The organism is Paenirhodobacter hankyongi, from assembly GCF_003664585.1.
GTDB lineage: Bacteria > Pseudomonadota > Alphaproteobacteria > Rhodobacterales > Rhodobacteraceae > Rhodobacter > Rhodobacter hankyongi.
The window spans coordinates 162,367-217,934 of record NZ_RCHI01000006.1; the positions used below are offsets into that span (position 1 = coordinate 162,367).

Sequence of the window (55,568 nt, forward strand, 5' to 3'; positions counted from 1 at the left end):
CGGTGCCGCGCTCGAGCATTCGGGGGCGGTCGAGGTCATCGTGGGCCTCGTCTCGCCCTGGCTGCAGGACCTGCCGCCTTTCCTGACCCTGCTGGCGATCTATGCGCTCGGCTCCTTCCTGACCGAGATCGTGTCGAACAACGCCGTGGCGGTGATCCTGACCCCGATCGCGATCCAGCTCGGCCACACGCTCGGCCTCGATCCCCGGCCGCTTGTCGTCGCGGTGATGTTCTCGGCCTCGGCTTCCTTCGCGACGCCGATCGGCTATCAGACGAACACCCTCGTCTATGGCCCGGGCGGTTATCGCTTCTCCGACTATCTGAAGGTCGGGGCGCCGCTCAACGTGCTGCTGGCGATCGTCGCCACTTTCATCATCCCTCTCTTCTGGCCGCTTCAGGGGTAACACCATGCGCCGCCCGCTTTTCTTCATCCTTCCTCTCGCTTTGCTCGCGGCCTGTGCCGCGGGCTCGATGCCGCCCGCCAACCCGTCGCGGGTGACGCTGCTCTCGGACACGCTTGCGGTCCATTTCTTCGATGGTTCGGTGTGCAGCGCCGACATCCGCACCGCGCCCTCGGGCCGCTTTGCCGATTGCCCGCAGGGGATGGATTACGCCGTCGTGGTGCACCATCCCTCGATCGCGGCGAACACCGCGCTTGCCCCGCTGTTCGAGCCCTATGCGACGATCACCCTCGATCGTCCGGCCGACGGGCGGCACTGGGTCTGGCAGACGCCGCAGCCCGGCGAGAGCTCGGACAACCGCTCGCACACGAGCACGATCCATTATTTCTGAGCCCTGCCGGGGCGCGCCGAGGGGGCGGGTGCTTGCAGCCCGCCCCCTCGCTGGCATATAGAGGCCGGGATTTCACGGAATTTCCACGGAGACGGTCATGGCAGGCCATTCGAAATGGGCGAACATCCAGCACCGCAAGGGCAAGCAGGATGCGATCCGCTCGAAGATGTTCTCGAAACTGGCGAAGGAAATCACCGTCGCCGCGAAGATGGGCGACCCGGACCCGGACAAGAACCCGCGCCTGCGTCTGGCGGTGAAGGCGGCCAAGGCCGTCTCGATGCCGAAGGACGTGATCGACCGCGCGATCAAGAAGTCGCAGATGGGCGATGCGGCCGACTATACCGAGATCCGCTATGAGGGCTATGGCCCGAATGGCATCGCGATCATCGTCGAATGCATGACCGACAACCTGAACCGCACCGCCTCGAACGTGCGCAGCTACTTCACCAAGGCGGGTGGCAACCTTGGCCAGACCGGCTCGGTCAGCCACGGCTTCGATCGTCTGGGCGAGATCAGCTATCCGGTTTCGGCGGGCGATGCCGACACGGTGATGATGGCCGCGCTCGACGCGGGCGCCGATGACGTTGAAAGCGACGAGGACGGCCATTACATCTACTGCGCCGTCGAAGCCCTGTCGGACGTGTCCGAGGCGCTGGAGAAGACCCTTGGCGAATCGACCGAGTCGAAGCTGATCTGGAAGCCGCAGGTGACCACCGAGGTCGACCTCGAGACCGCGCAGAAGCTGATGAAGCTGATCGACACGCTCGAGGAAGACGACGACGTGCAGACGGTGACGCACAATTTCGACGTCCCCGAGGACGTGGCGGCGCAGCTCTGAGCGCGCGGCAAATGACGAACGACCGGCCCGGCGGAAACGTCGGGCCGTGAGTATTTCTGCCGGGAAAAACCCTGTTGCTTTTTCCTGGCACAAAGACTCGAATTTCAGGATCAGCGCCGGGAGGCACAGATGGACTATTCGAAATCGGGCGGGGCGAAGGTCGGCAAGAACACGCCGCGCCATGCCGAACACAACGCCAAGGGCTCGGACAAGAACCCCTTCGGCACGGGTGGCAACACCAAGGCCGAGCTTCTGGCGCGGATGAAGGCCGCGGCGGCCGCGCGCAAGGCGGACAGCGCCGAGGAGTGATCAGCCGGGCAGCAGCACCCGGCCGGCCGCCGCCCGCATCGCGCGGGTGAGCGGGGCGAGGGGGCCTGCAAGCCGGCGTGCGCTTTGCCAGTAAAGCGCCACGGCGAGCGGTTCGGGGGCAAGCGCCGCGAGCCGGCCCGCCGCGATTGCGCCGCGCACCAGCACCTCGGGGTTCATCCCCCAGCCAAGGCCCAGTTCCGCCGCCTCGACGAAGGCGGTGGTGGAGGCGATGCGATGCGCGCGCAGCGGCGGGCTCTCGCCCGTCACCTGCCGCAGCCAGGCCGCCTGCAACCCGTCCTTCTCGTTGAAGACCAGCGCCGGCGCACGGGCCAGCGCCGCGGTGCTGAGCCCCTCCGGGAAATGCCGTGCGATGAAGGCGGGGGAGGCAGTCGCAAGATAGCGCAGCGCGCCGAGCGGGCGCACGTCGCAGCCCGGCACCGCCCGCGCCGAGGATGTCACCGCCGCCACCACCTCGCCGCGGCGCAGCCAGTCGGCGGAATGGTCCTGATCGTCGATCACCAGATCGAAGAGCCGGTCGGGCACCGCGGCAAGCGCCGGCAGCACCCAGGTCGCCAGACTGTCGGCATTGACCGCGATGCGCAGCACCGGCGGCGCCTCGGGCGGGGTCAGCTCGGCCTCGAGCAGGGCCACCGCCTCGGCGTGGCGCGCCAGGCGCAGCCCCGCCTCGGTGCCGGTGCAAGGCGTGCCGCGCACGACCAACACCGCGCCCATCCGGTCCTCGAGCGTGCGGATGCGTTGCGACACCGCCGAGGGGGTGACATGCAGCCGCGCCGCCGCCGCCTCGAAGGAGCCGGTGGCAAGCACGGCCGAAAGCGCCTCGAGCGCGGCATAGTCGAACATAAGCATTCCTTCATCTGGATTAGATCAATTCAGTAGCGCTGAAGGCGCGACCATGCGAGGGAATTCGCCGGAGGTGCCCGATGACCCAATCTCTCGTTGCCGCGCTGGCGGGCTTTCGCCTTGGCCTTGGCCTGATCGTCGCGATCGGCGCGCAGAATGCCTTCGTGCTGCGCCAGGGGCTGCGGCGCGAGCATGTGTTCGCGGTGGCGCTCTTCTGTGCGCTGTCGGATGCGGTGCTGATCGCGCTTGGCGTCGCGGGCTTTGCCGCGGTGACGGCGCGGCTGCCGTGGCTGGCCGAGGCGCTGCGCTGGGGCGGTGTCGCCTTCCTCGGCTGGTATGCGATCCGCGCCGCGCGCGCGGCCTGGGTGGGCGGCGCGGCGCTTGATGCGGGGCAGGGGGCGGCGCCGTCGCTGGCCGCGGTGCTGGCGACCGTGGCCGCGCTGACCTGGGCGAACCCGCATGTCTGGCTGGATACCGTGGTGCTTCTGGGCGCGGTCTCGGCGCAGTTCCCGGGCGAGGGGCTGGCCTTCGGCGCGGGGGCGGCGACGGCCTCGGTCCTGTTCTTCTTTGCGCTCGCCTATGGCGCGCGGCTGCTCGCGCCGCTCTTCGCCCGGCCGGCGGCCTGGCGGCTCCTTGATGCGGGCGTCGCGCTGATCCTCGCCTCGGTCGCGGCGCGGCTCGCCCTGGGCGGCGTGTAAGCATACAATCGCGGCCTTGCGGCCGTCTGTCGCAGGTCGCAGAAAAGGGCATGAGCACGACATCCGCCCCCGCTTTCGATGGACAGGACCGCCCGGTACAGGGCGTTCTGTGGATGCTGGCCACCACGCTCAGCTTCACCGGGGTGAATGTGATCGTGCATTTCCTGGGCTCGACGGTGCCGGCGGCGCAAAGCTCGTTCATCCGCTTCCTCTGGGGCTGGGTCTTCGTCGCCCCGGCGATCGTGCAGATCGCGCGCAGCCGCTTTCCGGCGCGGGTCTGGGCGCTGTTCGGGCTGCGCGGTTTCCTGCAGGCGACGGCGGTGTTGCTGTGGTTCTATGCGATGGCGCGGATCCCGATCGCCGATGTCACCGCGATCGGCTATCTCAACCCGATCGTGGTGACGATCGGCGGCGCGCTTCTGCTCGGCGAGGGCTTTGCCTGGCGGCGCGGACTTGCCGTGGCGGTGGCGATCCTCGGCGCGCTGATCATCCTGCGCCCCGGTGTCCGCGAGGTGGCGCCGGGCCATCTGGCGCAGCTGTGCGCCGCCTTCTTCTTCGGCATCGCCTATCTGGTGATGAAGCGGCTCACCACGCTTGCCCCGGCGAGCGTCGTGGTGGCGATGATGACGGTGATGGTCACGCTTTACCTCGCGCCTTTCGCGTTTGCGGTGTGGAAGCCGATGACACTGCCCGAGGTCGCCTGGCTTGGTGCCACCGCCGCTTTCGCGACGCTCGGCCATTACTGCATGACCCGCGCCTTTGCCGCGGCACCGGTTGCCGTCACCCAGCCGGTGGCCTTCCTGCAGCTGGTCTGGGCGGCGTTGGCGGGGGCGCTCTTCTTTGGCGAGCGCATCGACCCCTGGGTCATTCTGGGCGGCGCGCTGATCATCGGCGCGATCAGCTACATGACCTGGCGCGAGGCACAGCTGAAGCGCCGCGCCACGCCGAGCGTGCCCGAGACCAAGGTCTGACCCGGGACTGAGCGCCCGGCACCGGTGCATGCCCCCGCCGTCGCGCGCGGATCTGGCCCAGGAAAAAGCCGGGTCCGAACAGCAAAACCCCCCGTCCGGGATGCGAACGGGGGGCTTTTTCCTGGCAGAAATACTTGGGCCCTCAGCCGGCTGCGCTGCCCTGCGGCGCGATGAGCCGGGCGAGCACGCCTTGCCGGGTGATCCGGCGCCCGCCCTCGATCGCCACGGCATCGACGGCGCAAAGCTGCTCCATCACCGTCTTCACCGGCGTGTCGGGCGAAAGCGGTGTGCCCTCGGCCGGGCCCGGCTCGGCCAGGTCATCGGCGGTCAGCACGCCCAGCGGGTTCATGTGCGCGACGAAATCGGCAACGTAATCGTCGACCGGGTTGGCGATGATCTCGTGCGCGGTGCCGCATTGCACGATCCGCCCGCCCTCCATCAGCGCGATCCGGTTGCCGAGCTTGAACGCCTCGTCGAGGTCGTGGCTGACGAAGATGATGGTGCGGTGCAGTTTCGCCTGCAGCTCGAGCAGTTCATCCTGCAGCTTCGCCCGGATCAGCGGATCGAGCGCCGAGAAGGGTTCGTCCATCAGGAGAATCGGCGCCTCGGTGGCGAAGGCGCGGGCAAGGCCCACGCGCTGCTGCATGCCGCCCGAAAGCTCGCCCACCTTGCGGTTCGCCCAGTCCGACAGCCCGACGAGGGCAAGCTGTGCATCGACCTTCGCCTGTCGCTCGGCCGGTTTGATCCCGGCGAGTTCGAGCCCGAGGCCGACATTCTCGCGCACCGTGCGCCAGGGCAGCAGGCCGAATTGCTGGAACACCATCGCGACGCGGGTCAGCCGCAACCGGCGCAGCGTCGCGGCATCGGCATGGGTGACCGAGGTGAGCGTGGTGTCGCCATCGAGGATGCGCACCTCGCCGCGGCAGACCGGGTTCAGGGCGTTCACCGCGCGCAGGAGTGTCGACTTGCCCGAGCCCGAGAGGCCCATCAGCACGAGGATCTCGCCCTCGGCGACCTTCAGCGAGCAATCGTGCACGCCCAGCACCTGGCGCGTGGCGTTCTTCACTTCGGCGCGGCTCTGGCCCGCATCCATCAGCGGCAGCGCCGCCTGAGGCGCGTCGCCGAAGACGATCGAGACCTTGTCGAATTCGACGGCAATGCGACGGGGGGTATCGCTCATTTCCGGGCCTCCCGGCGCAGCATGCGGTCAAGGATGATGGCGACCACGACGATGATGAAGCCCGACTCGAAGCCGAGCGCGGTGTTGACCGAGTTGAGCGCCCGCACGACCGGCACGCCAAGCCCGTTCGCGCCGACGAGGGCGGCGATCACCACCATCGAGAGCGAGAGCATGATCGTCTGGTTCAGCCCCGCCATGATCTGCGGCGTGGCCCAGGGCAGTTCCACCTTCCACAGCACCTGGCGCGGCGTGGCGCCGAAGGCGCGGGCGGCCTCGAGCAGCGACTCGGGCGTCGAGACGACGCCGAGATGGGTCAGCCGGATCGGGGCCGGCAGCACGAAGATCACCGTGGCGATCAGCCCGGGCACCATGCCGATGCCGAAGAACACGATCGCCGGGATCAGATAGACGAAGGTCGGCAGGGTCTGCATCAGGTCGAGCACCGGCTGCAGCGCCTTGAACAGGCGCGGGCGGTGCGCGGCGGCGATGCCGATCGGCACGCCGATCGCCATGCACACGACACAGGCCGACAGCACCAGCGTCAGGCTCTCCATCGTCGCCTTCCAGTAGCCCTGGTTGAGGATGAACAGGAACCCCGCGAAGACCAGCGCGGTGGTGCGCCAGCTGCGCTGCACCAGCCAGGTGATCGCGGTGAACACCCCGGCCACGATCAGCGGATGTGGTGTTTCGAGCACCCACAGGATGCCGTCAATCAGCGCCTGCATCATTGCGGCGAGCGTGTCGAAGAAGCCGCCGGCATTGTCCTTGAGCCAGTCGAAGATGGTCTTCGCCACCTTGCCGACCGGAATCTTGTTGGCTGTAAGCCAATCCATCGCGCGATCTCCCTTCGCCGCGGTTGGATGGAGGGGCCCTTCCGGAGGCCGGAAGGGCCGGCGAGTGCTGCGCTTATTTCAGCGCGCTGGCGACGGCGGCCGTGGCGTCGCCGCCGTCCTTGGTCGTCACGCCGTCGAGCCAGGGGGTCACGACATCGGGATGGGCGGCAAGCCATTCCTTCGCGGCCGCGGCGGGCTCTTCTCCGCCGTCGAGGATCTTGCCCATGATCTCGTTTTCCATCGGCAGCGAGAAGGACAGGTTCTTCAGGAACTTGCCGACGTTCGGGCAGTCCGTGACATAGCCCTTGCGAACGTTGGTGTCGACCACCGCACCGCCGAAATCGGGGCCGAAGAAGTCGTCGCCGCCGGCCAGATAGGTCATCTTGAAATTGGCGTTCATCGGGTGCGGTTCCCAGCCGAGGAAGACCACCGGCTTGCCAGCCTTGTCGGCGCGCGCGACCTGGGCCAGCATCCCCTGTTCCGAGCTTTCGACCAGTTCGAAGCCCTTCAGGTGGAAGGCGTCGCCCTCGAGCATGTCGAGGATCAGCCGGTTGCCGTCATTGCCCGGCTCGATGCCATAGATCTTGCCGTCGAGGTCGGCCTTGTGCGCGGCGAGATCGGCAAAGTCCTTGATCCCGAGCGCGGCGCCCGCGGCATTGGTCGCAAGGGTGTATTTCGCGCCGGTCAGGTTGGTGCGCACCGTCTCGACCGTGCCGTCCTCGCGATAGGGCGCAAGGTCCGCCTCCATCGAGGGCATCCAGTTGCCGAGGAACACATCGACGTCGCCCGAGGCGAGCGCAGAATAGGTCACCGGCACCGAGAGCACCTTGATGTCGGTCTCGTAGCCGAGCGCCTGCAGCACGGTGGTCGCAACGGCGGTCGTCGAGGTGATGTCGGTCCAGCCGACATCCGAGAAGGTCACCTTGTCGCAACCCGCAGCCACGGCGCCCGAGGCAAGGGCGAGCGTGGCGGTGCCGGCCAGAAGAAGGGAACGAAGGATCATGTTGGTCTCCCGTTGGTAGCCCAGATTCAGGGTCAGGCGTTTTTGTTGATTGACGAGTCAATAAACTTGCCTGTAGCTCCGGATGGCAAGGACTTTTTTCAAGGTGGGTCGCAAACCATGCCGAAGCTGGGGGCAGAGCCTATTCGACGGGCAGCACTGGTGAAAGCCACGATCGAGACGGTGGGCGAGGCGGGCTCGCTTGAAGTCACGGTCGCGCAGATCGCGCGGCGGGCGGGGATGAGCTCGGCGCTGGCGCATCATTACTTCGGCTCGAAGGAACAGATCTTCCTTGCCGCGATGCGCTCGATCCTGACGCTCTATGGCGCCGAGGTGCGCGGGGCGCTCTCGACCGCGACGACGGCCGAGAGCCGGCTGCGCGCGATCGTCTCGGGCAGCTTCGCACCGGGCAGCTTCCGCCGCGAGACGATCTCGGCCTGGCTGAACTTCTACGTTCTGGCGCAGACCCTGCCCGAGGCGCACCGGCTGCTGCGGGTCTATCAGCGCCGTCTGCGCTCGAACCTGCGCCACGAGCTGCGCCCGCTGGTGGGCGCGCGGGCCGAGGCGGTGGCGCGCGGTCTGGGCGCGCTGATCGACGGCGTCTATATCCGCGCGGCGCTGGCCGACGGCGCGCCGGACCGGGCCTATGCCCTGAAAATCGTTACGGAATATCTGGATCGTGAACTGGAGGTGCGGGGATGAAGGCACAACCGAAGGCAAGCCATTTCGTCAATGGCGACTGGCTCGAGGACACGGCCGGGGCGCCGATCGAGGTGATCTATCCGGGCACCGGCGAGGTCATCGCGCGGCTGCATGCGGCGACGCCTGCGGTGCTCGAGGCGGCGATTGCGGGCGCGGTCGCGGCGCAGGCAGACTGGGGCCGGCGCCGTCCCATCGAGCGGGCGCGGGTGCTGATGAAGGCGGTCGAGATCATCCGCGCGCGGGGCGAGGAGCTGGCGCTCCTCGAGACCCTCGACACCGGCAAGCCGATCCAGGAAACGCGCGTCGCCGACTGGCCCTCGGGCGCCGATGCGCTCGAATATTTCGCCGGGCTCGCGCCCACGGTGACCGGCGAGACGATCCCGCTGGGTGGTGATTTCGCCTATACGATTCGCGAGCCACTGGGTGTGTGCGCGGGCATCGGCGCATGGAATTACCCCAGCCAGATTGCCTGTTGGAAAGCCGCGCCGGCGCTCGCGCTTGGCAATGCGATGGTGTTCAAACCCTCGGAAGTCACGCCGCTCGGCGCGCTGAAACTTGCCGAGATTTTGATCGAGGCCGGGATGCCCGCGGGTCTCTTCAACGTCGTGCAGGGGCGCGGCGAGGTCGGCGCGGCGCTGGCGACCGATTCGCGAATCGCCAAGGTCTCGCTCACCGGCTCGGTGCCGACCGGGGCCACGGTCTATGCCGCGGCGGCCGCCGGGATGAAGCACGTGACGATGGAGCTGGGCGGCAAGTCGCCGCTGATCGTCTTCGAGGACGCCGATCTCGACAGCGCGGTGGGCGCCGCGATGCTGGGGAATTTCTATTCCTCGGGGCAGATCTGCTCGAACGGCACGCGGGTCTTCGTGCAGCGCTCGGTGAAGGAGGCGTTCCTGAGCCGGCTCGCCGCGCGCACGGCGAAGATCGTCGCCGGCGATCCGCTGGCCGAGGACACGCAGTTCGGGCCGCTGGTCTCGGCCGCGCAGCACGAGAAGGTGCTGGGCTATATCGAGAAGGCCAGGGCCGAGGGCGCGCGGCTCGTCTGCGGCGGGTCCGCCGGCAACGAGGGGCCGCTTTTCGTGCAGCCCACCGTTTTCGCCGATGTCACCGACGCGATGACGCTCGCGCGCGAGGAGGTCTTCGGCCCGGTGATGGCGGTGCTTGATTTCGAGACCGAGGACGAGGTGATCGCGCGCGCGAACGGCACCGAATTCGGGCTGGCGGCGGGGGTCTTCACTGCCGATCTCGCCCGCGGGCATCGGGTGATCGGGCAGCTTCAGGCCGGCACCTGCTGGATCAACGCCTACAACCTGACCCCGGTCGAGATGCCCTTCGGGGCGGTCAAGGCTTCGGGCCTCGGGCGCGAGAACTCGCGTGCGGCGGTCGAGCATTACACCCAGGTGAAAGCGGTCTACGTCGGCACCGGGCCGGTCGACAGCCCCTATTGAGCGGTGGCCCGGGACGGGGACGTCCGGGGGCGCCGCCCCCGGGCCCCCGAGGTATTTCGGGCAAGATGAACAGGGGCCCCGGGCCCGGAGGGATGCGTGATGGAAGCGGATTATGTGATCGTCGGGGCGGGCTCGGGTGGTTCGGCGCTGGCCTACCGGCTGACCGAAGCCGGGCACAAGGTGGTGATCGTCGAGCATGGCGGCTCGGACGCGGGGCCGTTCATCCAGATGCCGGCGGCGCTGTCCTATCCGATGAACATGGCGCTCTATGACTGGGGCATGAAGAGCGAGCCCGAGCCGGGCCTTGGCAACCGGTCGCTGGTGACGCCGCGCGGCAAGGTGATCGGCGGCTCGTCCTCGATCAACGGCATGGTCTTCGTGCGCGGGCACGCCTGCGATTTCGACCATTGGGCGGAGAGCGGCGCGACGGGGTGGAGCTATGCCGACGTGCTGCCCTATTTCAAGCGCATGGAAAACTGGCATGGCGGCGATGACGGCGGCGATGCCGCCTGGCGCGGCCATTCCGGGCCGCTGCATGTCACCCGTGGCCCGCGTGCAAATCCGCTCTTCGGCGCCTTCGTCGAGGCGGGCGCGCAGGCGGGCTATCCGGTGACCGGTGATTACAACGGCCGTCAGCAGGAAGGCTTCGGCGCGATGGAGGCGACGATCTGGCAGGGGCGGCGCTGGTCGGCGGCCAATGCCTATCTGCGCCCGGCGCTGAAGGGCGGCAATCTGACCATCCTGCGCGGCCTTGCCCGGCGCGTGGTGATCGAGGACGGGCGCGCCGTGGGCGTCGAATACGAGCGCGGCGGCAAGGTCGAGGTGCTGCGCGCGCGCGCCGAGGTGGTGCTGGCGGCAAGCTCGCTCAACACGCCGAAGCTCTTGATGCTGTCGGGCATCGGGCCGGCGGCGCATCTGGCCGGGCACGGCATTGCGGTGGTGGCGGACCGGCCCGGTGTGGGGGCGAACCTGCAAGACCACCTCGAGGTCTACATGCAGTTCGCAGCAAAACAGCCGGTGACGCTTTACAAATACTGGAACCTCTGGGGCAAGGCGGCGATCGGCGCGCAATGGCTTTTGACGAAGCGCGGTCTCGGCGCCTCGAACCAGTTCGAGGCCTGCGGCTTCATCCGCTCGGACGCCGGGGTGAAATACCCCGACATCCAGTATCACTTCCTGCCGATCGCGGTGCGCTATGACGGGCGCGCGGCGGCCGAGGGGCATGGCTTCCAGGTCCATGTCGGGCCGATGCGGTCGAAGTCGCGCGGGGCGGTCACCCTGCGCTCGGCCGATCCGCGCGAGAACCCGGTGATCCGCTTCAATTACATGTCGCACCCCGACGACTGGGCCGAATTCCGCAAGTGCATCCGCCTGACGCGCGAGATCTTCGCCCAGCCGGCGATGGCCGGTCATGTGAAGCACGAGATCCAGCCGGGACGGGCCGTCGCCTCGGATGACGAGATCGACGGCTTCATCCGCGAACATGCCGAGAGCGCCTTCCACCCCTGCGGCACGGCGCGGATGGGGCGGGCGGACGACCCGATGGCGGTGGTCGATCCGGAGGGGCGGGTGATCGGCGTGCGGGGCCTGCGCGTCGCCGACAGCTCGGTCTTCCCGCGCATCACCAACGGCAACCTGAACGGGCCCTCGATCATGACCGGCGAGAAGATGGCCGATCACATCTTGGGGCGGCGCCTTCCCGCCGAGAATCTCGAACCCTGGGTCAACCCCGCCTGGGGCCACGCGCAGCGGTAAGGTGGCCCACAGGATCTGGCTTGCATCCCGGGGGCGTTCCGCCATATCTGGGGCATGTTCAGGTTTTGTTTACTCCTTGCCCTCTGCGCGGGACCGGCTTTCGGGGCGATGCTCGACGGCCCGGTGCGGGTGATCGACGGCGACACGCTGGAGATTTCCGGCGAGCGGGTGCGGCTTTTCGGCATCGATGCGCCCGAGCATGACCAGCGCTGCACCGATGCGGCCGGCCGGCCCTGGGCCTGTGGCACACGCGCGACCGAGGCACTGCGCGACCTGGTCCAGGGCCGGGCCGTGCGCTGTTCGGGCGAGGAGCAGGACCGCTACGGCCGGCTTGTGGCGCGCTGCACCGTCGCCGGGCGCGACCTTGGCGCGGAGATGGTGCGTGACGGCATGGCCTTCGCCTATCGCCGCTATTCGCTCGATTACGTCGCCGAGGAGGGGCGGGCGAAGGCGGCCCGGCGCGGGATCTGGGCCGGTGCGGCCGAGAACCCCGCCGCGGTGCGCGCGGGCGCCCGGCCGGTGCAGGCGGCGCCCAAGGACTGCGCGATCAAGGGCAACATCTCGTCGCGCGGGCGGATCTATCACCTGCCGGACGACCGCAGCTATGCCAGGACCCGGATCAACACTGCGACGGGCGAGCGCTGGTTCTGCACCGAGGCCGAGGCACGCGCCGCGGGCTGGCGCCACGCCGGCGACTGAGGCACCGCGACGGCGGCGTGGACAAGGGCCGCGCCGCAGCGCAGAGTTGCCGGACGTCGTTTCGGGAGACTGTCATGGATGCAAAGCTGCGCGCGCTGGCCGAGCGCCTTCTGGGCAAGCCGGTCGAGGCGCTGAGCGAGCGCGACCGGCGCGTGTTGAAGCGGGTGGCCGAGAAGGCGACGATCTCGCGCGATCTGAGCGTCGAGCACGGCAGCCTTGGCGAGCGCGTCGCCGACCGGGTGGCGGCCTTCGGCGGCTCCTGGACCTTCATCTTCATCTTCCTCGGGTGCCTCGTGGCCTGGGTGGTGCTGAACGCGGTGCTGCTGATGGCGCCGCCCGACCCTTACCCCTTCGTCTTCCTGAACCTGATCCTGTCGATGGTCGCGGCCTTTCAGGCGCCGGTGATCATGATGTCGCAAAACCGTCAGGCCGAGAAGGACCGCGAGGCGGCGGCGCATGACTATGAGGTGAACCTGAAATCCGAGCTCGAGATCATGCGGCTGCACGAGAAGATCGACGACATGCGGATGGTGGCGATCGAGGGGCGGTTCAAGGAACTCGAGGGGCGACTCGACGAGATTGCCGCGGCGTTGCGCAATCCGCCGCAGGTTTGACCCGGGTCAAGGCGGGGCGGGCGCTTTCCGGCTAGGGTTCTCGTGACTTTAAGAGAGGGAGAGGCCAGATGTCCAACACGCCGCACACGCTGCAGGAAGAATTCCCCTTCGCGATCGAGAAGCTGCGCGCGCTCAAGGGCGCGGACCCGCGCTTTGCGAAGCTGCTCGAGGATTATGACGCGATCAATGACCGTGTGCACCGCGCGGAAACCCATGTCGATGCGATGGACGAGCTGGCCGAGGTGGCGCTGCGCAAGCAGCGTGCCGCGATCAAGGACGAGATCGCGCGGGCGCTGGCCTTGGCCGACGTCTGAGACGACGGGCTGGCGAAACGGCAAGGCCCCGGGGAAGCCCGGGGCCTTTTCCGTCAGGCGATGTCATAGGGCAGCAGGCCGCGCCGGTCCGGGTCGACGCGCAGCCGCCGTTCCAGCGGCGGCACCGAGCGCTGGTGGCAATCCTTGCGCTCGCAGATCCGGCAGGAAATGCCGATCGGCTGATAGGCGCGGGGGTTCGTCAGTTCCATGTCGTCGGCATAGACGAGGCCGCGGGCATGGCTGACCTCGCAGCCAAGGCAGATCGCATAGCGCCGCACCGGCGCGGTGAAGGAGCCGCCGGGTTTCGACACGTCGCGCGCCAGGCACAGATAGCGCACGCCGTCGGGGGTCTCGGCAAGCTGGCGCAGGAAGCGGGTCGGCGTCTCGAAGGCCTGGTGCACGTTCCACAGCGGGCAGGCGCCGCCGAAGCGGGCGAATTGCAGCCGTGTCGCCGAGTGGCGCTTGGTGATCGTGCCGGCCTGATCGACGCGGACGAAGAAGAAGGGGATCCCCTTCGCGCCCGGCCGCTGCAGCGTCGAGAGCCGGTGCGCCACCTGCTCGATCGAGGCGCCGAAGATGTCGGCGAGGCGCTCGAGGTCGTGGCGGGTCTCCTGCGCGGCCTCGAGGAAGGCGCGGTAGGGCATCAGCGCGGCGCCGGCGAAATAGTTCGCCAGCCCGATCTTGGCGATGGCGCGCGAGGTTTCGGACTGGAAGCGCGCAAGGTCGAGCGTGGCGTCGATCAGCTCGTTCTGGGTGATGAGCGCGACCTGATGCAAAAGCTGGAAGGCCTGGGTCGGGCGCCCGGCATGGGAGGAGATGCGCAGCGTTTCGCCTTCGCGGGTGCGCAGGGCCGAAATGTCGGAAAACTGCACGTCGACGCCACGCTTCGCCAGCACCTCGATGGCCCGGGAAATCGGGTCCATCCTGTTGCCGCCGGGGCAGGAAAAGCGTTCCGCCGCGCGGTCGACCGCATCGAGGTAATTGTCGCAATAGTGAAAGAAGTCGCGCACCTCTTCCCAGGGGCTTACGACCGTCTGCGCGCCCTCGCGGCCCAGGGCCTCGTCGAGCGAGGCAAGCCGTTCATGCGCCTGCCGATAGGCGCGGTGCAGCTCGAGGAACGAGCGCGCCAGCGCCGGCGCGTTCGAGGCGGCGAGCCGCAGATCGGCGAGCGGCGGGGCGCCATCGGCAAAGACCGGATCGGCGAGCGCCTCGCGCATGTCGCTGACCAGCCGCTCGGCATCGCCCGCCGAGAGCTCGGTCACATCCAGCCCGAACTCGCCCGCCAGCGCCAGCACCACCGTGGCCGAGACCGGGCGGTGGTTGTTCTCCATCTGGTTCAGATAGGGCAGCGAAACGCCCAGCCGGTCGGCGAAGGCCTTCTGCGTCAGACCGAGTCGCGCCCGCGTCTCGCGCAGCTTCACCCCGGCGTAGAGTTTCTGAGTCGCCATCGCGCCCTCCCTTTGCAAAGCGAGTGGTAGCTTTGCAAAACTTCGGCGTCAAATCCCGAGGCGGCGACGGCGGTGATAGACCCAGCCGATCGCCGCGACCGAGCCCGCCGAGCACAGCCCCATCAGCACGACAAGCGGCAGCGCGCCGGTGCCCGGGCCGAGGATCAGCCCCGCGGCCGAGGAAACGATGGCGCCGCCACCGATCGTCAGCGTCGCGCCAAGGCCCGAGGCGGTGCCGGCAAGCTCGGGCCGCACGCTCATCATCCCGGCATTGGCCGAGGGCAGCGACAGCCCGTTGCCGATGCTGGTCAGCCCGACGGTGCCGAAGAAGAGCACCGGGTGGTGCAGGCCCGCCGCCTCGGCGGCAAGCGAGAGCGCGAGAATGGCAGTGGCGAAGGCGGTGCCGATCAGCACCATCCGGTCCATGCCAAGCCGCGTGGCGAAGCGGCCCGAGAGGAAATTGCCGATCACATAGCCGCCCGCGGGCACTGCGAAGAAATAGCCGACTTCGGCCGGGCTGAGCCCGAAGACCTGCGCGCCGACGAAGGGGGCGCCGCCGAGATAGGCGAAATAGACCGCCGAGGCGAGTGCCGCGGACAGGCTATAGCCCCAGAACCGGTGCGAGCGCAGCAGCACCGGATAGCCCGCCAGCTGGTCGCGGAAGGGAACGCCGCCTGCGCTCAGCGTCTCGCCCAGATCGGCCCAGACAAGGGCAAGGGTGAGCGCGCCGAGAACGAAGAGCAGCAGGAAGCTCGACCGCCAGCCGAAGGCGACGTCGAGAAAGCCGCCGACCACCGGCCCGACCATCGGCACCAGCGCCATGCCCATGGTGACATAGCCGATCATCGAGGCCGCCTCGGGCCCCGGGAACATGTCGCGCACGGCGGCACGCGACAGCACGAAGGAGGTGGCGATCACCGCCTGCGCGAAACGCGCGGCCAGGAAGGTCTCGGCCGAGGGCGCCAGAAGCGTGCCGAGCGAGGCGAGGGTGAAGACGGCATAGACCGCGAGCAGCACCCGGCGCCGGCCGAAGCGGTCGGAGATCGGCCCGATCACCAGTTGCAGGAGCGCCGAGACCCCGAGATAGGCCGAGACGGCGAGCTGCATCACCGCGTAATCCACGCCGAAATGCTGCGCCATGCCGGTCAGCGAGGGCAGGAACACGTTCATGCTGAGCGCGGCAAGCCCGGAGACAAGCACGAGGGTGACGATCTGGGGCGGGGAGCGACGGTTCAGAAAGGCCATGGCTCAGCGCTAGGGGCCGGGGCGGGCTTTGTCCATCGCGGAAATGTGTCGGCACAAGAGCCGGGTGCGGGGCAGGGGCGCTCAGCTGCGGCCGGTGAAGATCACCGCGACGCCCGCGACGATCAGCACGAAGCCCGCGACGGTGCGCCAGGTGATCGCCTCGCCCAGCCAGACGGCGTTGAACAGCACGAAGATGGTGAGCGAGATCACCTCCTGGATGGTCTTCAGCTGCGCCGCCGACAGGGCGCCATAGCCGATCCGGTTCGCCGGCACCTGCAGCAGGTATTCGAAGAAGGCGATGCCCCAGCTGACCAGAATCGCGACGATCAGTGGCGCCGACTTGAAACGCAGATGGCCATACCAGGCGACCGTCATGAACAGGTTCGAGGCGGTGAGCAGAAGCACGGTGATGAGCGGAGCGGGAAGCGACATGGCGGACCTGCGACGAGGGGAGACAGCTCGGCTTAGCGCGCCGCGGCCGCTCTCGCCAGAGCCTTTGCAGCGGCGGAGAGCGATGTGCAAGCAAGGGGTTGCATGTCCTTTCCGGCAGGATCACCTTGCGTCAGGTCGAAGCGGAAGGCGGGAGGAGTCGGCGCCGAAATTCGCGAATATGCAATTCGCACGCAAGGCGCTGCCAACAATTTGCAAATTTTCGCAAATCCGCTTTGTAATAATCTTGCGCAAGTATAGGGTGCGCCAAACGTCGGAGGGGACCCCATGAAAGATATCCTGAGCGAGCTTGAAGATCGGCGCGCGGCTGCGCGTCTTGGCGGCGGGCAGCGCCGCATCGACGCCCAGCACAAGAAGGGCAAGCTGACCGCGCGCGAGCGTATCGAACTGCTGCTGGACGAAGGCTCGTTCGAAGAATTCGACATGTTCAAGACGCACCGCTGCACCGAGTTCGGCATGGAAGCCGATCACGTCTCGGGCGACGGCGTGGTCACCGGCTGGGGCACGGTGAACGGCCGCATGGTCTATGTCTTCTCGCAGGACTTCACCGTGTTCGGCGGTTCGCTCTCCGAAACCCACGCCGAGAAGATCTGCAAGATCATGGACATGGCGCTGCAGAACGGCGCGCCGGTGATCGGCATGAACGATTCGGGCGGTGCCCGCATCCAGGAAGGCGTCGCCTCGCTCGCGGGCTATGCCGAGGTCTTCCAGAAGAACATCATGGCCTCGGGCGTGGTGCCGCAGATCTCGCTGATCATGGGGCCTTGCGCCGGTGGCGCGGTCTATTCGCCGGCGATGACCGACTTCATCTTCATGGTGAAGGACTCGTCCTACATGTTCGTGACCGGCCCCGACGTGGTGAAGACCGTGACGAACGAGATCGTCACCGCCGAGGAACTGGGCGGCGCCTCGACCCATACCCGCAAGAGCTCGGTCGCCGACGGCGCCTATGAGAACGACGTCGAGGCGATCGCCGAGACCCGCCGCCTGATCGACTTCCTGCCGCTGTCGAACCGCGAGAAGGCGCCGGTGCGTCCCTTCTTCGACGACGTGAAGCGCGTCGAGGAAAGCCTCGACACCCTGATCCCGGCGAACCCGAACCAGCCCTACGACATGAAGGAACTGATCCTGAAGATCGCCGACGAGGGCGATTTCTTCGAGATCCAGAAGGATTACGCCGGCAACATCATCACCGGCTTCATCCGCATCGAGGGCCAGACCGTGGGCGTCGTCGCGAACCAGCCGATGGTTCTGGCGGGCTGCCTCGACATCGACAGCAGCCGCAAGGCCGCGCGTTTCGTGCGCTTCTGCGATGCGTTCGAGATCCCGATCCTGACCTTCGTCGACGTGCCCGGCTTCCTGCCCGGCACCGGCCAGGAATATGGCGGCGTCATCAAGCACGGCGCGAAGCTGCTCTTCGCCTATGGCGAGGCGACCGTGCCGAAGGTCACCGTCATCACCCGCAAGGCCTATGGCGGTGCCTATGACGTGATGGCCTCGAAGCACCTGCGCGGTGACTTCAACTATGCCTGGCCGACCGCCGAAATCGCGGTGATGGGCGCCAAGGGCGCGGTCGAGATCCTCTATCGTTCGGAACTGGGCGATGCCGAGAAGATCGCGGCGCGCACCAAGGATTACGAGGACCGCTTCGCGAACCCCTTCGTGGCGGCCGAGCGTGGCTTCATCGACGAGGTGATCCAGCCGCATTCGACCCGTCGTCGCGTCGCCCGGGCCTTCGCCTCGCTGCGCTCGAAGAAGCTCGCGAATCCCTGGAAAAAGCACGACAACATTCCGCTCTGAGGGGCGCGGAATGGGGCGCGTGGCCGGGCAGATGCGACGCCTGAGCAGGGTGGCAGCCGTCATCCTGACCGGGATCGCGCTTGCCCGGCCCGCCTCCGCCGGGGCGGCGGGGGAGGGTGCGCCGGTTCCGGTGCCTTCCGGCGAGGAGGTGCACTGGATCGAGACGATCCGGGATTCGCAGGGGCCCGCCGGGCTGACCCTTCGGTTCCGCTTTCTCGCTCCCGCCATCGGGGGCGAGAACCCGATCTCGCAGGAGGCGGCCCAGGCGGACATGCAGGCGTTGTGCGACGGATTCGCGCTGTCTCGCGTGCCTGAAACCGGACCGACGCCGGCGCAGATCATCATCAGCCTGTCGGACCGGCTTGTCCCCTTCGGGGAGACCGACGACGACGCGGTGCAGTATTTCGAGGCCTATTCCATTGAGGACGGGGCCTGTGTTTGGGAGTTGTTCTGATGCGTGGCGGGAGGAGCCGGAAAGCAGGGCAGGGGGCGGGCGCGCTGGCGCCGCGCCGCGTGCCGGCGTGCCGCGTGGCTTTTCCGCATCGGGATGATGCGGCCGTGCCACAGCGGCCGCAGATTGCATCTTGCCACTTCTTCGCCCTGAAAACGCAAGATATTGTGACTCGGGGCCGGAATCATCCGGCTCTTGGCATGATCGGGGAAAAGGAACCGCGGGAGATTTCGCCGCGGCAGCTCCAGCCCCATTGGAGAACAAAATGTCGAAAGCTCTCATCGCTGTTGCTCTGCTCGCCTTCGTCGCCGCCTGCGCCCCGAAGACCGAGCCGGCCGCTCCGGCCGTCACGACCGAACCGACCTACACCGGCAAGTACAAGTGATCTGATCCGGGGGCGGGGCGCCGCTGCCGCCCCCGGCTTTTCGCGGGTCGCCGCCCTGGCCTTGCGCCGCGGCGACCTGCTGCCCTCCCGTTGCGTGTTGCAACGGTTGCCTTCGGGCCCGCGGACGTGCGAACTGATCCGTCAGGAGGGCAGAACATGCTGAAACATCGCGGATTTCCCGGGCGTTTGCCCGGCACCGACTATCACTTCACGATCCGGCGGGCGAACAAGGAAGGCCCGACGAAGATCGTGCGGCGCGAACGCTACAAGGATCGCGCCCCGGCCGACCGCCGGGCCGACGCGGGCTTCATGGCCGCGCTGTGGGACTATTTCGGCGAGGAACCCTTCGAGCGCGGCAATCTCGACGCCGGCCGGCTGAGCTGGCTGATCGGGCGCGAGGTCGTGGCCGCCGAGGAACCCTTCGACCCGGCGTCCTATGACCAGCTGCTGCAGATCGACGTGAAACGCGCGCAGGCCTCGTTCCCCGAGGTCTTCTCCGATCCCGACGCGTTCAGCTGGGACGCGGACGACGAGGAGGACGACTGGGCATGAACACGCCGCTCCTTCCGCACCATGGGCAGCTTGCCGCCGACCGGCTTTTCGCCGGGCGGAATGGCTTTGCCAAAGCCGTGCGGGCGGCGCAGTCTGGTCCCATGGCCGGCCCCCGTTTCCAGGCGGGTGACCGGCCTCACATCCCCACCCTTTCCTTGACGTCGCGGTTCGGCCTTGCGGCCGGACCGCACCCCCGTTTCCGCGCCGATCGGCGCCGCCTTGCCGATGCCGACGCGCATCGGCGGTGGCTTGCCGATCGGGCAGAGGGGCGGCGCGAATTGCACTTTTCTTCACATCGGGCTGCGCTAGGTTCCGTCGCAATAACAACCCCCGATGGAGGCAGTGTTCCGACATGCGCAAATCCCCGATTCTTCTCGCCCTGCTCGCTGGTGCCGCTCTGGCCGGCTGCATGGAAACCGACGGCCAGCGCGCCCTTGCCGGCGCCGCGGCGGGTGCCGTCGTCGCCGATGCGACCGACAACAACGCGATCGCCGGTGCGGCGATCGGCGCGGCCGGCGGTGCGCTGTGCGACGACATGGGCCTGTGCAACAAGCGCGGCTACTGAGACCATTCTGACGGCCCGCCCCGGCGCGGCCGCTCGACGCCATCCGACCAGCAATGCCACCGGGGGACAGCCCCCGGTGGCATTGTGCGTTCTCGGGGATCACATCACCAATCATGTTGAGAAGGCGCGGAACGATTTCCCGCGCCTGGAGGGAAGGGACTGACATGTTCAAGAAAATCCTGATCGCAAACCGCGGCGAGATCGCCTGCCGCGTGATCAAGACGGCGCGCAAGATGGGGATCAAGACGGTTGCCGTCTATTCCGACGCCGACGCGAACGCGCTGCACGTGAAGATGGCCGACGAGGCGGTGCATATCGGCCCGTCGCCGGCGAACCAGTCCTATATCGTGATCGACAAGATCATGGACGCGATCCGCAAGACCGGCGCCGAAGCGGTGCACCCGGGCTATGGCTTCCTGTCCGAGAACATGAAATTCGCCGAGGCGCTGGAGAAGGAAGGCGTCGTCTTCATCGGGCCGCCCTCGGGCGCGATCGAGGCGATGGGCGACAAGATCACCTCGAAGAAACTGGCCAAGGAAGCCGGCGTCTCGACCGTTCCGGGCTACATGGGGCTCATTGCCGACGCCGAGGAAGCGGTGAAGATCTCGAACGAGATCGGCTATCCGGTGATGATCAAGGCCTCGGCCGGCGGCGGCGGCAAGGGCATGCGCATCGCCTGGAACGAGCAGGAAGCCCGCGAAGGCTTTGAAAGCTCGAAGAACGAGGCCGCGTCGAGCTTCGGCGACGACCGCATCTTCATCGAGAAGTTCGTGACCCAGCCGCGCCACATCGAGATCCAGGTGCTCGGCGACAAGCACGGCAACTGCGTCTATCTGCACGAGCGCGAATGCTCGATCCAGCGCCGCAACCAGAAGGTCATCGAAGAGGCGCCCTCGCCCTTCCTCGACCCGGCGACGCGCAAGGCGATGGGCGAGCAGGCCGTGGCGCTGGCGAAGGCCGTGGGCTACACCTCGGCCGGCACCGTGGAATTCATCGTCGACGGGCACAAGAACTTCTACTTCCTCGAGATGAACACCCGTCTGCAGGTGGAACATCCGGTCACCGAGCTGATCACCGGCATCGACCTGGTCGAGCAGATGATCAACGTCGCCTATGGCCGCGAGCTGCCGTTCAAGCAGACCGACCTGAAGATCAACGGCTGGGCGATGGAAAGCCGGCTCTATGCCGAAGACCCCTATCGCAAGTTCCTGCCGTCGATCGGCCGTCTGACCCAGTACCGCCCGCCGGTCGAGGGCCCGACGCCGCGCGGTGGCATCGTGCGCAACGACACCGGCGTGTTCGAGGGCGGCGAGATCTCGATGTATTACGACCCGATGATCGCCAAGCTCTGCACCTGGGCGCCGACGCGTCTCGAGGCGATCGAGGAGATGCGGCTTGCGCTCGACACCTTCGAAGTCGAGGGCATCGGTCACAACCTGCCCTTCGTCGCGGCGGTGATGGACCATGACCGCTTCATCAAGGGCAACATCACCACCGCCTTCATCGCCGAGGAATATCCGGACGGCTTCCACGGCGTCGAGCTCGACGAGGAAACGCTGCGCAACGTGGCAGCGGCGGTCGCGGCGATGAACCGCGTCACCGAAATCCGCCAGACCCGGATCTCGGGCACGCTCGGCAACCACGAGCGCAAGGTCGGCGACGAATGGGTGGTGACGCTGCAGGGCCGCGAATACCATCTGAACGTGGCGGCGGACCGCGACGGCTCGACCATCACCTTCGAGGATGACGGCGGCCACAAGCGCGTCACCTCGGACTGGGTGCCGGGCCATTCGCTCGCCACGCTCGACGTCGGCGGCCACCCGCTGGTGCTGAAGGTCGGGCTGATCCCGATGGGCTTCCGCGTGCGTGTGCGCGGCGCGGATCTGAAGGTGCATATCCGCACCCCGCGCGCCCACGAGCTTGCCCAGCTGATGCCCGAGAAGCTGCCGCCGGACACCTCGAAGTATCTGCTCTGCCCGATGCCCGGCCTGATCGTGAAGATCTCGGTCGCCGAGGGCGAGGAGGTGCAGGAAGGTCAGGCGCTGGCCACCGTCGAGGCGATGAAGATGGAGAACATCCTCAAGGCCGAGCGTGCGGGCGTGGTGAAGAAGATCAACGCGGCGCCCGGCGCCTCGCTCAAGGTCGACGACATCATCATGGAGTTCGAATGATGCAACGGCGGTCGCCGCGGAGGAGGGGGGCCGAGTGCCCCGCCGCCCCGGCGGCCGCCGGCGCATGCGTTCCGACCTGCCGCGGGGCCGCAAGGCCCCCGGCGTCATTTTCGGGTCAGTATCCCGTGGTCATGCCGCTGCCGGCACCGCGCCGGATCTCCTCGCGCCGGATCGGCATCTTGTCGATCGCGCCGATGATCTCGCGCCCGCTCCAGGGCAGGGGCTTGCGCGCCGCGATGGTGCCGTCCTTCTCGATCAGCACCAGCGAGAAGCCGCGCGGGCGCAGCTTGCGGCGCAGCGCGCTCATCGGTTCGGGCGTGGTGTCGGCGATGACGACGACGTCGCGCGCCGCCAGATCCGGCCAGCGCTCGGCAATCGCGGTCATCTGCTCGGCGAAGGCCGGGTCGGCCGTGCTGTCGGCAAAGACGACGACGGGGCGCTTTTTCCAGACATACGTGGCAAGATCGGCTTCCGCCCCGGGCACCGGGGCGAAGGCGGGCGCGGCCGCGGGGGTGTCGGCGGGGTCTTCGGCACGGGCCGGGGCCAGCACCGTCATCAGCGCGAAAGATGCTGCTGCCAAAAGGCACAAGGGTCTGATGCGGGGTCTCATGCGGGGCCTCCTCAGGGCAACTATAGGGGCTTGCCGGCGCGGGGGCCATGGCCCGGCGCGGGGGCCGAAGGATTTTCCGGCCGCCCGTTGACGGGGCCGGGGGTGAGGAGCGTGACCGTGGCGCAAGGCGTCGCCGCGGCTGCAGGGTTGAAGGGACGCCACCCGGCCCCGGCCGGGCGGTGCTGAGAGAAGGGATCGTTCGATGACGAACAAGAAAGAGGATTGGGCCAAACTTGCCCAGAAGGAGCTCAAGGACCGGCCGCTCGACAGCCTGACCTGGAACACGCTCGAAGGGATCGAGGTGAAGCCCCTCTATACCGAGGAGGACACCGCAGAGCTGCCGCATCTGGGCACGCTGCCGGGCTTCTCGCCCTTCACCCGCGGCGTGCGCGCCACGATGTATGCGGGCCGTCCCTGGACGATCCGGCAATATGCGGGCTTCTCGACCGCCGAGGAGAGCAACGCCTTCTACCGCAAGGCGCTGGCCGCCGGGCAGCAGGGCGTCTCGGTCGCCTTCGACCTCGCGACGCACCGCGGCTATGACAGCGATCACCCGCGCGTCGTCGGCGACGTCGGCAAGGCCGGTGTGGCGATCGACTCGGTCGAGGACATGAAGATCCTGTTCGACGGCATCCCGCTCGAGAAGGTCTCGGTCTCGATGACGATGAACGGCGCCGTGATCCCGGTGCTGGCGAACTTCATCGTCACCGGCGAGGAGCAGGGCGTGCCGCGCGAGAAGCTCTCGGGCACGATCCAGAACGACATCCTCAAGGAGTTCATGGTCCGCAACACCTATATCTATCCGCCCGAACCCTCGATGCGGATCATTGCGGACATCATCGAATACACCTCGAACGAGATGCCGAAGTTCAACTCGATCTCGATCTCGGGCTACCACATGCAGGAAGCCGGCGCGAACCTGGTGCAGGAGCTTGCCTTCACCATCGCCGACGGCCGCGAATATGTCCGCACGGCGCTCGCCCGCGGCATGGACGTCGACGCCTTCGCCGGCCGTCTGTCGTTCTTCTTCGCGATCGGCATGAACTTCTTCATGGAAGTGGCGAAGCTGCGCGCGGCGCGACTGCTCTGGTCGCGCGTGATGGCCGAGTTCAACCCGAAGAAACCGGGCTCGTCCATGCTGCGCACCCACTGCCAGACCTCGGGCGTCTCGCTGCAGGAGCAGGACCCCTACAACAACGTCGTGCGCACCGCCTATGAGGCGATGGCCGCGGCGCTTGGCGGCACGCAGTCGTTGCACACCAACGCGCTTGACGAGGCGATCGCGCTGCCGACCGAATTCTCGGCCCGCATCGCGCGCAACACCCAGCTCATCCTGCAGGAAGAGACCGGCATCACCCATGTCGTCGATCCGCTCGCGGGTAGCTACTACGTCGAAAGCCTGACCGCGCAGCTGGTCGACGAGGCGTGGAAGCTGATCGAGGAAGTCGAGGAAATGGGCGGCATGACCAAGGCCGTGGCCTCGGGCATGCCGAAGCTGAAGATCGAGGAATCGGCGGCCAAGCGCCAGGCGATGATCGACCGCGGCGAGGAAGTGATCGTCGGCGTGAACAAGTATCGTCTCGCCAAGGAAGAGCCGATCGACATTCTCGACATCGACAACGTCAAGGTCCGCGAGGCGCAGATCGCGCGGCTGACCAAGATGCGGGCCGAGCGGGACGAGGCGGTCTGCGCGGCGGCGCTCGCCGAGATCACCCGGCGTGCCAAGGAAGGCGGCAACCTGCTCGAGGCCGCGGTGGATGCGGCGCGTGCGCGCGCCTCGGTTGGAGAGATCTCGATGGCGATGGAAGAGGTGTTCGGCCGGCATCGGGCCGAGGTGAAGACGCTCGCCGGCGTCTATGGCGCGGCCTATGAGGGCGATGCGGGCTTCGAGCAGATCCAGAAGGACGTCGAGACCTTCGCCGAGGAAGAAGGCCGCCGTCCGCGCATGCTCGTCGTGAAGATGGGCCAGGACGGCCATGACCGCGGCGCCAAGGTGATCGCGACGGCCTTTGCCGATATCGGCTTCGACGTCGACGTCGGGCCGCTGTTCCAGACCCCGGAAGAGGCGGCGCAGGACGCGATCGACAACGACGTGCATGTCGTCGGCATCTCGTCGCAGGCCGCGGGCCACAAGACGCTGGCGCCGAAGCTGATCGAGGCGCTGAAGGAAAAGGGCGCGGGCGACATCATCGTGATCTGCGGCGGCGTGATCCCGCAGCAGGACTACGACTTCCTGAAGGTCGCCGGGGTGAAGGCGATCTTCGGGCCCGGCACCAACATCCCGGCCGCGGCGCGCGAGATCCTCGACATCATCCGCACCGCCCGCGCCTGAGGGCAACGGGCCAGACTGTGACGCCCCCGCGCGGGGCGTCCCCGAAACAGGAAGAGGGGGGCGCTGCCCCCCTCTTTGCTTTCAGCAAATTCACCCCCCGGGATATTTCGGGCAATTGGAAGCGGGAAGGGCGCCTGCGCCCCGGTCCCGTCCCGGGCACCTCAGGCGTCCTCGTCCTCATCCGCGGCATTGGGGGCGGTCCTTGCGATGCGCAGCACCGTATAGCCGAGCACCGCCGAGATCAGCGAGCCCGCAAGCACCCCCATGCGCACCGCGTTCATCTTGTCGTCGGTCTCGAAGTTCAGCGAGCCGATGAAGAGCGACATGGTGAAGCCGATGCCGGCGAGGCAGGCGATGCCGTAGAGCTGCACCCAGGAGGTGGCGGCGGGCAGACGGGCGACGCCGAGCTTCACCATCGCCCAGGTCGCGCCGAAGACGCCAAGCTGCTTGCCGAGCACGAGGCCGAGCGCGATGCCGAGCGGCAGCGGCTGGAACAGATCGCCGATGCCCATGCCCGACAGGTTCACCCCGGCGTTCGCATAGGCGAAGATCGGCACGATCAGGAACATCACGTAAGGGTGCAGCGCGTGTTCGAGCGCATGCGCGGGCGATTTGCCGTAGCGGTCCTTGAGCGGGATGAAGAAGGCGGTGACGACACCCGCGAGCGTGGCGTGCACGCCCGATTTCAGCACCAGCACCCAAAGCACGGTGCCGAGGATCAGCGTCGGCGCCAGCCGGTGGCCACCGGTCAGGTTGCGCAGCAGCATCAGCGCGATCGGGATCAGCGCGAGCAGCAGATAATGCGTCTTCAGATGTTCGGTGTAGAAGATCGCGATGACGAGGATCGCGCCGAGGTCGTCGAGGATGGCGAGGGTGAGCAGGAAGATCTTCAGCCCCGCCGGCACCCGGGTGCCAAGGAGCGCGACGACGCCCACGGCAAAGGCGATGTCGGTCGCGGTCGGGATCGCCCAGGCCTTTGCGGTGCCGCCATCGCTCCAGTTGAAGGCGAGGAAGATCAGCGCCGGGACCAGCATGCCGCCAAGCGCCGCCACCCCGGGCAGCACCACGTTCGCAGGCTTCTTCAGCCGGCCCTCGACGATTTCGCGCTTCAGTTCCAGCCCGACCAGCAGGAAGAACACCGCCATCAGACCGTCGTTGATCCACAGGATCAGCGGCTTCGACAGGCCGTCATCGCCCAGCAGGACGGAAAACTTCGTATCCAGCACATCGGTGTAGAGCGTCGACAGGCTCGAATTCGCGGTCAGGAAGGCGAGTACCGTCGCCAGCATCAGGACGATGCCGCCTGCCGCCTCGTGCTGAAATAGTTTCTCGATACGAAGTAGCGCCTTCATCCTGTCCCCTCGGTCGTTTTTGGAATAGTCCCCCCGCAAATGGGCGTGAAAAGGGTCGGATTTCAACCCTGCGATGACGAAAACTGGCCTCGCGCGCGGGAAAAAGCGGGATTGCACAGTCCTCGGGCAACGGGCAGTGTCGCGCCCGAACAGCGGCCGCGGGGATCCGCGCCGCTCTTGCGGGCCCGGCGCCGGCGGTCGGCGGCCGATTTCCGGGGCGGGCAGGTGCGGAGCGGGTGCAAAGGCGTCGCGGAACGGATAGGATCGGGCCATGGACAAGCCGCTTTCCCTCTGGGGCCGCATCGCAGCGGCGGTCGGCGCCCTTGCGCGGGGCGAGGGGCTGTCGTCTGTCTTCGATCAGCTGCGCAGCCCGCCCGAGCGCTCGGTCGCCTTCACCATCGCGGTGATCGCGCTCGGCGCGAAGATGGCGAAGGCCGACGGGCAGGTGACGCGCGACGAGGTCGCGGTGTTCCGGCGCATCTTCCAGATCCCGCCGGGCGAAGAGGCGAACGCGGCGCGGGTCTTCGACATGGCGCGCACCGATGTCGCGGGCTTCGACGCCTATGCGCGCAAGATCGCGGCGATGTTCGGGCCGGGCAATCCGGTGCTGAAGGACCTGCTCGAGGGGCTGTTCGCCATCGCCATGGCCGACGGCAGCTATCACGAGGGAGAGGATGCCTTCCTGCAGGAGGTGGCGCGGATCTTCGGGCTCGAGGACTGCTGCTTTGCCGCGCTGCGCGCCGCTTTCGTGCCCGATGCCGAGCCCGACCCCTGGACCGTGCTCGAACTGCCGCCAGGCACGCCGCTGCCCGAGGTGCGGGCGCGCTGGCGTGAGCTGGTGCGCGAGGCCCATCCCGACCGGGCCATCGCGCGCGGCCTGCCCGAGGAGGCGGTGCGGCTGGCCGAGGCGCGGGTGGTGGCGCTGAACCGCGCCTGGGAAGATCTGCAGGCACGAGGTGGGCAGGCAGGGGGCAGGGATGCGGATCGCCACCTATAACGTCGAGTGGTTCACCAATCTCTTCGACCGACGCGGCCGGTTGCTCGACGACGATCAGTGGTCGTCGCGCTACAACGTGACGCGGGCGCAGCAGCTTGGTGCGCTTGGCATTGTCTTCACCGCGATCAATGCCGATGCGGTGCTGATCGTCGAGGCCCCCGACGACAATTCCCGGCGCAAGACGGTGCCGATGCTGGAAAGCTTCGCCGCCTATTTCAACCTGCGCCAGCGCCGCGCGCTGATCGGCTTCTCGAACGAGACGCAGCAGCAGATCGCGCTGCTTTACGACCCCGATGCGGTGAGCGCCGTCTTCGACCCGCAGGAGGGGACCGAGGACTGTCCGCGTTTCGACCGCAGCCTGAAGATCGACCTCGACATCGACGACACGCTCGACACGGTGACCTTCTCGAAGCCGCCGCTCGAGGTGGCGCTGACCACCAGGGCGGGCAAGACGGTGCGGCTGATCGGGGTGCACATCAAGTCGAAGGCGCCGCATGGCGAGATCGACGCAACGTCCGAGGTGCGGATCGCGATCGAGAACCGGCGCAAGCAGCTGGCGCAGTGCATCTGGCTGCGCCGGCGCATCGACGCGCATCTCGATGCGGGCGACAGCCTGATCGTGCTTGGCGATTTCAACGACGGGCCGGGGCTTGACGAATACGAGCAGCTCTTCGGCCGTTCGGGGCTCGAGATCGCGGTGGGCGAGGGCAGTCCGCCCGAGCGGCGGATGCGCGACCCGCATGCGCGGCTGCGGCACAGCCATTCGCTGGCCGCACAACCGGCCTCGGCCCGGTTCTGGCTGCCCGAGGCGCATCAGTATTTCTCGGCGATGCTGGATTACGTGCTGCTCTCGCCCGACCTGTGCGTCGACGACCCGGCCTGGCGGATCTGGCACCCGTTCGACGACCCGGTCTGCTATCGCACGCCCGAGCTGCGCGAAGCCTTGCTGCAGGCCTCGGATCATTTCCCGGTGACGGTGGACATTCCGATCTGAGCCCCCATATCGGGGGCATGACGCGGATCGCCCTCATCGCCCTGCTGGGCAGCCTGTCCCTGACCCCGGCGCTGGCCGAGGAGGCCCCCGCCGTGCCCGAGGCCGCGCCTCCGGCGGCCGAGGAGGAGGCGCCCGGCCTGATCGAGCAGGGCGCACGGATGTTCCTGCGCGGGCTGATCGAGGAGATCGGGCCGCAGGTCGACGAGATGACGTCCGGCATCGAGGAGGCGGCGCGCAAGCTTGGCCCCGAGCTCGAGCGGCTGATGGCGCTGGTCGATGACGTGAAGAATTACGAGCCGCCCGAGCGGTTGCCGAACGGCGACATCGTGATCCGCCGCAAGCCCGGCGCGCCGCCGCCACCACCGCTGCCGGACGGCACGGATGAGGCTCCCGACACGGATGCCCCCGCCGCACCCGAGGGGCCGCAGATCGATCTCTGATCTGCCCCGCGCCGTTTCCGGCCTGCTCAGCCTTCGGGGCGCAGCACCACGGGCGTCGCCTTCATCGCCGCGGCAAGCGATCCGAAGCGCGCCTCGACCACCTCGCCGAACAGCCCCGCGCCGCGCTTCGTCAGCTTCAGCTCGAGCGCGTTCTTCTTCGGCTTGTAGTCGAGCGAGCCGACCTCGGCCGGATCCTCGATGGTGAACATCGCGGCAAAGCGCATCGCCTTGCCCAGCACCTCGGCCTCCTGGATCTGCTCGGGGGTGAGCAGCGCGAAGAGCGGCTCGAAGCGCGAGCCCGCGCGCGAGTTCTTGTAGCGGTGCAGCAGCGCCAGCCCGACGAAGACGCGCTCGGGGTGGCTGAGCGCGGCAAGGTTGGCGCGGGTGACGTTGTCGAAGCACGCCTCGGCGCGATAGTCGGGATGGGTGCGCCAGGTGGTGTCGTGCAGCAGGCAGGCAGCACGGTGCAGGCGGAAGATCTCGGGCGGCACCGGGCCGAACAGCGGCGCGATGAAGCTGTGCAGCTTCTTCCCGAAACCGGGCATCCGCGCCATCACCTTTTCCGAATAGCGGCAGGCCTCGACCAGCGGGTCACGCTTGCGCAGGCGTTCGGGCATCTGTTCATAGAGCAGCCCCTCGCGGATGCCGTAGGAGGAGGTGTCGATCTCCTTCGGACGGAAGGTCTCGATCAGCTCGCGCAGCACGAGGGCCGCCAGCGGCACGAGATCCATGCGCGCCTGCGAGGTGCCGGTGCGCGCGCGCAGCGTCGCAAGATCGCTCTTCTCGATCCACTCGAGCGTCTTCAGCAGGTTTTCGGGCTCCATCCGGTATTCGTGCAGCACCAGAAGCGGATAGTTGCGCCGCTCCATGTCGAGCCGGGCAATGGCGCGCCAGGAGCCGCCGACCAGATAGATCCGGTCGTGGTCGGTGCCGACGGCCGTCGCCAGCTCGGCGACGGCGGCGCGGATATGCGCGACCAGTTCCTTGCGGCCGCCCTTCACCTGCTGCAGCCGGAACGGGCCGAGCTGCGAGGTGGCGCGGCGGCCGACCCGGCCGTCGCCCACTTCAGCGAGCTCCATCGAGTTGCCGCCGATGTCGCAGATCAGCCCCTGCGCCTCGGGCCAGCCCAGAAGCACGCCCTGCGCGGAAAGACGCGCCTCCTCGGCGCCGTCGATGACATGCAGATGCAGTCCCGTCTCGGCCTCGACAAGGCGCTGGAACTCGGGCCCGTCCTCGGCATCGCGCACCGCGGCGGTGGCGACGCAGGTCAGCGGGCCGATGTCCATGCCCTTCGCCAGCAGCGCAAAGCGCTTGAGTGCGGCGAAGGCGCGCTCGCGCCCCACGGGGTTCAGCCGGCCGGTCTCGGCCAGCCCCTGACCGAGGCCCGCCATGACCTTCTCGTTGTAGAAATAGGCCGGGCTGCGCGCCGCGCCGTCGAACACCACCATCCGAACCGAGTTCGAACCGACATCCACGACGCCCACGCGGGAGAGCGCGCGGGCGGAGGGGTCGTCAAACAGCGGCTTGCCGAATGCATCCCAGTCGTCGGCCAGTGCCTGGCGCGGGGCTTCGGTCTTTCCGATCATCTTTCGTCCTGCCGTGAGACGCGCCTGTGCGCGCCGGTCCAAACTAGCGCCTAGTCGGTGCTGTGGGCAAGCTCGGGCACGTCTTTCGCCCCCGCCGATCCACGCCCGGAGAGCGACGGGTTCTCCATGAAGAAGCGGTGGCAGGAGAACAGGTCCTGACCCTCGGGCAGGTGGCGGATGAAGCGGCCGTCGGGCTGCAGGATCCAGCTTTGCGCCTCGTCGGCCATGTTCGCGGCCATGATCTGGCTGAGGATCTGCGCCTTCACCGTGTCGTTCTTCGCCTCGACCAGCGTTTCCACGCGGCGGTTGAGGTTGCGCCCCATCCAGTCCGCCGAGGAGAAGAACACCCGCGCCTTCTTCGAGGGCAGGCCGTGGCCGTTGCCGAAGCAGACGATCCGCGAATGCTCGAGGAAGCGCCCGACGATCGACTTGACCCGGATGTTCTCGCTCAGCCCCTTGATCCCCGGCCGCACGCCGCAGATGCCGCGGATGACGAGCGAGATCTTCACCCCGGCCGCGCTAGCGGCATAGAGCGCGTCGATCACCTCGGGGTCGATCAGGCTGTTCATCTTCGCCCAGATCTCGGCCGGGCGGCCGGCCTTTGCGTGTTCGCCCTCGGCGCGGATCAGCTCGAGCAGCCGCGGCTTGAGCGAGATCGGCGAGATCGCGAGATTCTCGAGCCCCTCGGGCTGCACATAGCCGGACAGATAGTTGAACACCTTCGTCGCATCGCGGCCAAGCGCCGGATCGCAGGTGAAGAGGCTCAGGTCGGTGTAGATCTTCGCAGTGATCGGGTGATAGTTGCCGGTGCCGAAATGGGTGTAGGTCACCAGCCGGTCGCCTTCCCGGCGTACCACCGTCGAGATTTTCGCATGCGTTTTCAGGTGCATGAAGCCGTAGACGACATGCGCGCCCGAGCGTTCGAGCCGGCGCGACTGGCGGATGTTCGCGGCCTCGTCGAAACGCGCCTTCAGCTCCACGAGTGCCATCACCGACTTGCCGTTCTCGGCCGCCTCGCACAGCGCGTCGACGATCGGGCTGTCCTTCGAGGTGCGATAGAGCGTCTGCTTGATCGCGAGCACGTTCGGATCGTTCGCCGCCTGCTGCAGGAAGCGGATGACCATGTCGAAGGTCTCGTAGGGGTGGTGCAGCAGCATGTCCTTCTGCTGGATCGCAGCGAACATGTCGCCGTCGTGATCCTCGACGCGTTCGGGCACGCGCGGGGTGAAGGGCGGCCAGAGCAGGTCGGGACGCGAGGACAGCACCAGTTCCTTGAGGTCGGCGACGCCCAAGAGGCCCTTGACCTCGACCACCTCGTCGCGGTCGACGTGCAGCTCGTCCATGACCAGCGAGCGCAGGCTTTCGGGCGCGCCCGAGGTGATCTTCAGCCGGATCACCTGGCCGCGGCGGCGTCGCTTCAGCGCGGTCTCGAACTCGCGCACCAGATCCTCGGCCTCGTCCTCGACCTCGAGGTCGCTGTCGCGCAGCACGCGGAAGGCGCAGGAGCCGGTGTCGGTATAGCCCGGGAAGAGCGAGCCCAGATGCAGCATCAGCAGCTCTTCGAGCGGCAGGAAGCGCGCCTCGCCCGGCAGCCGCACGAAACGGTCGATCTGTTGCGGGATCGGCAGCAGCGCCTGCAGCCGGCGCTTGTCGGTCTGGCGTTCCAGTTCCAGCGCCAGGCAGAAGCCGGTGTTCGGGATGAAGGGGAAGGGGTGCGCCGGATCGATGGCGAGCGGCGAGAGCACCGGGAAGACCTTGGCCAGGAAGTGTTCTGCGAGGAAGTCGCGGTCCTCCTTGGTCAGCTTGCCGCGGCTCAGGATGTGGATGCCCGCGGCCTCCATGCCCCGGCGCAGCGCGTTCCAGGTGGTCTGCTGCGTTTCCATCAGGCGGCGCGCGTCGGCGTTGATCAGCGCCAGCTGTTCGGAGGGCGTCAGCCCGTCGTCCGAGGGGATGACGTTGCCCTCGCGCACCAGTTCCATCAGCCCCGCGACGCGCACGGTGTAGAACTCGTCGAGATTGGTGGCCGAGATCGACAGGAAGCGCAGCCGTTCGAGCAGTGGCACCCGCGGATTCGCGGCCTCTTCCAGAACGCGCCAGTTGAAGGCCAGCCAGCTCAGCTCGCGATTGAAGAAACGACGCGGGCCGGCGACCTCCTCGGGCGGGAGCTCGACAGCGGCGGGGAACGGGGTCTTGAGGAAATCTGCCTGGGTCATGGAGCGCTTATGGATCTGAAATGTAATGGCTCTGTGACAGTGTGCGCGTCTCAGCCGAGACTGTCCAGCACCTCGGCGGCCATTGTGCGGGTGACCGGCCGGCCCTCGGCGACGGCGCGGGCGTCAAGGGCCGCGACGAGCCGCCGCGCGGTGCCGAGCGAGCGGTCCATGCGGGTGACGAGCCAGGGGATCAGGCTGTGCGGCACCTTGGTCTGGCGGTCGGCGAAAAGCTTGACCAGCACCGCGGACAGAAGCGCATCGTCGGGCGGCGTGATCCGGACCGAGGCCGTGGCCTCCATCCGGCTGGCAAGGTCAGCGAGCGTCAGGCCCCAGTCGCGCGGCGGCGCGGCGGCGGTCAGCAACAGCCGCCCGCCCTCGGCCTGCATCAGGTTGTGCAGGTGAAACAGCGCGGCCTGTGCGACGGGGCTGGTCGTGACGCGCTGCGCATCCTCGACGACGCAGGCGCCGGCGCGCACAAGGGCAGGGGCCGCCTCGTCGGTCAGGGTGGCGGCGGCGACGATCGGCGCGCCGCCCTGCGCCTCGGCCCAGATCGCAGCGAGATGCGACTTGCCTGCGCCCTCGGGCCCGATCAGCAGCATCCGCCCCGAGGGCCAGCTTTCGGGCGCATCAAGCGTGGCGAGCGCGAGCGCGTTCGCGGGGGCGACGAAGAAATCGTCGCGGCCCCGTGCAGAGCGCACGGGCAGGTCGAGGATCAGCTGGCGGATCATCTCAGGCGCCTTCCGTTTCGTCGGCGAGGGTCGCGGGCTGGTCCTGCAGCGCCTCGAGCCCCCGGTAGAGCCGGCCCTCCAGATACCGGTCAAGCGCGAAACGGGCAAGCACCCCGATCACCGCGGCGACCGGCACCGCGACCAGCATGCCGACGAAGCCGAAGATCGTGCCGAAGGCCGAGAGCGCGAAGATCAGCCACAGCGGGTGCAGCCCGACCGACGAGCCGACGAGGCGCGGGGTGATGACGTTGCCTTCGAGGAACTGGCCGGCGACGAAGATCCCGGCGACGATGCCGATCGACATCCAGTCGCCCCAGAACTGGTAAAGCGCGAGCCCGATCGACAGCACGCCGCCGATCACCGCGCCGACATAGGGAATGAAGGTCAGCCCGCCGGCGATCGCCCCGGCGATCAGGCCGAAGTTCAGCCCGGCGAGCATCAGCGCGATGGCATAGAAGCTGCCGAGGATCAGGCAGACCGAGACCTGCCCGCGCACGAAGCCCGAGAGCACCTTGTCGATCTGGCGCGCCACGGCGCGGATCTGTCCGGCATGGTCGCGCGGCAGCCAGCCGTCCACCTTGGCGACCATCCGGTCCCAGTCGAGCAGCATGTAGAAGGCGACGACCGGCACCACGACGATGAAGACGACGAAGTTCACCACGCTCATCGCCGAGCTGAGCACGGTCTGTGCAAGCTCGCCGCCGCGCGCCTTAACCGCCTCGCCGAGCGACAGCAGCGTCTCGTTCACCACCGAGCCCGGCTCCATCATCGAGGGGAAGCGGGCGGTGAGGAATTCCTGCAGATGCAGCGCCATCTCGGGCGCGGTGGCGACCAGCTGGCTGAGCTGGCGCACCAGCATCGGGATGACGGCAAGGCCGATCACCACGAAGACGAGGGTGGCAATCAGCGCGATTGTGGCGGTGGAAAGCGTCCGCGACAGGCCCATCCGCTCCAGCCGGTCGGCGACCGGGTCGAGGAAATAGGCGATGGCGCCGCCCACGAGGAAGGGCAGGATCACCGCGCCCAGCCACCACAGCGCGGCGAAGAAGATCACCGCGGCAATCCCCCAGTACGTCAGTTGCGCGCGTGCGGGCAAGGCCATGGCTCCTCCGGTCGGGCAGTCTTCCCCAGATTGCCGTTCCGGCGCGGATTTTCAAGCCCATGCCGCGCCGCGGCGTCAGGACAGGCGTTCGATCGCCATTGCTGTGGCCTCGCCGCCGCCGATGCACAGCGAGGCGACGCCGCGGGCAAGCCCGTAGGTTTCGAGCGCGGCGAGCAGCGTCACCAGCACCCGTGCGCCCGAGGCACCGATCGGGTGACCAAGCGCGCAGGCCCCGCCATGCACGTTGACCTTGTCATGCGGCAGGTCGAGATCGCGCATCGCCGCCATGGCGACGACGGCGAAGGCCTCGTTCACCTCGAAGAGGTCGACATCGCGCAGGTCCCAGCCGGTCTTCTGCGCCAGCTTGCGCATCGCGCCGATGGGGGCGGTCGGGAACAGGTTCGGCCGGTCGGCGTGGGTGGTCTGCCCGACGATGCGCGCGCGCGGACGCAGGCCCCGCCGCTCGGCCTCGGAGGCGCGCATCAGCACCAGCGCCGCCGCCCCGTCGGAAATCGACGAGCTGTTCGCCGCGGTCACCGTGCCGCCTGCACGGAAGGCGGGCTTCAGCCCGGCGATCTTGTCGGGCCGCGCCTTGCCGGGCTGTTCGTCGGTGTCGATCTGCGCCTCGGTCCGGCCCTGTCTCACCGTGACCGGGGCGATCTCGCCCGCGAAGCGGCCCTCGCGGATCGCCGCCTGCGCCCGGGCCAGCGAGGCGAGCGCGAAGGCGTCCTGCGCCGCGCGGCTGAACTGATAGGCCTCGGCGCACTCCTCGGCGAAGGTGCCCATCAGTCGGCCGCGGTCATAGGCGTCCTCGAGCCCGTCGAGGAACATGTGGTCAAGCACCGCGCCATGGCCCATGCGCAGCCCGCCGCGCGCCTTCGGCAGCAGATAGGGGGCGTTCGACATGCTCTCCATGCCGCCCGCGACGATGATCTCCGCCCCGCCCGCGATGATCTGGTCATGGGCGAGCATCGCGGCCTTCATCCCCGAGCCGCACATCTTGTTCACCGTGGTCGCACCGGCGCCGAGCGGCAGCCCGGCGCCAAGGCCCGCCTGCCGCGCCGGGGCCTGGCCCTGGCCCGCGGGCAGGACGCAGCCCATCACCACCTCCTCGACCGTCTCGGGGGCAAGCCCCGCCCCGGCCAGCGCCGCGGCAATCGCCGCCGCGCCCAGCTCGGCCGCCGTCGCGCCGGCCAGATCGCCCTGGAACCCGCCCATCGGCGTGCGCGCGGCGCCGACGATCACGATCGGATCTGCGCCGCTCATTTCGGGGCCATCCGCAGCGCGCCATCAAGGCGGATCACCTCGCCGTTCAGCATCCGGTTTTCGCAGATGTGGCGCACCAGCGCCGCATATTCCGCGGGCTGGCCAAGCCGGGCCGGGAAGGGAACCGAGGCGCCAAGGCTCGCCTGTACCTCCTCGGGCAGCCCGGCCATCATCGGCGTGCGGAAGATGCCCGGCGCGATGGTGACGACGCGGATGCCGCTGCGGGCAAGCTCGCGCGCCGCGGGCAGGGTGAGTGCCGCGACGCCCCCCTTCGAGGCGGCATAGGCCGCCTGACCGATCTGCCCGTCGAAGGCCGCGATCGAGGCGGTGTTGACGATCACCCCGCGCTCGCCATCCTCGCCCGCCGGGTTCTGGGCCATCGCGGCGGCGGCCAGACGCATCATGTTGAAGGTGCCGATCAGGTTCACCCGGATCGCGCGCTCGAAACTTTCCAGCGCATGCGGGCCCTCGCGGCCGAGGATCTTCTCGCCCGGGGCGATGCCCGCACAGTTCACCAGCGCATCGACCCGCCCGAAGGCGTCGCGTGCCGCTGCAAGAGCCGCCTTCCCCTCGGCCTCGCTCGTCACGTCGGTGCGCTGGAACCGCGCGGCATCGCCCAGCTCCGCTGCGCTCGCTGCCCCCGCCTCGGCGTTGACATCGAGCAGGACGGCCCTCCCGCCGCCAGAAACCACCATCTGCGCCACCGCGGCGCCGAGCCCCGAGCCCGCGCCGGTGATCAGGAACACCCGATCCTCGATCTGCATTGTCTCCTCCCTCTCGTGGCCCGGGCGCCGCAGCGCACCGAGCCGGGGACAGGATCGCGCGGTGCAAGGGTTGCAGACAATGACATTGCAGATCACATTGCGTGATCGGAAATGCCATGGGCGACGGGGAGGGGAGGAGGCGATGGAACGGCGGATGATCGCGCCCGGCTTTGTCGAGGATGTGCTCGCCTGTCTGGCGGCGCAGGGGATCGAGGCGGCGCCGCTGCTGCGCAAGGTCGGGCTGCCCGCGGTGGTGGCAGATCCGATCACCGGGGCCGAGTTCGGGGCGCTCTGGCTCGCCATGGCCGAGGCGGCGCGCGACGAGTTCTTCGGCCTGGGCGCGCGGCCGATGCGGCCGGGCAGCTTCGCGCTGATGTGTCAGGCGGCGCTGCACACCGGCACGCTCGGCCATGCGCTGCGCCGGGCGCTGCGCTTCCTGAACGTGGTGCTCGACGAGCCGCAGGGGCGGCTGGTGGTGCAGGGCGCCGAGGCCGAGGTGGTGCTGTCCTCCGCCGCGCCGCGCAGCGCCTTCGCCTATCGCACCTATTGGCTGATCCTGCTCGGCCTTGCCTGCTGGCTGATCGGGCGGCGGATCCCGCTGCGGCAGGTGGAATTCGCCTGTCCGGCGCCGGCGCATCGGGTCGATTACCGGCTGTTCTTCGGCGCGCCGGTGCATTTCGACCGCAAGGCGAGCCGGCTGAGCTTTGATGCGGCCTATCTGGCGCTGCCGGTGATCCGCTCGGAGCGCGCGCTGAAGGTGTTCCTGCGCGGGGCGCCGGCAAACCTTCTGGTGCGCTATCGCCACGATGCGGGGCTGGCGGGGCGGCTGCGGGCCGAGCTGCGCGCCGCGCCGCCCGGGCAATGGCCGGGGGTCGAGGAGGTGGCGGCACGCTTCGGCCTGTCGCCCGCGACGCTGCGCCGGCACCTGAAGGCCGAGGGACAGGGCTTTGCCGCGATCCGCGACGAGGTGCGCGCCGTCGCGGCGCAGCGGCTGTTGCGCGACAGCGACCGTCCCATTGCCGCGATCGCGGCCGAGCTGGGCTATAGCGAGCCCGGCGCCTTCCACCGCGCCTTTCGCAAATGGACGGGGCTCAGCCCGGGCGGGTTTCGTGCCGCGGCGGGCTAGCGGGCACACTGCAAAAGGCCCCCGGGGCTGTCCCGGGGGCCTTTCCCTGGTCTGTCGGCGCTTGCGCTCAGAGCTTGCCGGCGCGCTGCTGGATCATCATGAAGGTGTCGTAGTTGTAGTCCGCCACCTGCGCCCAGAGGTAATGCTCGGCGCGGAAGTCCTTGATCGAGCCCCAGATCTTCTTGAACATCGGGTTCGAGGCTTCCATCTCGGCATAGACCTCGTTCGCCGCGTCGAAGCAGGCCGAGAGGATCTCCTGCGAGAACGGCCGCAGCTGCGCGCCATTCGCGATCAGCGATTTCAGCGCCTTCGGGTTCTTCCAGTCGTATTTCTGCAGCATGTCGGCGTCGGTCGCCCGGGCGGCCGTGTGCAGCAGCGACTGATAGACCTTCGGCAGGCCCTCGTAGGCGGCCTTGTTGAACATGAAGTGGACGGTCGGGCCACCTTCCCACCAGCCGGGATAGTAGTAATAGGGCGCGACCTTGTAGAAGCCGAGCTTCTCGTCGTCATAGGGGCCGACCCATTCGGTGCCGTCGATCGTGCCCTTCTCGAGCGCCGGATAGATGTCGCCACCGGCGATCTGCTGCGGCACCACGCCAAGGCGCTCCATCACCTTGCCGGCGAAGCCGCCGACGCGCATCTTGAGCCCCTTCATGTCGGCGACGGTGTTGATTTCCTTGCGGAACCAGCCGCCCATCTGGGCGCCGGTGTTGCCGCCGGGCAGCGCGTAGAGACCCTGCAGAGCCATGAACTCGTTGTAGAGATCGATGCCGCCGCCGTGATACTGCCAGGCGTTCATGCCGCGCGCGTTGAGCGCGAAGGGCACGTCCGCGGCCAGCGCCCAGGTCGGATCCTTGCCCCAGTAGTAATAGGCGACGGTGTGACAGGCCTCGACCGTGCCCGCGGCGGCGGCATCGGCTGCCTGCAGCCCGCCGACGATCTCGCCCGCGGCGAAGACCTGGAGCTGGAAATTGCCGTCGGTCGCTTCCGAGAGCATCTTCGACAGCACCTCGGCGCCGCCATAGATGGTGTCGAGCGATTTCGGGAAGGACGAGGTCAGCCGCCAGGTCACCTTCGGCATCGACTGCGCGAGAGCGGGGGCGGCAAGGGTGGCGGCCGCGCCGCCGATGGTGCCGCCAACCGCGGCCTTGGTCAGAAATGAACGACGATCCATGAAACTCCTCCCGGGTATCCGTTCCGCCCTTCGGTCCGTTTCCGGCTCCTCTCCAGAAGGGCTTGCGGTGGTCACTTTACTTGACCGCGGGAGGCTGTCCAGCCCGGCGATGCGCGCGCAGCGTGAAATCCGCAAGAAAGTTTCGCGTCCCCGGAACGAGACCGCCCCGGCGCGGCGAAGGCCGGCACCGGGGCGGTCGTTTTGTCGGGGCATCTGCCGCAAGTGCTGGCAGATGCTGTATTTCTCAGCGCTCAGAGCTTGCCGTTGCGCTGCTGGATCATCATGAAGGTGTCGTAATTGTATTCCGCCACCTGCGCCCAGAGGTAATGCTCGGCACGGAAGCCCTTGATCGAGCCCCAGATCTTCGCGAAGTCGGGGTTCGAGGCCTCGAGCTCGGCATAGGTCTCGTTGGCGGTGTTGAAGCAGGCCTCGAGGATCTCGGCCGAGAACGGGCGCAGCTGCGTGCCTTCCGCGATCAGCTTCTTCAGCGCCGTCGGGTTCAGGTAGTCATACTGCTGCAGCATGTTCGCATCGACGCTCTGCGCCATCGAGCGCAGCAGCGACTGATAGTTCTTCGGCAGCTCGTTCCACTTGTCGAGGTTGATCATGAAGTGGACGGTCGGGCCGCCTTCCCACCAGCCGGGGTAGTAGTAGTAGGGCGCGACCTTCACGAAGCCGAGCTTCTCGTCGTCATAGGGGCCGACGAATTCGGTGGCGTCGATGGTGCCCTTCTCGAGCGCGGCATAGATGTCGCCGCCGGCGATCTGCTGCGGCACGACGCCGAGCTTCGCCATGACCTGGCCGGCGAAGCCGCCGATCCGCATCTTGAGGCCCTTCATGTCCTCGAGCGTGTTGATTTCCTTGCGGAACCAGCCGCCCATCTGGACGCCGGTGTTGCCGCCCGGGAAGCCGATCAGGTTCTGCTTGGCGAGGAACTCGTTGTAGAGCTCGATGCCGCCGCCGAAATAGTGCCAGGCGTTCATGCCGCGCGCCGACAGGCCGAAGGGCACGGCCGAGCCAAGCGCCCAGGCCGGGTTCTTGCCCCAGTAGTAATAGCCCACCGTATGCGCCATCTCGACGGTGCCCGCCTGCACGGCGTCCGCCGCCTGCAGGCCGCCGACGAGCTCGCCCGCGGCAAAGGACTGGATCTCGAAATTGCCGTCGGTCGCCTCGGCGATGCGTTTGCCGAGCGCTTCGGTGTTGCCGTAGAGCGTGTCGAGCGATTTCGGGAAGGACGAGGTCATCCGCCAGGTGATCTTCGGGTTCGACTGCGCGATCGCGGGGGCGGCAAGGCCGGCCGCGGCGCCGCCGATGGTGCCGCCGATCGCGGCTTTGGTCAGGAAGGAACGGCGATCCATCTGGATCCTCATGTGCAAATTCGGTGTGTCAGCGCTGCGGGAGGGCAGGCAGGCCCCTGCGCGGCGGCGCGAACCTGTCAGGTTGACGTGGCCAAGTCCAGAGACCGGGAACAAGATTTTTCGCAAAACGCGCAATAAAATGTCAAATATACCCCCGTTGCGCGCAAGAGTCGCAGTATCAGCCGCGGCTGTCGGGCAGCTGGATACGCGCGACTTGCTCGGCAATCGGATCGACGGACAGGGGGTGGGTCTCGCCGCTGTGGTCCTCGGGTGCGCCGATATCCTGCCAGCGGCCGCCCTTGTAGATCTCGAGCGCGCCGAAATTCGCCTTGTAGCCCATCTTGCGCGAGCCCGGCACCCAGTAGCCGAGATAGACATAGGGCAGGCCGGCGCGCCGCGCGATGTCGACGTGATCGAGGATCAGGAAGGTGCCCAGGCTGTCCTCGCGCCGGTCCGGGTCGTAGAAGCTGTAGACCATGCTCAGCCCGTCATCGAGCACGTCGGTCAGGCACACGGCGGCGAGTGCGCGGGTCGAGCCGGGCGAGGCCGCGGTTTCGCGGTATTCGACGACGCGCGACTTCACCGGCGTCTCCTCGATCATCGCGGCGAATTCGAAGATGTCCATGTCGGCCATGCCGCCGTCGGCGTGGCGCGCGTCGAGATAGCGGCGGAAGAGGGCGAACTGCTCCTCGGTGGCCCAGGGGCTGGTGGCGGTGCGCTTGAGATGTGCGTTGCGTTTCAGCACCCGGCCCTGCGTGCGTGTCGGCTCGAAATCCGCCACCCGGATCCGGGCCGAGAGACAGGCCGTGCAATCGGCGCAGGACGGGCGGTAGAGCACGTTCTGCGAGCGCCGGAAGCCCTGGCGCGAGAGCGCGTTGTTCAGCTTCTCCGCGCCCTCGCCCTGCAGCGCGGTGAACAGCTTGCGCTCCGAGCGCCCGTCCAGATAGGGACAGGGCTGCGGCGCGGTCACGTAGAACTGCGGTGCAAGCGGAAGCGAATGGCGCATGTCGATGACTGTTGACGGGGTTGAGGTGGCGGGGCTGGGTGGCAGGTCCCTGGCAATCTGCAGGCAGGCTAGCAAGATCGACCCTCGCCGCCAAGCCTTTCATCGGCCTGCATGATATGCGAAGCCCCGCCTTTTTCAAGGCGGGGCGGCAAGAAGCGGCACTCTGCCCGCCCCGCGGTCAGCTGCGGGGCGCCTCGGGGGCATCGTCCGCGGTGCGGGCGGTTTCGGGCATCGCGGCGGCGGCGCGGGCGCGTTCGTCCATGTACTGGTCGAACTCGGCCTTGTCGCGGGCCTCGCGCAGGCGGGCAAGGAAGGCCTCGAAGTCATCCTGCTCGCGCTCCAGCCGGGCCAGCGTATCGGCCTTGTAGGCGTCGAAGGCGCGGTTGCCGGTCGGGCGGCTGGCGTGGAAATTCATGCGCGGCGCGCAGGCGGCAAAGCGCTCGGCGTTGCGCCGACAGCCGCGGCCGAAGCGGCCGGTGATCAGGATGAAGCCGAGAACCACCAGGCCGAGGGGGCCGGCGAAGATGAAGGAGCCGACCATGACCACGATCCACGAGATCGGGCCGCGCTCGTCAAGCCAGTTCAGCGTGCGCGCAATCCAGCCCGGACGGGCGGGAACGTCGGTGTAGGCGTAGGCGGACATGGGAACCTCCGGGTTGGGAATGTGAATGCCTTTCACATCCCGGGAGATGGGGAACCCCCTGCCGCCGATCAAGGGATGATGTAAAAGATTTTCACATCATCCCGTCGCCGCCAGTCCGCCCGGTCACTCGGTGAAGTCGGCGGGCTCGGCGCCGGTGATGCGCAACAGCTCGGCCGGTGCGATCGAGAAGATGTGGCGCGGCGTGCCGGCGGCGGCCCAGATCAGATCGAACTCGGCCAGACGCGGGTCCCAGAACAGCCGCACCGGCTTCAGATGACCGACGGGCGAGACGCCGCCGATGGCAAAGCCGGTCTCGGCGCGGATCAGCTCGGCATCGGCCTTGCCGAGCGGCTGACCGGCGACGGCGCTCGCCTTTTCGGCGCTGACCCGGTTGCCGCCGGCGGTCAGGAACAGCACGACATGGCCGCTTTCCTCGCCGCGGAAGATGATCGACTTCGCGATCTGGTCGACGGTGCAGCCCGCGGCCTCGGCCGCCTCGGCGGCGGTGCGGGCCTGACCCACCTCGCGGATCTCGGCCTTTGCCCCGGCCGCGGCCAGCGCCGCCTCGACCCGTTTCAGCGATTTGCTCATCTCGCCCTCCTTCGTTCGTGCCCCCGCGGGTCTAGCGCCCGGGGCCGCGACAGGGAAGGGCATTGACCGGCGCGGGCGCGGGGCTAGTGTGCCGCCATGAGCTTTGCATCCCGCCTGACCCGCTGCCCCATTCCCCATGACACCGACCGCGGCGCCGATCTGGCCGCGCGCTTTGCCGATCTCGCGCCCGAGCTGCGCGCGCTGATCTCCGGCACCGCGGGCTGTTCGCCCTATCTGGCCGGGCTGATGGAGCGCGAGGCCGACTGGCTTGCACCGGCGCTGGCGGGCGCGCCCGAGGACGCGCTTGCGGCCGAGCTGGCCCGCGTGGCGGCGGAGCCCGGCGAGGCGCTCGGCAGCGAGCTGCGCCGGGCGAAGCGGCGGCTGGCGCTGCTGACGGCGCTCGCCGATCTCGGTGGGGTCTGGCCGCTCGAGACGGTGACCGGGGCGCTGACGCAGCTGGCCGATGCCGCCGTCGATCTGGCGATGAAGCATTTCGTCGCCGAGGAGATCCGCCGCGGCAAGATCCCCGGCGCGGGGCCCGACGACATCGCCACCGCCGCCGGCATGGTGGCGCTCGCCATGGGCAAGATGGGGGCGGGGGAGCTGAACTATTCCTCCGACATCGACCTGATCTGCCTCTTCGACGAGACCCGCTATGCCCCCGACGACCGGATGGAGGCGCGCGCGGCGCTGGTGCGGGCGACGCGGAAGATGGCGGCGCTGCTGAGCGATCACACCGCCGAGGGCTATGTCTTCCGCACCGACCTGCGGCTGCGCCCCGATGCCTCGGTGACGCCGGTGTGCCTGTCGATGGGCGCGGCGGAGCTGTACTACGAGGCCGAGGGCCGGACCTGGGAGCGCGCGGCCTATATCAAGGCGCGGCCCTGCGCGGGTGACCTTGCGGCGGGCGCGCGGTTTCTCGAGACGCTCACCCCCTTCGTCTGGCGCAAGCACCTCGACTTCGCCGCGATCCAGGACGCCCATGACATGCGGCTGCGGATTCGCGATCACAAGGGGCTGAACGGGCCGCTGACGATCCCCGGCCACAACATGAAGCTGGGTCAGGGCGGCATCCGCGAGATCGAGTTCTTCACCCAGACCCGGCAGCTGATCGCCGGCGGGCGTGACCCCTCGCTGCGCGAGCGCACCACGGTGGGCGGTCTGGCGCGGCTGGCGGCCCAGGGCTGGGTGCCCGAGACCGTGGCGCAGGAGCTGACGCGGATCTACCGCGCGCATCGCGAGGTCGAGCATCGGGTGCAGATGGTGAACGACGCCCAGACCCATCTGCTGCCGACCTCGACCGAGGGGCTCGACCGCATCGCGCGGATGATGGGCGAGACCGACACCGCGGCCTGGGAGGCGGGGCTGCGGGCGCGACTCGAACGGGTCGAGACCCTGACCGGCGCCTTCTTCGCGCCCTCGGAAGGCGAGGTCCGGCCCGATCTCTCGCCCGCTTCCGAGGCGCTGGTCGAGGGCTGGCGCGGCTATCCGGCGCTGCGCTCGGACCGCGCGCAGGCGATCTTCCGCCGCATCGAGCCCGAGATCCTGAAGCGGATGACCCGCGCGGCGAACCCCGAGGAGGCGCTGCGCCAGTTCGACGGCTTCCTTGCGCGGCTGCCGGCCGGGGTGCAGCTGTTCTCGCTCTTTGAATCGAACCCGCAGCTGATCGACCTGATCGTCGACATCTGCGCCACCGCGCCGGGGCTTGCGGCCCATCTGTCGCGCAATGCGGGGGTGCTCGACGCGGTGATCGGCGGCTCGTTCTTCGCCCCCTGGCCGGGGGGCACGGCGCTGACCGCGGCGCTGGCGGAGGTGCTCGCGGCGGCGCCCGATTACGAGAAGGCACTCGATGCGGCGCGCCGCTGGGCGAAGGAATGGCGCTTCCGCGTCGGCGTGCATCATCTGCGCGGTCTGGTGGATGCGGCCGAGGCGGCGAAGCAGTACGCCGATGTCGCGGGCGCCGCGGTGGCGGCGCTCTGGCCCGTGGTGGTGGCCGAATTCGCGCGCAAGCACGGGCCGCAGCCCGGCCGCGGCGCGGTGGTTCTGGGCATGGGCTCGCTCGGCGCCGAGCGGCTGAACGCGGCCTCGGACCTCGATCTGATCGTGATCTACGACGCCGGCGGCGAGGATGCCTCGTCAGGCCCGAAACCCTTGCCGGCGCGCACCTATTTCGCCCGGCTGACGCAGGCTTTCATCACCGCGCTGACCGCGCCGACGCCCGAAGGGCGGCTTTACGAGGTCGACATGCGGCTGCGGCCCTCGGGCAAGCAGGGGCCGGTGGCGGTGTCGCTGCAAAGCTTCCAGACCTATCAGATGGAAGAGGCCTGGACCTGGGAGCATCTGGCGCTGACCCGCGCGCGGGCGCTTGTGGGCGCGCCGGATCTTGCCGACGAGATCGAGGCGGTGCGGCGCATCGTCCTGCGCACCAAGGGCAGCGAGGCGCGGGTGGTGCCCGATCTGGCCGAGATGCGGGCGCGGATCTTTGCCGCGAAGGCCCCCGATGGTGACTGGGAGGCGAAGATCGGCCCCGGCCGGCTGCAGGACATCGAGCTGCTTGCGCAAAGTTTCGCCCTGCGTGCGGGCGATCCGGCGCGCCGCGTCGAGGCGCAGCTGCGCGCGGGGCCGCGCGCCGGGCTGATCGACAAGGCCGATGCCGAGGCGCTGGCCTCGGCCTATCGCTTCCTGTGGCGGTTGCAGGCGGGGGGGCGGCTGCTCACCGACCGGCCGCTCGACATGGAGGCGATCGGCGAGGGCGGGCGGGCGTTCCTGCTGCGCGAGGCGGACGAGGCGGACCTCGACGCGCTGGCCGCACGGCTGGCCCGCACCACCGGCGCGGCCGCCGCGATCATCGAACGCGCGCTCGCCTGAGCGCGCCTCAGCGCGGCAGTGCCGCGGCCTCGCGCGCCAGCGCCTCGATCCCGGCCCAGTCCCCGGCCTGCACCTTGGCGTCGGGGGCGACCCAGCTGCCGCCGGCACAGGCGACGTTCTTCAGCGCAAGGTAGTCGGGCGCATTCGCCAGGCTGACGCCGCCGGTCGGGCAGAAGCGCACCTGCGGCAGCGGCCCGCCAAGCGCCTTGATCGCCGCCGCCCCGCCCGAGGTGCCGGCGGGGAAGAACTTGAGCATGTCATAGCCCCATTCCATCGCCCGCATGACCTCGGATGCGGTGACGGCGCCGGGCAGCAGCGGCAGCCCCTCGTCCTCGCAGGCCTTCACCAGCCGCTCGGTCAGCCCGGGCGACACGCCGAAGCGCGCGCCGGCGGCCTTGGCGGCCTTGACGTCGGCGGGGGTCAGCAGCGTGCCGGCCCCGACGACACCGCCCTCGACATCGGCCATCGCCCGGATCGCCTCGAGCGCGCAGGGCGTGCGCAGGGTGACCTCGAGCGCGGGCAGTCCACCCGCCACCAGCGCGCGGGCGAGGGGGGCGGCATCGGTCACCTGCTGCACCACGATCACCGGGATGATCGGGGCCAGCGCGCAGATCCTGCGCGCGGCGGCGGATTGTTCGGCGGGGGTCATCGGCGCTCTCCTTCGGTGGCCGCGCGCGGGCGGCGGGGGCGGGATGCCTCCGGCGGGAGTATTCGGGCCAGGAAAATCGGCATTTCCCTGGAGAAATACGCCCGCCGGAGGCAAGAAACTCAGACCACGACGGCGGCGCCCTCGGTGGCGGGGCCGACGTTGCGGCGGAAGGCGGCGAAAAGCTCGCGGCCGAGGCCATGAGCGTTCTTCGTCAGATCAGCGGTCACCGGCGTGCGCGCCTCGAACCCGGGCGTGAGGCAGGTGAGGGTGCCGGCCGCTGCATCGAGACGCAGGAGGTCGCCGTCGCGCAGTTTCGCCAGCGGGCCGCCGCAGGCCGCCTCGGGGCTGACGTGGATCGCCGCCGGCACCTTGCCCGAGGCGCCCGACATCCGCCCGTCGGTCACCAGCGCGACCTTGAGCCCGCGGCCCTGCAGCACCGAAAGCGTCGGGGTGAGCGAATGGAGTTCCGGCATGCCGTTCGCCTGCGGCCCCTGGAAGCGGACAACGACGATGGTGTCGGTGGTGAATTCGCCCGCCCGGAAGGCGGCCTTCACCTCTTCCTGATCGGCGAAGACGCGGGCCGGCGCCTCGATCACGTGATATTCGGGCGCGACGGCCGAGATCTTGATCACCCCGCGGCCGAGGTTGCCCGACAGCTGCTTGAGCCCGCCCTGCGGCTGGAACGGCGTTGCGGCGGGGCGCAGGATGCGGTCATTGAGGCTGTCGCTCGGCCCCTCGACCCAGTCGACACCGCCGTCGTGCAGCTTCGGCTCGCGGGTATAGGCGGCAAGCCCGTCGCCCGCCACGGTCTTCACGTCGGGGTGCAGCAGCCCCGCGCCCAGAAGCTCGCGGATCAGGAATTGCAGCCCGCCCGCAGCGTGGAAATGGTTCACGTCGGCCAGCCCGTTCGGATAGACCTTGGCCATCAGCGGCACCGCCGAGGAGATCTCGTCGAAATCCTCGAGGTCGAGCGCGATCCCTGCCGCGCGCGCCATCGCCGGCAGGTGCAGCACCAGGTTGGTCGAGCCGCCCGTCGCCATCAGCCCGACGATGCCGTTGACGAAGGCGCGCTCGTCGAGCACCTCGGCCACCGGGCGGAAGTCGTTGCCAAGCGCGGTGATCTCGGCGGCGCGGCGCGCGGCCTGGGTGGTGAGCGCGTCGCGCAGCGGCGTCTCGGGGTTGACGAAGCTCGCGCCCGGCAGGTGCAGGCCCATCACCTCCATCAGCATCTGGTTGGTGTTCGCGGTGCCGTAGAAGGTGCAGGTGCCCGGCCCGTGATAGGAGGCCATCTCGGCCGCCATCAGCGCCTCGCGCCCGACCTCGCCCGCGGCGAATTGCGCGCGGATCTTCGACTTTTCGTCATTGGGCAGGCCCGAGGTCATCGGCCCGGCGGGCACGAAGACGGCGGGGATATGGCCGAAGGTGGCGGCGGCGATGACGAGGCCCGGCACGATCTTGTCGCATACGCCAAGATAAAGGGCCGCATCGAAGCAGTTGTGGCTGAGCGCGACGCCCGCGGCAAGCGCGATCACGTCGCGCGAAAAGAGGCTCAGCTCCATCCCCGGTTGGCCCTGGGTGATGCCGTCGCACATCGCGGGCACACCGCCCGCGACCTGCGCCGTGGCGCCCACGGCGGCAAGGGCCGCGCGGATCTGGCCGGGATAGGTTTCATAGGGCTGATGCGCCGAGAGCATGTCATTATAGGCGGTGACGATGCCGATGTTCGGGGCGCGCCCTTCGGCCAGCTGCACCTTGTCCGGGCTGGCGGCATAGGCATGGGCCTGGTTGCCGCAGCTCAGGTGCGTGCGGGCCGGCCCCGCGGCGATCGCGGCGCGCACCCGTGCCATGTACTCGCCCCGCATCCCCTCCGATCGCGCGCGCACCCGGTCGGTCACTCGGGCGATGGTGGCGTTCAGCAGCGGGCTGGTCTGGGTCATGGTCTCTTCCGTTCGGATGGGCGAGTGCGGTGGGGGCGGCGGCGCCCTTGCTCTATACCGTTAGCGCTAACAAATCAACTCGTCTGGAATGTTTCAATTTTGGCGTCAGTTCTCGCGACCGCAAGCGGCATTCCTTCAAAATACACGACAATTTGCCTGTTCCTGCCACAATCCGCGGCGAGTTTCAGCAGCAAGAACAAAGCTGACGGAGTATCGGGCATGAAAACGCTGCGCTTTCCCGCTGTCCTTGCCGGTCTGACGCTGCTCGCCGCCTGTACGCAGGTGACGCCGGCGACGCGGGCCGCGACCGAGGTCACGGCGCTTGACGAGATCGTGGTGAGCGGCGCCCCCGCGGTGACGCAGCCGCGCTATGACGTGCGGGATGTGCGGGTCACGGTGCCGCGCACGCTGCATGTGTCCGAGGCAAACCTCTATTATCCGATCGCCGATCTCGTCTGGCGCGGCGATCCGCGCGGCGACCGTTACGCACAGGTCTCGGCGATCTTCACAGAGGCGGCGGACCGCGCCACGGCGCAGATGCACGAGGGCCGGCCGGTCAGTGTCGACATCGAGGTGCTGCGCTTCCATGCCCTGACCGAGAAGACCCGCTACAGCGTCGGCGGCAGCTATGGGGTGAAATTCTCGCTCACCGTGCGCGACGCGCAGACCGGTGCGCTGATCGACGGGCCGCGGGTGGTGAAGGCCGGACATCCGGCCTCGGGCGGGCAGAAGGCGATTGACGAGGAGGCGCGGGGGCTGACCGAGAAGGTGGTGGTCACCCAGTTCCTCGATGACCTGCTGCGCGCCGAACTGGCGAAGCCCGGCGTGCCCGCGCCCGCGGCCGAGGAGCGGATCTCGCTGCTCTCGCCGGGGCAGTGAGGCTTTCCTCGCGGGCCGCGGCGCGCTAGAGGGGGCGGCAACGCCCCTTTTTTTTCACGCGAGGCCTTCCGATGTCCGACACCGATCTTCCGCAGACGCGTCCCGTGGTGCGGCTGCGTCCCAAGGCCGAGGCGCGTGCGATCCGCCACGGCTTCCCTTGGGTCTATGCCGATGAGCTGGTCACCGACCGGCGCACGCAGGCGCTGACCCCCGGCACCATCGCCACGCTCGAGGATGCCGAGCGCCGGCCGCTCGCCACCGTCACCGTCAACCCGAACTCGAAGATCATCGGTCGGGTGCTCGACCGCAATGCCGAGGCGGTGATCGACCGTGCCTGGATCGCGGCGCGCATCGCCCGTGCGCTCGAGCTGCGCGCGCGGCTGTTCGATGCCCCCTTCTACCGCCTGGTCCATGCCGAGTCGGATGGGCTGCCCGGCGTCATCATCGACCGTTTCGGCGATGTCGCGGTGGTGCAGCCGAACGCCGCCTGGTCCGAGGCGATGATCGGGGACATCGCTGCGGCGCTGACCGAGGTCGCGGGGGTGACCGCCATCGTCAAGAACGGCTCGGGCCGCTCGCGCAGCCTCGAGGGGCTGAACGAGGAGACGGTGGTGCTGCAGGGCGCGATCGAGGGTCCGATCGAGGTGCCGATGAACGGCGCGATCTACATGGCCGACGTTCTGGGCGGGCAGAAGACCGGGCTGTTCTTCGATCAGCGCCCGAACCATGCCTTTGCCGCGCGACTGGCAAAGGGGGCGCGGGTGCTCGATGTCTTCTCGCATGTGGGCGGCTTTGCGCTGGCCTGTCTTGCGGGCGGGGCCGAGTCGGCGCTGTCGGTCGATGCCTCGGCCGCGGCGCTGGGGCTGGCCGCGCAGGGCGCCGAGGCGATGGGGCAGGGCGCGCGTTTCGCGACCCGTCAGGGCGACGCCTTCGCCACGCTCGAGGCGCTGGCCGCCGAGGGCGCGCAATTCGATCTGGTGATCTGCGACCCGCCGGCCTTCGCGCCGGCGAAACCCGCGCTGCAGGCCGGGTTGCGGGCCTATGAGCGGGTGGCGCGTCTGGCCGCGCCGCTCGTCGCGCCGGGCGGTTTCCTGGCGCTGTGCTCGTGCTCGCACGCGGCCGATCTCGAACAGTTCCGCGCCGCCTCGAGCCGCGGCATCGGTCGCGGCGGGCGCCGGCCGCAACTTCTGCACACCGGCTATGCCGGCCCCGATCACCCGATGCTGCCGCAGCTCGCCGAGTCGGGCTATCTGAAGGCACTGTTCTTCCGGCTCGACTGATGAAGATCCTGCTCGACGCCTGCGTGCTCTATCCGACCGTGCTGCGCGAGATCCTGATCGGCGTGGCGCGGCGCGGGCTCTACACGCCGTTGTGGTCGGCGCGCATTCTGGAGGAATGGGCGCGCGCCGCGGCCCGGCTGGGGCCGGCGGACGAGGTGATCGCGCGCGGCGAGGTGGCGGCGCTGCGCGCGGCCTTCCCGCGCGCCGAGGTGGCGCCGAAACCGGCGCTCGAGGCGCGGCTCGTGCTGCCCGATCCGAATGACGTGCATGTTCTGGCGGCCGCGATCGCGGGTTCGGCCGATGCCATCGTGACCTTCAACGCCGTCGATTTTCCGCGTGCGACGCTGGCCGCCGAGGGGATCGAGCGGCGCGACCCGGACGGCTTCCTCTGGGCGCTGTGGTCGGACAGCCCCGAACCCGTGGCCGAGGTGGTCGAGGCGGTGCGGGCCGAGGCCGAGCGGCTGTCGGGCGTGCCGCAGCCGTTGCGGCCGCTGCTCAAACGCGCCAAGCTGCCGCGGTTGGGCAAGGTGCTGGAGGCGTGATGCTGGGCTTCGTGACGATTGCCGAGAGGGGCGAGGCGGATCGGCTGCTCGCCGATTTCGCCGCGGATCTCGAGGCCGCGGGGCGCCCGGTCGTCGCCATGGTCCGCGCCGAGCTGCCGGCCGCGCGCGCCTGCGAGATGGCGCTGCGGCTTTACCCCTCGGGCGAGGTCGCGCCGATCTCGCAATCGCTGGGCGCGGGCGCCGATGCCTGCACGCTCGATGCCGGCGCGCTTGAGGCGGCAGTGATGACCACCACCGCGGCGCTTGCGGCGGCCGCGCCCGGTGCGCCGCTGATCCTGAACAAGTTCGGCAAGCAGGAAAGCGAAGGCCACGGCAGCCGCGCGCTGATCGCCGCCGCGCTCGAGGCCGGGCATCCGGTGCTGATTTCGGTGCCGCCGGCGACGCGCACGGCCTTCCTCGACTTCGCCGGCGATCTGGCGACCGAGCTTGCGCCCGATCCGCGTGCGCTTGGCGACTTTCTGGCGCAGGTCGGCACCTGACCTTTCAAACCGCTTTGAACTCGGCTGCGGCAGGACTAGACTGTTGCGCAAAGCGTCGCTAGAACGCTGACAGTTAGCGCTAACATCGGAGAGGTTCATGGTTTCGCGCGTCATCCCGGTGGACCCGTTCGACGTGGTGGTCTTTGGTGCCACCGGCGATCTGTCCACCCGCAAGATCCTGCCCGCACTCTACCGGCGCTTCTTCGCCGGGCAGATCCCGCCCGAGGCGCGGATCATCGGCGCTGCCCGCACCGATCTCGATGCCGAGGGGTTCCGCGCCCTGACCCGGACCGCGATCGCCGAACATGTGGGGGCGGCGAAACGTGACCCCGAGCAGATCGAGGCCTTCCTGCGCTGCGTCGACTATGTCCCGGTCGATGCCAACGGCACCAGCGGCTGGCAGGAGCTGAAGGCGCTGATCCGGCCGGGCGTGGTGAACGCCTTCTACTTCTCGGTGGCGCCGTCGCTGTTCGGCGATCTGGCCGAGCGGCTGCACGGCCATGGCATCACCACCGACGACTCGCGCATCGTGGTCGAAAAGCCCTTCGGTCGCGATCTGGCCTCGGCGCAGGCGCTGAACGCCACGCTGGCCGCGCATTTCGACGAGCATCAGATCTACCGCATCGACCATTACCTCGGGAAGGAGACGGTGCAGAACCTGATGGCGGTGCGCTTTGCCAACATCCTGTTCGAGCCGCTGTGGAACAGCCAATATGTCGACCACGTGCAGATCACCGTGGCCGAGACCGTGGGCGTGGGCGGGCGTGGCGGCTATTACGACCGCTCGGGCGCGATGCGCGACATGGTGCAGAACCACATGATGCAGCTCCTGTGCCTGATCGCGATGGAGCCGCCCTATCACTTCGACCCGGACGCGGTGCGCGACGAGAAGCTGAAGGTGATCCGCGCGCTGCAGCCCGCGGCGCAATCCGACATCGTGCGCGGCCAATACCTGCCGGTGAAGGGCGACCCGGCGCGGCGCGGCTATGTCGAGGATGTCGAGAACCCCGACAGCCGTTCGGAAAGCTACATCGCGCTGAAGGTGCAGGTGGCGAACTGGCGCTGGCAGGGCACGCCCTTCTATCTGCGCACCGGCAAGCGGTTGCGCGCGCGCACCTCGGAAATCGCCATCACCTTCAAGCAGCCGCCGCATTCGATCTTCGACGAGGCCGACGACAGCTGGCGCGAGAATGTGCTGGTGATCCGGCTGCAGCCGAACGAGGGGATGAACCTCAAGGTGATGATCAAGGAGCCGGGGCCGGGCGGCATGCGCCTGGTGCAGGTGCCGCTCGACATGTCCTTCGCCGAGGCTCTGGGCGAGGAGGGGGCCGATATCCCCGACGCCTATGAACGCCTCATCATGGATGTGATCCGCGGCAACCAGACGCTGTTCATGCGCGGCGACGAGGTCGAGGCGGCCTGGGCCTGGACCGACCCGATCATTGCCGGCTGGGAGGCGCGGGGCGACCGGCCGCAGCCCTATGATTCGGGCTCCTCCGGCCCCGAGGACGCGCTGATGCTGATGCACCGCGACGGCCGGCGCTGGCGCGAGATCCGCGAATGAACCTCGTTACCTACCCCGACCGCGAGATGCTCATGGTGGCGCTGGCCGACACCATCACCTCGCAGCTGCGCGAGGCGCTTTCGCGCGAGGGGCGGGCGGTGCTGTGCGTGCCGGGCGGCACCACGCCGGGGCCGGTCTTCGACATCCTCTCGGGGGTGGCGCTCGACTGGGAAAACGTCTCGGTGCTGCTCAACGACGAACGCTGGGTGGCCGAGGACAACCCGCGCTCGAACACCCGGCTTGTGCGCGAGCGGCTCTTGCGCGACCGCGCGGCCGCGGCGCGGCTGGTGCCGCTTTACGCCCCCGCGCCCCGCCCCGAGGACCGGCTTGACGCGCTTGCCGCGGGCGTCGCCGCGGTGCTGCCGATCACCGTGCTTCTGCTCGGCATGGGGGCGGACATGCACACCGCCTCGCTTTTCCCCGGCGCCGACCGGCTCTCCGAGGCGCTTTCGCCCGAGGCGCCGGTGCTGATGGCGCTGCGCGCCGAGACGGCGGGCGAGCCGCGCATCACCCTCACCGCTCCGGCCTTGCGCACGGCGATGCACTGCCACATTCTCATCACCGGCGACGAAAAGCGAGCCGCCCTCGACCGTGCGGCGCATCTGTCCGAGGTCGAGGCCCCGGTCCGCATCGTTCTGAACACCGCCACCATCCATTGGGCCCCATGATGAACCGCTTTGACGACCTGCTCTCCCACGCTGCCGCGACGAAAGACCGGCAGATCCGGGAATTGTTCGAAAATGACAATCGCGCCGCCGAGTTCAGTGCGGAATTCGGCGAATTCCTGTTCGATTATTCCAAGACCTCCATCGACGAAACCGCGCGCGACCTGCTGGTTGCGCTGGCCGAACGCTGCGGCGTTGCGGAGAAACGGGCCGCGATGTTCTCCGGCGCGAAGATCAACGAGACGGAGAATCGCGCCGTCCTGCACACCGCCTGGCGCAACATGGCGGCCGAGGTCTCGGTCGACGGGCGCGACGTGATGCCCGAGGTGCGCGCCACGCTCGGCCGGATGCAGACCTTCGCCGAGGAGGTGCGTGCGGGCCGCTTCACCGGGCAGGGGGGCGCGATCACCGATGTCGTCAATATCGGCATCGGCGGCTCCGACCTCGGCCCGGCGATGGCCACGCTGGCGCTGTCGTCCTTCGCCGACGGGCCGCGCTGCCATTTCGTCTCGAACGTCGATGGCGCGCATATCCATGACACGCTGAAGGGGCTGAACCCGGAAACGACGCTCGTCATCGTCGCGTCAAAAACCTTCACCACGATCGAGACGATGACCAACGCCGAAACCGCGCGCAAATGGATGGCGGCAAAGGTCGCCAACCCCGCCGCGCAATTCGCCGCGATCTCCTCGGCCGTCGACAAGACCGCCGCCTTCGGCATCGATCCGTCCCGCGTCTTCGGCTTCGAGGATTGGGTCGGCGGGCGCTATTCGGTCTGGTCGCCGATCGGGCTGAGCCTGATGCTCGCCGTCGGCCCGGGCTATTTCGCCGAGTTCCACGCCGGCGCCGCCGCGATGGATCGCCATTTCCGCGAGGCACCCTTCGCCGAGAATCTGCCGGTGCTGCTCGCCCTCGTGGGCATCTGGCACAATCAGGTTCTGGGCCATGCCACCCGCGCTGTGCTGCCCTATGAACAGCGCCTTGCCCGGCTGCCCGCCTATCTCCAGCAGCTCGAGATGGAGAGCAACGGCAAGCGCGTCAGCATGGATGGCGCGGACCTGCCCTATAATTCGGGCCCGGTGGTCTGGGGCGAGCCGGGCACCAACGGCCAGCACGCCTTCTATCAGCTGATCCATCAGGGCACACGGGTGATCCCCTGCGAGTTCCTGGTGGCCGCGACCGGGCGCGAGCCCGATCTCGAGCATCAGCACCTGCTGCTCGTCGCGAATTGCCTCGCGCAATCGGAGGCGCTGTTGCGCGGCCGCTCGCTGGCCGAGGCGACCGAGATCCTGCGCAAGAAGGGGCTGACCGGCGCCGAGCTCGAGCGTCAGGCACGCCACCGCGTCTTCCCGGGCAACCGGCCCTCGACGACGCTGCTGTTCAACAAGCTGACGCCCTTCACGCTGGGCGGCATCATCGCGCTTTATGAACACCGGGTCTTCGTCGAGGGGGTGATCCTCGGCATCAACAGCTTCGATCAATGGGGCGTCGAGCTTGGCAAGGAGCTTGCGCTCGCCCTCGCCCCGGTGCTCGACGGCCGCTCGGACGGCGCCGGCAAGGACGGCTCGACCCGCGCGCTTGCCGCCCGCATCCGCGCTCTGCGCGGCTGACCCTACAGGGCGGGGCGCGCCCTCCGCGCCTCGCCAATCCTCCGGCGCGATCGGGCCCGGGGCCAAAGTCCCCTCAGGTCTTCCAATCGCAGCAATATCCCGGGGGGCAGGCCGAGGGGGGGCAGCGCCCCCCCTTTCTTACCGCGTTTCCTTCGGTCGCAGCACCAGCCAGATCAGCGCCGCACCGGCCAGCGTCAGGAAGGGCAGCATGGCCAGGTTCACCGCCTGCCAGCCCGCCTGCGGATCGCCCGCCGAGGCGCAGTTCATCAGGCTGCCCGAGCTGAGCGAGGCGAGGAACACGCCGCCGAAGACGACGAAATCGTTCATCCCCTGCACATGGCCGCGCTCGTCGGCGGTATGCGCCGAGGCGAGCATCGCGGTCGAGCCGATGAAGCCGAAGTTCCAGCCGAGCCCCAGCAGCATCAGTGCCAGGAAGAACTTCTCGATCTCGACCCCGCTCATCGCCACCGCGCCCGAGGCGGCCAGGATCACCAAGCCGATGCCGACGATCATCTCCTTGCCGAAGCGCGCGATCAGATGGCCGGTGAAGAACGAGGGGATATACATCGCCCAAATATGGGCAGAGACAATAAATGCCTTTTGTTCTCCGAAGCCGCAACCAACAACGGCGAGCGGGGTCGAGGTCATGACCAGGTTCATCAGCGCATAGCTGACCATGCCGCAGATCATCGCCACTGCGATCACCGGGTCC

53 protein-coding genes (2 of these 53 only partly in view) are annotated in these 55,568 nt (G+C 68.5%); 30 read left to right on the forward strand and 23 right to left on the reverse strand.

Going from position 1 to position 55,568, the window contains the following annotated elements; all coding sequences use genetic code 11:
- The 4 genes from DYS74_RS08540 to DYS74_RS08555 all read left to right on the forward strand — a co-directional run.
- Positions 1-403, forward strand: the 3' portion of a protein-coding gene (locus DYS74_RS08540; RefSeq protein WP_121532835.1) for an SLC13 family permease. The gene continues 1,382 nt to the left of window position 1, outside the view; 403 of the gene's 1,785 nt are visible here — the last part of the coding sequence; its start codon lies beyond the left edge, outside the window; the stop codon is at positions 401-403.
- Between the two features lie 4 nt (positions 404-407).
- The gene (locus DYS74_RS08545; RefSeq protein WP_121532837.1) at positions 408-791 is read left to right on the forward strand and encodes a hypothetical protein; all 384 of its coding nucleotides are present in this window, start codon (positions 408-410) and stop codon (positions 789-791) included.
- A 97-nt stretch (positions 792-888) separates the two neighbouring features.
- On the forward strand, positions 889-1,629 hold the full coding sequence (locus DYS74_RS08550) for a YebC/PmpR family DNA-binding transcriptional regulator (RefSeq protein WP_121532839.1): 741 nt from the start codon (positions 889-891) through the stop codon (positions 1,627-1,629).
- Positions 1,630-1,758: 129 nt separating this feature from the next.
- The gene (locus DYS74_RS08555; protein WP_121532841.1) at positions 1,759-1,938 is read left to right on the forward strand and encodes a hypothetical protein; all 180 of its coding nucleotides are present in this window, start codon (positions 1,759-1,761) and stop codon (positions 1,936-1,938) included.
- On the opposite strand, the gene DYS74_RS08560 is transcribed toward DYS74_RS08555, so the two are convergent.
- Complete coding sequence (locus tag DYS74_RS08560; RefSeq protein WP_394342948.1) at positions 1,939-2,805, reverse strand: LysR family transcriptional regulator ArgP; 867 nt, start codon at positions 2,803-2,805, stop codon at positions 1,939-1,941.
- A 74-nt stretch (positions 2,806-2,879) separates the two neighbouring features.
- Here DYS74_RS08560 and DYS74_RS08565 point away from each other — a divergent pair, with 74 nt between their 5' ends.
- A complete protein-coding gene (locus DYS74_RS08565) occupies positions 2,880-3,497 on the forward strand; it encodes a LysE/ArgO family amino acid transporter (RefSeq protein ID WP_121532845.1) in 618 nt (205 codons plus the stop codon).
- A gap of 50 nt (positions 3,498-3,547) precedes the next feature.
- On the forward strand, positions 3,548-4,468 hold the full coding sequence (locus DYS74_RS08570; RefSeq protein ID WP_245965236.1) for a DMT family transporter: 921 nt from the start codon (positions 3,548-3,550) through the stop codon (positions 4,466-4,468).
- Between the two features lie 142 nt (positions 4,469-4,610).
- Here the strand turns inward: DYS74_RS08570 and choV are convergent, their stop codons facing one another.
- The 3 genes from choV to choX all read right to left on the reverse strand — a co-directional run bounded on the left by choV (position 4,611) and on the right by choX (position 7,484).
- A complete protein-coding gene (choV, locus tag DYS74_RS08575) occupies positions 4,611-5,648 on the reverse strand; it encodes a choline ABC transporter ATP-binding protein (RefSeq protein ID WP_121532849.1) in 1,038 nt (345 codons plus the stop codon).
- The gene (choW, locus tag DYS74_RS08580; protein ID WP_121532851.1) at positions 5,645-6,481 is read right to left on the reverse strand and encodes a choline ABC transporter permease subunit; all 837 of its coding nucleotides are present in this window, start codon (positions 6,479-6,481) and stop codon (positions 5,645-5,647) included. The genes choV and choW overlap by 4 nt, the downstream gene beginning before the upstream one ends.
- 73 nt (positions 6,482-6,554) lie before the next feature.
- Positions 6,555-7,484: a choline ABC transporter substrate-binding protein gene (gene choX / locus DYS74_RS08585; protein WP_121532853.1), complete on the reverse strand. Its 930-nt coding sequence runs from the start codon at positions 7,482-7,484 to the stop codon at positions 6,555-6,557.
- Positions 7,485-7,601: 117 nt separating this feature from the next.
- Here choX and betI point away from each other — a divergent pair, with 117 nt between their 5' ends.
- The 6 genes from betI (at position 7,602) to DYS74_RS08615 (ending at position 13,013) form a co-directional block, all read left to right on the forward strand.
- Complete coding sequence (gene betI / locus DYS74_RS08590; protein ID WP_121532855.1) at positions 7,602-8,183, forward strand: choline-binding transcriptional repressor BetI; 582 nt, start codon at positions 7,602-7,604, stop codon at positions 8,181-8,183.
- On the forward strand, positions 8,180-9,631 hold the full coding sequence (gene betB, locus DYS74_RS08595; RefSeq protein ID WP_121532857.1) for a betaine-aldehyde dehydrogenase: 1,452 nt from the start codon (positions 8,180-8,182) through the stop codon (positions 9,629-9,631). Before betI ends, betB begins: the two co-directional genes overlap by 4 nt.
- 99 nt (positions 9,632-9,730) lie before the next feature.
- Entirely contained in the window at positions 9,731-11,386 is a 1,656-nt protein-coding gene (gene betA / locus DYS74_RS08600; protein WP_121532859.1) for a choline dehydrogenase, read from the forward strand.
- 108 nt (positions 11,387-11,494) lie between these two features.
- Positions 11,495-12,085, forward strand: coding sequence for a thermonuclease family protein (locus DYS74_RS08605; RefSeq protein ID WP_245965237.1), 591 nt, complete (start codon positions 11,495-11,497; stop codon positions 12,083-12,085).
- 74 nt (positions 12,086-12,159) lie between these two features.
- On the forward strand, positions 12,160-12,699 hold the full coding sequence (locus DYS74_RS08610; RefSeq protein WP_121532863.1) for a DUF1003 domain-containing protein: 540 nt from the start codon (positions 12,160-12,162) through the stop codon (positions 12,697-12,699).
- Between the two features lie 68 nt (positions 12,700-12,767).
- Positions 12,768-13,013 carry a YdcH family protein gene (locus DYS74_RS08615; protein ID WP_121532865.1) on the forward strand — a complete coding sequence of 82 codons (246 nt, stop codon included), beginning with the start codon at positions 12,768-12,770 and terminating at the stop codon, positions 13,011-13,013.
- A 53-nt stretch (positions 13,014-13,066) separates the two neighbouring features.
- On the opposite strand, the gene DYS74_RS08620 is transcribed toward DYS74_RS08615, so the two are convergent.
- The 3 genes from DYS74_RS08620 to DYS74_RS08630 all read right to left on the reverse strand — a co-directional run bounded on the left by DYS74_RS08620 (position 13,067) and on the right by DYS74_RS08630 (position 16,138).
- Complete coding sequence (locus tag DYS74_RS08620) at positions 13,067-14,461, reverse strand: helix-turn-helix domain-containing protein (protein WP_121532867.1); 1,395 nt, start codon at positions 14,459-14,461, stop codon at positions 13,067-13,069.
- Positions 14,462-14,509: 48 nt separating this feature from the next.
- Positions 14,510-15,706 carry a multidrug effflux MFS transporter gene (locus tag DYS74_RS08625; RefSeq protein ID WP_121532869.1) on the reverse strand — a complete coding sequence of 399 codons (1,197 nt, stop codon included), beginning with the start codon at positions 15,704-15,706 and terminating at the stop codon, positions 14,510-14,512.
- An 81-nt stretch (positions 15,707-15,787) separates the two neighbouring features.
- The gene (locus DYS74_RS08630) at positions 15,788-16,138 is read right to left on the reverse strand and encodes a DMT family protein (RefSeq protein ID WP_121532871.1); all 351 of its coding nucleotides are present in this window, start codon (positions 16,136-16,138) and stop codon (positions 15,788-15,790) included.
- Positions 16,139-16,423: 285 nt separating this feature from the next.
- Here DYS74_RS08630 and DYS74_RS08635 point away from each other — a divergent pair, with 285 nt between their 5' ends.
- The 5 genes from DYS74_RS08635 to DYS74_RS08655 all read left to right on the forward strand — a co-directional run bounded on the left by DYS74_RS08635 (position 16,424) and on the right by DYS74_RS08655 (position 22,080).
- Positions 16,424-17,956 (forward strand): acyl-CoA carboxylase subunit beta, encoded by a 1,533-nt coding sequence (locus DYS74_RS08635; protein ID WP_121532873.1) that lies wholly within the window; start codon positions 16,424-16,426, stop codon positions 17,954-17,956.
- 10 nt (positions 17,957-17,966) lie between these two features.
- Positions 17,967-18,410, forward strand: a complete 444-nt coding sequence (locus DYS74_RS08640; protein ID WP_245965238.1) for a DUF6497 family protein — start codon at positions 17,967-17,969, stop codon at positions 18,408-18,410.
- 538 nt (positions 18,411-18,948) lie between these two features.
- Positions 18,949-19,344 (forward strand): hypothetical protein, encoded by a 396-nt coding sequence (locus DYS74_RS08645; protein ID WP_121532875.1) that lies wholly within the window; start codon positions 18,949-18,951, stop codon positions 19,342-19,344.
- Positions 19,345-19,696: 352 nt separating this feature from the next.
- Positions 19,697-19,909 carry a hypothetical protein gene (locus DYS74_RS08650; protein WP_121532877.1) on the forward strand — a complete coding sequence of 71 codons (213 nt, stop codon included), beginning with the start codon at positions 19,697-19,699 and terminating at the stop codon, positions 19,907-19,909.
- Positions 19,910-20,073: 164 nt separating this feature from the next.
- Positions 20,074-22,080 carry an acetyl-CoA carboxylase biotin carboxylase subunit gene (locus DYS74_RS08655; RefSeq protein ID WP_121532879.1) on the forward strand — a complete coding sequence of 669 codons (2,007 nt, stop codon included), beginning with the start codon at positions 20,074-20,076 and terminating at the stop codon, positions 22,078-22,080.
- A gap of 115 nt (positions 22,081-22,195) precedes the next feature.
- On the opposite strand, the gene DYS74_RS08660 is transcribed toward DYS74_RS08655, so the two are convergent.
- Positions 22,196-22,690: a DUF4174 domain-containing protein gene (locus DYS74_RS08660; protein WP_245965239.1), complete on the reverse strand. Its 495-nt coding sequence runs from the start codon at positions 22,688-22,690 to the stop codon at positions 22,196-22,198.
- Positions 22,691-22,892: 202 nt separating this feature from the next.
- Between DYS74_RS08660 and scpA the strand changes: the two genes are divergently transcribed.
- On the forward strand, positions 22,893-25,022 hold the full coding sequence (gene scpA / locus DYS74_RS08665) for a methylmalonyl-CoA mutase (RefSeq protein ID WP_121532883.1): 2,130 nt from the start codon (positions 22,893-22,895) through the stop codon (positions 25,020-25,022).
- A gap of 161 nt (positions 25,023-25,183) precedes the next feature.
- Here the strand turns inward: scpA and nhaA are convergent, their stop codons facing one another.
- A complete protein-coding gene (gene nhaA, locus DYS74_RS08670; RefSeq protein WP_121532885.1) occupies positions 25,184-26,374 on the reverse strand; it encodes a Na+/H+ antiporter NhaA in 1,191 nt (396 codons plus the stop codon).
- 271 nt (positions 26,375-26,645) lie between these two features.
- Here nhaA and DYS74_RS08675 point away from each other — a divergent pair, with 271 nt between their 5' ends.
- The 3 genes from DYS74_RS08675 to DYS74_RS08685 are packed head-to-tail and all read left to right on the forward strand — an operon-like array spanning position 26,646 to position 28,805.
- Positions 26,646-27,371 (forward strand): TerB family tellurite resistance protein, encoded by a 726-nt coding sequence (locus DYS74_RS08675; RefSeq protein WP_121532887.1) that lies wholly within the window; start codon positions 26,646-26,648, stop codon positions 27,369-27,371.
- Positions 27,352-28,365 (forward strand): endonuclease/exonuclease/phosphatase family protein, encoded by a 1,014-nt coding sequence (locus DYS74_RS08680; RefSeq protein WP_121532889.1) that lies wholly within the window; start codon positions 27,352-27,354, stop codon positions 28,363-28,365. Before DYS74_RS08675 ends, DYS74_RS08680 begins: the two co-directional genes overlap by 20 nt.
- A 17-nt stretch (positions 28,366-28,382) precedes the next feature.
- Positions 28,383-28,805: an AAA+ family ATPase gene (locus tag DYS74_RS08685; protein WP_121532891.1), complete on the forward strand. Its 423-nt coding sequence runs from the start codon at positions 28,383-28,385 to the stop codon at positions 28,803-28,805.
- A gap of 26 nt (positions 28,806-28,831) precedes the next feature.
- Here the strand turns inward: DYS74_RS08685 and DYS74_RS08690 are convergent, their stop codons facing one another.
- From DYS74_RS08690 to DYS74_RS08715, 6 genes are all read right to left on the reverse strand, one after another.
- Positions 28,832-30,391: a Ppx/GppA family phosphatase gene (locus DYS74_RS08690; protein WP_121532893.1), complete on the reverse strand. Its 1,560-nt coding sequence runs from the start codon at positions 30,389-30,391 to the stop codon at positions 28,832-28,834.
- 50 nt (positions 30,392-30,441) lie between these two features.
- Positions 30,442-32,604, reverse strand: a complete 2,163-nt coding sequence (locus DYS74_RS08695) for an RNA degradosome polyphosphate kinase (protein WP_121532895.1) — start codon at positions 32,602-32,604, stop codon at positions 30,442-30,444.
- A gap of 50 nt (positions 32,605-32,654) precedes the next feature.
- Entirely contained in the window at positions 32,655-33,332 is a 678-nt protein-coding gene (locus DYS74_RS08700) for a DnaA ATPase domain-containing protein (protein ID WP_121532897.1), read from the reverse strand.
- 1 nt (position 33,333) lies between these two features.
- Entirely contained in the window at positions 33,334-34,434 is a 1,101-nt protein-coding gene (locus DYS74_RS08705) for an AI-2E family transporter (RefSeq protein ID WP_121532898.1), read from the reverse strand.
- Positions 34,435-34,509: 75 nt separating this feature from the next.
- The gene (locus DYS74_RS08710; protein WP_121532899.1) at positions 34,510-35,700 is read right to left on the reverse strand and encodes an acetyl-CoA C-acyltransferase; all 1,191 of its coding nucleotides are present in this window, start codon (positions 35,698-35,700) and stop codon (positions 34,510-34,512) included.
- Positions 35,697-36,464, reverse strand: coding sequence for an SDR family NAD(P)-dependent oxidoreductase (locus DYS74_RS08715; RefSeq protein ID WP_121532900.1), 768 nt, complete (start codon positions 36,462-36,464; stop codon positions 35,697-35,699). The genes DYS74_RS08710 and DYS74_RS08715 overlap by 4 nt, the downstream gene beginning before the upstream one ends.
- A gap of 142 nt (positions 36,465-36,606) precedes the next feature.
- On the opposite strand from DYS74_RS08715, the gene DYS74_RS08720 reads away from it, so the two are divergent.
- Positions 36,607-37,590, forward strand: coding sequence for an AraC family transcriptional regulator (locus DYS74_RS08720; RefSeq protein WP_121532901.1), 984 nt, complete (start codon positions 36,607-36,609; stop codon positions 37,588-37,590).
- Between the two features lie 67 nt (positions 37,591-37,657).
- On the opposite strand, the gene DYS74_RS08725 is transcribed toward DYS74_RS08720, so the two are convergent.
- The 5 genes from DYS74_RS08725 to DYS74_RS08745 all read right to left on the reverse strand — a co-directional run bounded on the left by DYS74_RS08725 (position 37,658) and on the right by DYS74_RS08745 (position 42,362).
- Positions 37,658-38,764, reverse strand: a complete 1,107-nt coding sequence (locus DYS74_RS08725) for a TRAP transporter substrate-binding protein (protein WP_121532902.1) — start codon at positions 38,762-38,764, stop codon at positions 37,658-37,660.
- A 251-nt stretch (positions 38,765-39,015) separates the two neighbouring features.
- Positions 39,016-40,122 (reverse strand): TRAP transporter substrate-binding protein, encoded by a 1,107-nt coding sequence (locus tag DYS74_RS08730; RefSeq protein ID WP_121532903.1) that lies wholly within the window; start codon positions 40,120-40,122, stop codon positions 39,016-39,018.
- A 178-nt stretch (positions 40,123-40,300) separates the two neighbouring features.
- Positions 40,301-41,128, reverse strand: coding sequence for an arginyltransferase (locus tag DYS74_RS08735; RefSeq protein ID WP_121532904.1), 828 nt, complete (start codon positions 41,126-41,128; stop codon positions 40,301-40,303).
- 178 nt (positions 41,129-41,306) lie between these two features.
- On the reverse strand, positions 41,307-41,771 hold the full coding sequence (locus DYS74_RS08740; protein WP_121532905.1) for a DUF2852 domain-containing protein: 465 nt from the start codon (positions 41,769-41,771) through the stop codon (positions 41,307-41,309).
- Between the two features lie 123 nt (positions 41,772-41,894).
- On the reverse strand, positions 41,895-42,362 hold the full coding sequence (locus tag DYS74_RS08745) for a YbaK/EbsC family protein (RefSeq protein ID WP_121532906.1): 468 nt from the start codon (positions 42,360-42,362) through the stop codon (positions 41,895-41,897).
- Between the two features lie 96 nt (positions 42,363-42,458).
- Here DYS74_RS08745 and DYS74_RS08750 point away from each other — a divergent pair, with 96 nt between their 5' ends.
- Positions 42,459-45,230 carry a [protein-PII] uridylyltransferase family protein gene (locus DYS74_RS08750; RefSeq protein ID WP_121532908.1) on the forward strand — a complete coding sequence of 924 codons (2,772 nt, stop codon included), beginning with the start codon at positions 42,459-42,461 and terminating at the stop codon, positions 45,228-45,230.
- 7 nt (positions 45,231-45,237) lie between these two features.
- On the opposite strand, the gene eda is transcribed toward DYS74_RS08750, so the two are convergent.
- Positions 45,238-45,879: a bifunctional 4-hydroxy-2-oxoglutarate aldolase/2-dehydro-3-deoxy-phosphogluconate aldolase gene (gene eda / locus DYS74_RS08755; protein WP_121532910.1), complete on the reverse strand. Its 642-nt coding sequence runs from the start codon at positions 45,877-45,879 to the stop codon at positions 45,238-45,240.
- Between the two features lie 119 nt (positions 45,880-45,998).
- On the reverse strand, positions 45,999-47,816 hold the full coding sequence (gene edd, locus DYS74_RS08760) for a phosphogluconate dehydratase (protein ID WP_121532912.1): 1,818 nt from the start codon (positions 47,814-47,816) through the stop codon (positions 45,999-46,001).
- 219 nt (positions 47,817-48,035) lie between these two features.
- Here edd and DYS74_RS08765 point away from each other — a divergent pair, with 219 nt between their 5' ends.
- From DYS74_RS08765 to pgi, 7 genes are all read left to right on the forward strand, one after another.
- Positions 48,036-48,695: a DUF6778 family protein gene (locus DYS74_RS08765; protein WP_121532914.1), complete on the forward strand. Its 660-nt coding sequence runs from the start codon at positions 48,036-48,038 to the stop codon at positions 48,693-48,695.
- A gap of 71 nt (positions 48,696-48,766) precedes the next feature.
- Positions 48,767-49,975 carry an RSP_2647 family RNA methyltransferase gene (locus DYS74_RS08770; protein ID WP_121532916.1) on the forward strand — a complete coding sequence of 403 codons (1,209 nt, stop codon included), beginning with the start codon at positions 48,767-48,769 and terminating at the stop codon, positions 49,973-49,975.
- Complete coding sequence (locus DYS74_RS08775; protein WP_121532918.1) at positions 49,975-50,517, forward strand: RSP_2648 family PIN domain-containing protein; 543 nt, start codon at positions 49,975-49,977, stop codon at positions 50,515-50,517. The genes DYS74_RS08770 and DYS74_RS08775 overlap by 1 nt, the downstream gene beginning before the upstream one ends.
- Positions 50,517-51,017: a DUF2478 domain-containing protein gene (locus tag DYS74_RS08780; RefSeq protein WP_121532920.1), complete on the forward strand. Its 501-nt coding sequence runs from the start codon at positions 50,517-50,519 to the stop codon at positions 51,015-51,017. Before DYS74_RS08775 ends, DYS74_RS08780 begins: the two co-directional genes overlap by 1 nt.
- Before the next feature lie 97 nt (positions 51,018-51,114).
- Positions 51,115-52,581 (forward strand): glucose-6-phosphate dehydrogenase, encoded by a 1,467-nt coding sequence (gene zwf / locus DYS74_RS08785; protein WP_121532922.1) that lies wholly within the window; start codon positions 51,115-51,117, stop codon positions 52,579-52,581.
- A complete protein-coding gene (pgl, locus tag DYS74_RS08790) occupies positions 52,578-53,249 on the forward strand; it encodes a 6-phosphogluconolactonase (protein ID WP_121532924.1) in 672 nt (223 codons plus the stop codon). Before zwf ends, pgl begins: the two co-directional genes overlap by 4 nt.
- Positions 53,249-54,856, forward strand: coding sequence for a glucose-6-phosphate isomerase (pgi, locus tag DYS74_RS08795; RefSeq protein WP_394342949.1), 1,608 nt, complete (start codon positions 53,249-53,251; stop codon positions 54,854-54,856). Before pgl ends, pgi begins: the two co-directional genes overlap by 1 nt.
- A 138-nt stretch (positions 54,857-54,994) precedes the next feature.
- On the opposite strand, the gene DYS74_RS08800 is transcribed toward pgi, so the two are convergent.
- Positions 54,995-55,568 carry the 3' end of an MFS transporter gene (locus DYS74_RS08800; RefSeq protein WP_121532928.1) on the reverse strand. Its footprint extends 656 nt past the window's final position, so only the last 574 of its 1,230 coding nucleotides appear in the window; its start codon lies off the right edge, out of view; the stop codon is at positions 54,995-54,997.

Coding starts and splice junctions, on each gene's coding strand:
- DYS74_RS08715 (WP_121532900.1), bottom strand. CDS start 36,464: ATGCAGATCGAGGATCGGGTGTTCCTGATCACCGGCGCGGGCTCGGGG.
- DYS74_RS08565 (WP_121532845.1), top strand. CDS start 2,880: ATGACCCAATCTCTCGTTGCCGCGCTGGCGGGCTTTCGCCTTGGCCTT.
- DYS74_RS08655 (WP_121532879.1), top strand. CDS start 20,074: ATGTTCAAGAAAATCCTGATCGCAAACCGCGGCGAGATCGCCTGCCGC.
- pgi (WP_394342949.1), top strand. CDS start 53,249: ATGAACCGCTTTGACGACCTGCTCTCCCACGCTGCCGCGACGAAAGAC.
- pgl (WP_121532924.1), top strand. CDS start 52,578: ATGAACCTCGTTACCTACCCCGACCGCGAGATGCTCATGGTGGCGCTG.
- betA (WP_121532859.1), top strand. CDS start 9,731: ATGGAAGCGGATTATGTGATCGTCGGGGCGGGCTCGGGTGGTTCGGCG.
- DYS74_RS08770 (WP_121532916.1), top strand. CDS start 48,767: ATGTCCGACACCGATCTTCCGCAGACGCGTCCCGTGGTGCGGCTGCGT.
- DYS74_RS08700 (WP_121532897.1), bottom strand. CDS start 33,332: ATGATCCGCCAGCTGATCCTCGACCTGCCCGTGCGCTCTGCACGGGGC.
- DYS74_RS08685 (WP_121532891.1), top strand. CDS start 28,383: ATGACGCGGATCGCCCTCATCGCCCTGCTGGGCAGCCTGTCCCTGACC.
- DYS74_RS08695 (WP_121532895.1), bottom strand. CDS start 32,604: ATGACCCAGGCAGATTTCCTCAAGACCCCGTTCCCCGCCGCTGTCGAG.
- DYS74_RS08620 (WP_121532867.1), bottom strand. CDS start 14,461: ATGGCGACTCAGAAACTCTACGCCGGGGTGAAGCTGCGCGAGACGCGG.
- DYS74_RS08560 (WP_394342948.1), bottom strand. CDS start 2,805: ATGCTTATGTTCGACTATGCCGCGCTCGAGGCGCTTTCGGCCGTGCTT.
- DYS74_RS08650 (WP_121532877.1), top strand. CDS start 19,697: ATGCGCAAATCCCCGATTCTTCTCGCCCTGCTCGCTGGTGCCGCTCTG.
- DYS74_RS08740 (WP_121532905.1), bottom strand. CDS start 41,771: ATGTCCGCCTACGCCTACACCGACGTTCCCGCCCGTCCGGGCTGGATT.
- DYS74_RS08640 (WP_245965238.1), top strand. CDS start 17,967: ATGGGGCGCGTGGCCGGGCAGATGCGACGCCTGAGCAGGGTGGCAGCC.
- DYS74_RS08610 (WP_121532863.1), top strand. CDS start 12,160: ATGGATGCAAAGCTGCGCGCGCTGGCCGAGCGCCTTCTGGGCAAGCCG.
- DYS74_RS08660 (WP_245965239.1), bottom strand. CDS start 22,690: ATGAGACCCCGCATCAGACCCTTGTGCCTTTTGGCAGCAGCATCTTTC.
- DYS74_RS08725 (WP_121532902.1), bottom strand. CDS start 38,764: ATGGATCGTCGTTCATTTCTGACCAAGGCCGCGGTTGGCGGCACCATC.
- DYS74_RS08705 (WP_121532898.1), bottom strand. CDS start 34,434: ATGGCCTTGCCCGCACGCGCGCAACTGACGTACTGGGGGATTGCCGCG.
- DYS74_RS08555 (WP_121532841.1), top strand. CDS start 1,759: ATGGACTATTCGAAATCGGGCGGGGCGAAGGTCGGCAAGAACACGCCG.
- choW (WP_121532851.1), bottom strand. CDS start 6,481: ATGGATTGGCTTACAGCCAACAAGATTCCGGTCGGCAAGGTGGCGAAG.
- DYS74_RS08775 (WP_121532918.1), top strand. CDS start 49,975: ATGAAGATCCTGCTCGACGCCTGCGTGCTCTATCCGACCGTGCTGCGC.
- DYS74_RS08545 (WP_121532837.1), top strand. CDS start 408: ATGCGCCGCCCGCTTTTCTTCATCCTTCCTCTCGCTTTGCTCGCGGCC.
- DYS74_RS08750 (WP_121532908.1), top strand. CDS start 42,459: ATGAGCTTTGCATCCCGCCTGACCCGCTGCCCCATTCCCCATGACACC.
- DYS74_RS08680 (WP_121532889.1), top strand. CDS start 27,352: ATGCGGATCGCCACCTATAACGTCGAGTGGTTCACCAATCTCTTCGAC.
- DYS74_RS08615 (WP_121532865.1), top strand. CDS start 12,768: ATGTCCAACACGCCGCACACGCTGCAGGAAGAATTCCCCTTCGCGATC.
- choX (WP_121532853.1), bottom strand. CDS start 7,484: ATGATCCTTCGTTCCCTTCTTCTGGCCGGCACCGCCACGCTCGCCCTT.
- nhaA (WP_121532885.1), bottom strand. CDS start 26,374: ATGAAGGCGCTACTTCGTATCGAGAAACTATTTCAGCACGAGGCGGCA.
- scpA (WP_121532883.1), top strand. CDS start 22,893: ATGACGAACAAGAAAGAGGATTGGGCCAAACTTGCCCAGAAGGAGCTC.
- DYS74_RS08605 (WP_245965237.1), top strand. CDS start 11,495: ATGCTCGACGGCCCGGTGCGGGTGATCGACGGCGACACGCTGGAGATT.
- betB (WP_121532857.1), top strand. CDS start 8,180: ATGAAGGCACAACCGAAGGCAAGCCATTTCGTCAATGGCGACTGGCTC.
- DYS74_RS08625 (WP_121532869.1), bottom strand. CDS start 15,706: ATGGCCTTTCTGAACCGTCGCTCCCCGCCCCAGATCGTCACCCTCGTG.
- DYS74_RS08690 (WP_121532893.1), bottom strand. CDS start 30,391: ATGATCGGAAAGACCGAAGCCCCGCGCCAGGCACTGGCCGACGACTGG.
- DYS74_RS08675 (WP_121532887.1), top strand. CDS start 26,646: ATGGACAAGCCGCTTTCCCTCTGGGGCCGCATCGCAGCGGCGGTCGGC.
- DYS74_RS08765 (WP_121532914.1), top strand. CDS start 48,036: ATGAAAACGCTGCGCTTTCCCGCTGTCCTTGCCGGTCTGACGCTGCTC.
- DYS74_RS08735 (WP_121532904.1), bottom strand. CDS start 41,128: ATGCGCCATTCGCTTCCGCTTGCACCGCAGTTCTACGTGACCGCGCCG.
- DYS74_RS08570 (WP_245965236.1), top strand. CDS start 3,548: ATGAGCACGACATCCGCCCCCGCTTTCGATGGACAGGACCGCCCGGTA.
- DYS74_RS08730 (WP_121532903.1), bottom strand. CDS start 40,122: ATGGATCGCCGTTCCTTCCTGACCAAAGCCGCGATCGGCGGCACCATC.
- DYS74_RS08780 (WP_121532920.1), top strand. CDS start 50,517: ATGCTGGGCTTCGTGACGATTGCCGAGAGGGGCGAGGCGGATCGGCTG.
- DYS74_RS08635 (WP_121532873.1), top strand. CDS start 16,424: ATGAAAGATATCCTGAGCGAGCTTGAAGATCGGCGCGCGGCTGCGCGT.
- DYS74_RS08720 (WP_121532901.1), top strand. CDS start 36,607: ATGGAACGGCGGATGATCGCGCCCGGCTTTGTCGAGGATGTGCTCGCC.
- DYS74_RS08550 (WP_121532839.1), top strand. CDS start 889: ATGGCAGGCCATTCGAAATGGGCGAACATCCAGCACCGCAAGGGCAAG.
- zwf (WP_121532922.1), top strand. CDS start 51,115: ATGGTTTCGCGCGTCATCCCGGTGGACCCGTTCGACGTGGTGGTCTTT.
- DYS74_RS08630 (WP_121532871.1), bottom strand. CDS start 16,138: ATGTCGCTTCCCGCTCCGCTCATCACCGTGCTTCTGCTCACCGCCTCG.
- eda (WP_121532910.1), bottom strand. CDS start 45,879: ATGACCCCCGCCGAACAATCCGCCGCCGCGCGCAGGATCTGCGCGCTG.
- betI (WP_121532855.1), top strand. CDS start 7,602: ATGCCGAAGCTGGGGGCAGAGCCTATTCGACGGGCAGCACTGGTGAAA.
- edd (WP_121532912.1), bottom strand. CDS start 47,816: ATGACCCAGACCAGCCCGCTGCTGAACGCCACCATCGCCCGAGTGACC.
- DYS74_RS08745 (WP_121532906.1), bottom strand. CDS start 42,362: ATGAGCAAATCGCTGAAACGGGTCGAGGCGGCGCTGGCCGCGGCCGGG.
- DYS74_RS08645 (WP_121532875.1), top strand. CDS start 18,949: ATGCTGAAACATCGCGGATTTCCCGGGCGTTTGCCCGGCACCGACTAT.
- DYS74_RS08710 (WP_121532899.1), bottom strand. CDS start 35,700: ATGAGCGGCGCAGATCCGATCGTGATCGTCGGCGCCGCGCGCACGCCG.
- choV (WP_121532849.1), bottom strand. CDS start 5,648: ATGAGCGATACCCCCCGTCGCATTGCCGTCGAATTCGACAAGGTCTCG.